This is a genomic window from Mesorhizobium sp. WSM4848 (assembly GCF_055811375.1).
The window spans coordinates 1-43,315 of the sequence record NZ_JBVVPX010000049.1 but is presented as its reverse complement, the minus strand read 5'-3'; the positions used below and the strand labels follow the sequence as shown (position 1 = coordinate 43,315).

39 protein-coding genes, 2 tRNA genes and 4 pseudogenes are annotated in these 43,315 nt (G+C 60.1%); 13 read left to right on the top strand and 32 right to left on the bottom strand.

The features are described 5' to 3' along the window. Positions 1 to 180: 180 nt before the first annotated feature. The 6 genes from AC0L16_RS30530 to AC0L16_RS30505 all read right to left on the bottom strand — a co-directional run bounded on the left by AC0L16_RS30530 (position 181) and on the right by AC0L16_RS30505 (position 7,504). A complete protein-coding gene (locus AC0L16_RS30530; protein ID WP_473625186.1) occupies positions 181 to 2,964 on the bottom strand; it encodes a valine--tRNA ligase in 2,784 nt (927 codons plus the stop codon). A 384-nt stretch (positions 2,965 to 3,348) separates the two neighbouring features. Beyond that, complete coding sequence (locus AC0L16_RS30525) at positions 3,349 to 4,257, bottom strand: PopZ family protein (protein WP_473625184.1); 909 nt, start codon at positions 4,255 to 4,257, stop codon at positions 3,349 to 3,351. A gap of 214 nt (positions 4,258 to 4,471) precedes the next feature. Beyond that, positions 4,472 to 5,884 (bottom strand): TolC family outer membrane protein, encoded by a 1,413-nt coding sequence (locus tag AC0L16_RS30520; RefSeq protein ID WP_473625183.1) that lies wholly within the window; start codon positions 5,882 to 5,884, stop codon positions 4,472 to 4,474. Between the two features lie 186 nt (positions 5,885 to 6,070). Next, positions 6,071 to 6,739, bottom strand: coding sequence for a protein-L-isoaspartate O-methyltransferase family protein (locus AC0L16_RS30515; protein WP_473625182.1), 669 nt, complete (start codon positions 6,737 to 6,739; stop codon positions 6,071 to 6,073). A gap of 100 nt (positions 6,740 to 6,839) precedes the next feature. Further along, positions 6,840 to 6,913, bottom strand: a tRNA-Cys gene (locus tag AC0L16_RS30510). A 330-nt stretch (positions 6,914 to 7,243) separates the two neighbouring features. Next, the gene (locus tag AC0L16_RS30505; protein ID WP_287240641.1) at positions 7,244 to 7,504 is read right to left on the bottom strand and encodes a hypothetical protein; all 261 of its coding nucleotides are present in this window, start codon (positions 7,502 to 7,504) and stop codon (positions 7,244 to 7,246) included. Positions 7,505 to 7,725: 221 nt separating this feature from the next. Between AC0L16_RS30505 and AC0L16_RS30500 the strand changes: the two genes are divergently transcribed. Further along, positions 7,726 to 7,800, top strand: a tRNA-Asn gene (locus AC0L16_RS30500). A gap of 469 nt (positions 7,801 to 8,269) precedes the next feature. Here AC0L16_RS30500 and gltS read toward each other — a convergent pair. After that, the gene (gene gltS, locus AC0L16_RS30495) at positions 8,270 to 9,487 is read right to left on the bottom strand and encodes a sodium/glutamate symporter (protein WP_473625180.1); all 1,218 of its coding nucleotides are present in this window, start codon (positions 9,485 to 9,487) and stop codon (positions 8,270 to 8,272) included. A gap of 476 nt (positions 9,488 to 9,963) precedes the next feature. Here gltS and AC0L16_RS30490 point away from each other — a divergent pair, with 476 nt between their 5' ends. Continuing rightward, the gene (locus AC0L16_RS30490) at positions 9,964 to 11,565 is read left to right on the top strand and encodes an arylsulfatase (RefSeq protein ID WP_473625179.1); all 1,602 of its coding nucleotides are present in this window, start codon (positions 9,964 to 9,966) and stop codon (positions 11,563 to 11,565) included. A gap of 383 nt (positions 11,566 to 11,948) precedes the next feature. Then, positions 11,949 to 12,941 carry a SphA family protein gene (locus AC0L16_RS30485; protein WP_473625177.1) on the top strand — a complete coding sequence of 331 codons (993 nt, stop codon included), beginning with the start codon at positions 11,949 to 11,951 and terminating at the stop codon, positions 12,939 to 12,941. A 122-nt stretch (positions 12,942 to 13,063) separates the two neighbouring features. On the opposite strand, the gene AC0L16_RS30480 is transcribed toward AC0L16_RS30485, so the two are convergent. Both AC0L16_RS30480 and AC0L16_RS30475 read right to left on the bottom strand, forming a co-directional pair. Further along, the gene (locus AC0L16_RS30480) at positions 13,064 to 14,614 is read right to left on the bottom strand and encodes an arylsulfatase (RefSeq protein ID WP_473625176.1); all 1,551 of its coding nucleotides are present in this window, start codon (positions 14,612 to 14,614) and stop codon (positions 13,064 to 13,066) included. A gap of 218 nt (positions 14,615 to 14,832) precedes the next feature. Then, positions 14,833 to 15,087: pseudogene (locus AC0L16_RS30475) on the bottom strand (transposase); the annotation flags it as partial. 589 nt (positions 15,088 to 15,676) lie between these two features. On the opposite strand from AC0L16_RS30475, the gene AC0L16_RS30470 reads away from it, so the two are divergent. Further along, the gene (locus tag AC0L16_RS30470; RefSeq protein WP_473625175.1) at positions 15,677 to 17,662 is read left to right on the top strand and encodes an MASE1 domain-containing protein; all 1,986 of its coding nucleotides are present in this window, start codon (positions 15,677 to 15,679) and stop codon (positions 17,660 to 17,662) included. On the opposite strand, the gene AC0L16_RS30465 is transcribed toward AC0L16_RS30470, so the two are convergent. From AC0L16_RS30465 to AC0L16_RS30430, 8 genes are all read right to left on the bottom strand, one after another. Further along, positions 17,628 to 17,927 carry a hypothetical protein gene (locus AC0L16_RS30465; RefSeq protein WP_473625173.1) on the bottom strand — a complete coding sequence of 100 codons (300 nt, stop codon included), beginning with the start codon at positions 17,925 to 17,927 and terminating at the stop codon, positions 17,628 to 17,630. The genes AC0L16_RS30470 and AC0L16_RS30465 overlap by 35 nt on opposite strands. 239 nt (positions 17,928 to 18,166) lie before the next feature. Further along, positions 18,167 to 18,367 (bottom strand): hypothetical protein, encoded by a 201-nt coding sequence (locus AC0L16_RS30460; RefSeq protein ID WP_473625171.1) that lies wholly within the window; start codon positions 18,365 to 18,367, stop codon positions 18,167 to 18,169. Between the two features lie 404 nt (positions 18,368 to 18,771). Next, entirely contained in the window at positions 18,772 to 19,851 is a 1,080-nt protein-coding gene (locus AC0L16_RS30455; protein ID WP_473625170.1) for an AI-2E family transporter, read from the bottom strand. Between the two features lie 98 nt (positions 19,852 to 19,949). Beyond that, a complete protein-coding gene (locus AC0L16_RS30450) occupies positions 19,950 to 20,774 on the bottom strand; it encodes an LssY C-terminal domain-containing protein (RefSeq protein WP_473625168.1) in 825 nt (274 codons plus the stop codon). A gap of 311 nt (positions 20,775 to 21,085) precedes the next feature. After that, a complete protein-coding gene (locus AC0L16_RS30445) occupies positions 21,086 to 21,586 on the bottom strand; it encodes a type IV toxin-antitoxin system AbiEi family antitoxin domain-containing protein (RefSeq protein WP_473625167.1) in 501 nt (166 codons plus the stop codon). 1,064 nt (positions 21,587 to 22,650) lie between these two features. After that, the gene (locus tag AC0L16_RS30440; protein WP_473625165.1) at positions 22,651 to 23,091 is read right to left on the bottom strand and encodes a DoxX family protein; all 441 of its coding nucleotides are present in this window, start codon (positions 23,089 to 23,091) and stop codon (positions 22,651 to 22,653) included. 85 nt (positions 23,092 to 23,176) lie between these two features. Continuing rightward, complete coding sequence (locus AC0L16_RS30435) at positions 23,177 to 24,097, bottom strand: NAD-dependent epimerase/dehydratase family protein (RefSeq protein ID WP_473625164.1); 921 nt, start codon at positions 24,095 to 24,097, stop codon at positions 23,177 to 23,179. Beyond that, entirely contained in the window at positions 24,094 to 24,948 is an 855-nt protein-coding gene (locus AC0L16_RS30430; protein ID WP_473625163.1) for an NAD(P)H-binding protein, read from the bottom strand. Before AC0L16_RS30430 ends, AC0L16_RS30435 begins: the two co-directional genes overlap by 4 nt. Positions 24,949 to 25,071: 123 nt before the next feature. Here AC0L16_RS30430 and AC0L16_RS30425 point away from each other — a divergent pair, with 123 nt between their 5' ends. Beyond that, positions 25,072 to 25,467, top strand: a complete 396-nt coding sequence (locus AC0L16_RS30425) for a winged helix-turn-helix transcriptional regulator (RefSeq protein WP_473625162.1) — start codon at positions 25,072 to 25,074, stop codon at positions 25,465 to 25,467. A 186-nt stretch (positions 25,468 to 25,653) separates the two neighbouring features. Here the strand turns inward: AC0L16_RS30425 and AC0L16_RS30420 are convergent, their stop codons facing one another. After that, a complete protein-coding gene (locus tag AC0L16_RS30420) occupies positions 25,654 to 26,025 on the bottom strand; it encodes a winged helix-turn-helix transcriptional regulator (protein ID WP_473625160.1) in 372 nt (123 codons plus the stop codon). Positions 26,026 to 26,189: 164 nt separating this feature from the next. Here AC0L16_RS30420 and AC0L16_RS30415 point away from each other — a divergent pair, with 164 nt between their 5' ends. Continuing rightward, positions 26,190 to 26,582, top strand: coding sequence for a DoxX family protein (locus AC0L16_RS30415; RefSeq protein ID WP_473625159.1), 393 nt, complete (start codon positions 26,190 to 26,192; stop codon positions 26,580 to 26,582). A gap of 41 nt (positions 26,583 to 26,623) precedes the next feature. Then, positions 26,624 to 27,365: pseudogene (locus AC0L16_RS30410) on the top strand (SDR family NAD(P)-dependent oxidoreductase). 89 nt (positions 27,366 to 27,454) lie between these two features. Here the strand turns inward: AC0L16_RS30410 and AC0L16_RS30405 are convergent. The 4 genes and pseudogenes from AC0L16_RS30405 to AC0L16_RS30390 form a co-directional block, all read right to left on the bottom strand. Next, positions 27,455 to 27,685 (bottom strand): type IV toxin-antitoxin system AbiEi family antitoxin domain-containing protein, encoded by a 231-nt coding sequence (locus AC0L16_RS30405; RefSeq protein ID WP_473625158.1) that lies wholly within the window; start codon positions 27,683 to 27,685, stop codon positions 27,455 to 27,457. A gap of 59 nt (positions 27,686 to 27,744) precedes the next feature. After that, positions 27,745 to 27,966, bottom strand: coding sequence for a hypothetical protein (locus tag AC0L16_RS30400; protein ID WP_473625189.1), 222 nt, complete (start codon positions 27,964 to 27,966; stop codon positions 27,745 to 27,747). A gap of 7 nt (positions 27,967 to 27,973) precedes the next feature. Continuing rightward, a pseudogene (locus AC0L16_RS30395) lies at positions 27,974 to 28,090 on the bottom strand (ATP-dependent DNA ligase); the annotation flags it as partial. A gap of 298 nt (positions 28,091 to 28,388) precedes the next feature. Next, entirely contained in the window at positions 28,389 to 28,688 is a 300-nt protein-coding gene (locus tag AC0L16_RS30390; protein WP_473625156.1) for a DUF982 domain-containing protein, read from the bottom strand. Between the two features lie 266 nt (positions 28,689 to 28,954). On the opposite strand from AC0L16_RS30390, the gene AC0L16_RS30385 reads away from it, so the two are divergent. Further along, on the top strand, positions 28,955 to 29,191 hold the full coding sequence (locus tag AC0L16_RS30385; protein ID WP_473625155.1) for a hypothetical protein: 237 nt from the start codon (positions 28,955 to 28,957) through the stop codon (positions 29,189 to 29,191). A 152-nt stretch (positions 29,192 to 29,343) separates the two neighbouring features. Here the strand turns inward: AC0L16_RS30385 and AC0L16_RS30380 are convergent, their stop codons facing one another. Both AC0L16_RS30380 and AC0L16_RS30375 read right to left on the bottom strand, forming a co-directional pair. Next, positions 29,344 to 29,643, bottom strand: coding sequence for a DUF1236 domain-containing protein (locus tag AC0L16_RS30380; protein WP_473625154.1), 300 nt, complete (start codon positions 29,641 to 29,643; stop codon positions 29,344 to 29,346). Between the two features lie 120 nt (positions 29,644 to 29,763). Next, positions 29,764 to 29,967, bottom strand: coding sequence for a hypothetical protein (locus AC0L16_RS30375; protein ID WP_473625152.1), 204 nt, complete (start codon positions 29,965 to 29,967; stop codon positions 29,764 to 29,766). A 139-nt stretch (positions 29,968 to 30,106) separates the two neighbouring features. Between AC0L16_RS30375 and AC0L16_RS30370 the strand changes: the two genes are divergently transcribed. Further along, complete coding sequence (locus AC0L16_RS30370; protein WP_473625151.1) at positions 30,107 to 30,346, top strand: hypothetical protein; 240 nt, start codon at positions 30,107 to 30,109, stop codon at positions 30,344 to 30,346. 199 nt (positions 30,347 to 30,545) lie between these two features. Here AC0L16_RS30370 and AC0L16_RS30365 read toward each other — a convergent pair whose 3' ends face one another. The 4 genes and pseudogenes from AC0L16_RS30365 to AC0L16_RS30350 form a co-directional block, all read right to left on the bottom strand. Further along, a complete protein-coding gene (locus AC0L16_RS30365; RefSeq protein WP_473625150.1) occupies positions 30,546 to 31,388 on the bottom strand; it encodes an SDR family NAD(P)-dependent oxidoreductase in 843 nt (280 codons plus the stop codon). A 112-nt stretch (positions 31,389 to 31,500) separates the two neighbouring features. Further along, a pseudogene (locus tag AC0L16_RS30360) lies at positions 31,501 to 32,388 on the bottom strand (LysR family transcriptional regulator); the annotation flags it as partial. Positions 32,389 to 32,620: 232 nt separating this feature from the next. Further along, the gene (locus AC0L16_RS30355; RefSeq protein ID WP_473625148.1) at positions 32,621 to 34,867 is read right to left on the bottom strand and encodes a xanthine dehydrogenase family protein molybdopterin-binding subunit; all 2,247 of its coding nucleotides are present in this window, start codon (positions 34,865 to 34,867) and stop codon (positions 32,621 to 32,623) included. A gap of 11 nt (positions 34,868 to 34,878) precedes the next feature. Continuing rightward, positions 34,879 to 35,352: a (2Fe-2S)-binding protein gene (locus AC0L16_RS30350; protein WP_473625147.1), complete on the bottom strand. Its 474-nt coding sequence runs from the start codon at positions 35,350 to 35,352 to the stop codon at positions 34,879 to 34,881. A gap of 467 nt (positions 35,353 to 35,819) precedes the next feature. On the opposite strand from AC0L16_RS30350, the gene AC0L16_RS30345 reads away from it, so the two are divergent. Next, positions 35,820 to 36,644, top strand: a complete 825-nt coding sequence (locus AC0L16_RS30345; protein WP_473625145.1) for a glycine-rich domain-containing protein — start codon at positions 35,820 to 35,822, stop codon at positions 36,642 to 36,644. Between the two features lie 656 nt (positions 36,645 to 37,300). Here AC0L16_RS30345 and AC0L16_RS30340 read toward each other — a convergent pair. Next, positions 37,301 to 37,564 (bottom strand): DUF982 domain-containing protein, encoded by a 264-nt coding sequence (locus AC0L16_RS30340; RefSeq protein WP_473625144.1) that lies wholly within the window; start codon positions 37,562 to 37,564, stop codon positions 37,301 to 37,303. 249 nt (positions 37,565 to 37,813) lie between these two features. Here AC0L16_RS30340 and AC0L16_RS30335 point away from each other — a divergent pair, with 249 nt between their 5' ends. Next, entirely contained in the window at positions 37,814 to 38,479 is a 666-nt protein-coding gene (locus AC0L16_RS30335) for a DUF1236 domain-containing protein (RefSeq protein WP_473625143.1), read from the top strand. 1,233 nt (positions 38,480 to 39,712) lie between these two features. Then, positions 39,713 to 39,868: a hypothetical protein gene (locus AC0L16_RS30330; RefSeq protein ID WP_473625141.1), complete on the top strand. Its 156-nt coding sequence runs from the start codon at positions 39,713 to 39,715 to the stop codon at positions 39,866 to 39,868. A gap of 33 nt (positions 39,869 to 39,901) precedes the next feature. Here AC0L16_RS30330 and AC0L16_RS30325 read toward each other — a convergent pair whose 3' ends face one another. The 3 genes from AC0L16_RS30325 to AC0L16_RS30315 all read right to left on the bottom strand — a co-directional run bounded on the left by AC0L16_RS30325 (position 39,902) and on the right by AC0L16_RS30315 (position 42,431). After that, entirely contained in the window at positions 39,902 to 40,576 is a 675-nt protein-coding gene (locus tag AC0L16_RS30325; protein ID WP_473625140.1) for a LuxR C-terminal-related transcriptional regulator, read from the bottom strand. After that, entirely contained in the window at positions 40,576 to 41,979 is a 1,404-nt protein-coding gene (locus AC0L16_RS30320; RefSeq protein WP_473625187.1) for a sensor histidine kinase, read from the bottom strand. Before AC0L16_RS30320 ends, AC0L16_RS30325 begins: the two co-directional genes overlap by 1 nt. A gap of 260 nt (positions 41,980 to 42,239) precedes the next feature. Then, complete coding sequence (locus tag AC0L16_RS30315; RefSeq protein WP_473625139.1) at positions 42,240 to 42,431, bottom strand: DUF3606 domain-containing protein; 192 nt, start codon at positions 42,429 to 42,431, stop codon at positions 42,240 to 42,242. Positions 42,432 to 42,913: 482 nt separating this feature from the next. Between AC0L16_RS30315 and AC0L16_RS30310 the strand changes: the two genes are divergently transcribed. Then, positions 42,914 to 43,213 (top strand): DUF1236 domain-containing protein, encoded by a 300-nt coding sequence (locus AC0L16_RS30310; RefSeq protein WP_473625138.1) that lies wholly within the window; start codon positions 42,914 to 42,916, stop codon positions 43,211 to 43,213. Positions 43,214 to 43,315: the final 102 nt, after the last annotated feature.

Sequence of the window (43,315 nt, the reverse complement as noted above, 5' to 3'; positions counted from 1 at the left end):
TTCCTTCTCGATAGCCATGTGATGATTCTCTCCTTTCCATCATCATGGCCTCGCGCACAGAATTCCTGACAGTCCCAGTTCGCAGGACTCGCGAATCCTGAGCATCAGGCGCCCAAGAAGCGGAAGCCGGTTGGCAAATCCGCTCCTCAGTCAATTCGATTCTCAAATACCACAGATGGGTCAACCGGCTTCGCGCACGCGTGTCAGCGCCACCGAAAGCTTCTCTTGCGCCGCGCGATATTCGGCGAGTTTTTCGCGCTCGGCTTCGACGACATCTTCCGGCGCGTTGGCGACGAATTTGTCGTTGGACAGCTTCTTGTGCAGGCGAGCGATCTCTTCGGTCACCTTGACCAACTCCTTTTGCAGCCGCGCCGCCTCGGCGGCAAGGTCGATCAGGCTGCCGAGCGGCAGGCAGATGGTGGCCTCGTTGAGCACGATCTGGGCGGAGCCCTTGGGCGCCGTATCGACAAACGAGATGTCGCCGACCCGCGCCAGTCGCTTGATGGCCGATGCCTGACGCTCAAGCCTTTCGCGGGTTGCGGTATTGGCGCCGATCACCATCAGCGGCGCCATCGCCGCCGGCGGCACGTTCATTTCCGAGCGCACGGAACGGATGCCCGAGACCAGGTCTATCAGCCAATTGATGTCGGCGGCCGCTGCCTCGTCCTCGAAGTCGGGCGACGGCCACGCGGCATGGCAAAGCAGCGACGGCCGTTCCTTGCCCTCACCTGATGTCTCAGCCCACAATTCTTCGGTCATGAACGGCATCATCGGATGCAGCAGCTTGTAGATCTCGTCGAGCACGAAGGCGACGCAAGCCCGGCTCTCGGCCTTGGCAGTCTCGTCCGCGCCCATGAAGACCGGCTTCAACAGTTCCAGGTACCAGTCGCAGAACAGGTTCCAGACGAAGCGGTAGGCCGCGCCCGCAGCCTCGTTGAAGCGATATGAGGTGATGCCGTCGGTGATTTGGCGCGCCGCGCGCGTCAGTTCGGTCAGGATCCAGCGGTTGACCGCCAGCTTGGCGTCGTTCAACCAGAAATCGTCGTTTCTCGCGACGTCGTTCATCTCGGCAAAACGCGTCGCGTTCCAAAGCTTGGTGCCGAAGTTGCGGTAGCCGGCGATACGAGCCGGATCGAGCTTCACGTCGCGTCCTTGCGCGGCCATCACCGTCAGCGTGAAGCGCAACGCGTCGGCGCCATATTCGTCGATGAGATCGAGCGGGTCGATGACGTTGCCTTTCGACTTCGACATCTTCTGCCCGTTCTTGTCGCGCACCAGCGCATGGACATAGACGGTGTGGAAGGGCTCCTCCCCCATGAAATGCAGGCCCATCATCATCATGCGAGCGACCCAGAAGAAGATGATGTCGAAGCCGGTTACCAGCACGTCGGTCTGGTAGTAGGTCTTCAGCTCCGGCGTCTGGTCCGGCCAGCCGAGCGTCGAGAACGGCCACAGCGCCGACGAGAACCATGTGTCGAGCACATCCTCGTCGCGGATCAGGATCTCGCCCGGCTTGAAATTCTCGAGTTTGTCCTCGACCCAGGCCTTCCACGGCCCTTCCAGCGCCAGATAATATTCGATTGCGGCAGCGAGCGCCTCCTCCTCGGTCTTCTCGACGAAGATGCGGCCGTCCGGCCCGTACCAGGCCGGGATCTGGTGTCCCCACCAGAGTTGGCGCGAAATGCACCAGGGCTGGATGTTCTCCATCCAGTCGAAATAAGTCTTCTCCCAGTTTTTCGGCACGAACCTGGTGCGGCCCTCGCGCACAGAGGCAATCGCCGGCTTGGCGAGCTCCGCCGCGTTCGCATACCATTGTTCGGTCAGGAACGGTTCGATCGGCACGCCGCCGCGATCGCCATGCGGCACGGCATGGCGATGCGGTTCGACTTTTTCGAGGAATCCGCCCGCCTCCATCAGCTCGACGATCTTCTTGCGCGCGACGAAACGATCGAGGCCGTTGAGCTGATCCCAGACGGTCTGACGCTCGGGCGTTACCTCCAGCCCGGCGAGAAAGTCGTCATTGTCGGTGAGGGCGACCGCCGCCTCGACGGTGAGGATATTGATCGCCGGCAGCTTGTGGCGCCTGCCGACCTCGAAGTCGTTGAAGTCGTGCGCTGGCGTGATCTTGACCGCGCCGCTGCCTTTCTCCGGATCGGAATATTGGTCCGCCACCACCGGGATCTTGCGGCCGACGATCGGCAGGACGAGGTTCTTGCCGACCAGATACCGAAAACGCTCGTCGTCGGGGTGAACCGCCACCGCCGTATCGCCCAGCATCGTTTCGGGCCGCGTCGTCGCCACGGTGATGAAGGTTTTTGGATTTTCCGGATCGAAAACCTCGCCCTCGACGGGATAGCGGAAATGCCAGAGATTGCCGTTGATCTCCTGCTGTTCGACCTCGAGGTCAGAAATCGCAGTCAAGAGCTTCGGGTCCCAGTTCACAAGGCGCTTGTCCTTGTAGATCAGGCCTTCCTTGTAGAGGGTGACAAACACTTCGAGCACCGCCCTGGACAGACCCTCGTCCATGGTGAAACGCTCTCGGCTCCAGTCAGCAGAGGCCCCCAGCCGCTTCAGCTGGTTGAAGATCGCGCCGCCGGATTCGGCCTTCCACTCCCAGACCTTCTCAATGAACTCATCGCGCGTCAGGTCGCGGCGGTGGATCTGCTTCTCCATAAGCTGGCGCTCGACCACCATCTGCGTAGCGATGCCGGCGTGGTCCATGCCGGGCTGCCACAGCACGTTCTTGCCGCGCATGCGCTCGAAGCGCACCAGAATGTCCTGCAGCGTGTTGTTGAGCGCATGGCCCATATGCAGCGAGCCGGTGACGTTCGGAGGCGGGATGACGATGGTGAAGGCTTCCGCGCCCTCCTCGGCGCCTGCGCCGGCACGAAACGCGTCGGCCTCCTCCCAGACTTTGGCGATCTTCGGCTCGACGATTTTTGCGTCGTAGGTTTTTTCGAGCATGGGAAGGCGTCCGGGCTGTCGGGGTTTTGCTGGTCCGGTGTAAATCGGAAGGTTTTGGCCAAGTCAACCGCAAGCGAGCGGCAGACGGCCATGCCAGCAAATAGCGCCTGGGCAGCAAATAGCGCCTGGGCAGATCGGGGCAACTTGCAGAAGTGAGCGCCGCATAGGTTTGCGCTGCCCCCCTCATTGCCCTGCCGGGCATTTCTCCCCGTATAGTGACGGGGAGAAAGACGCCTCCTCAAAGGATTTCGCCAAGCGTTGCAGGAAGGGTGCCCAGGTTGCGACAGCCCCTTCTCCCCGTCACAATTTGGGGAGAAGATGCCGGCAGGCAGATGAGGGGCGGCGCCGACTTCGACAATTGGCCGGTCGAGCGCTTGGAAGCAGCTACTGCGCGCCGCGCGCTACACGTTCGATTTCTTCGCGCACCAGCCGCTCGACCAGCGTCGGCAGATTGTTGTCCAGCCAGTCCTGCAGCATGGGCCTCAGCATCTCCTCGGCCATCTCGTCGAAGGTTTTCTTGCTGCGGCTGGCGAACGCATCGGAAAGCTCGCCGAAGGCGGCGGCAACTTGCCGGCCCGTATGTTCGGAAAGGATCGCCGGGCGAGCGGACGGTGCCTCGCTCGTCGCCGGGCGCGCCAACCCGCTTCGCGGCGGGGCCGGCTCGAAAGCAGGTTCGGCGGCGTCCTCGAAAACCTCGGCCTTCGGTTCGGCATCCGGCGTCTGTCGCAGTTCAGCCCTGTCTGGGGCCCTGTCCGGCTTGGCCACGGTCTTCGCTTCGCTAATTGCGGCGATATCACGCCGCCACCCGGCAACGATGCTGTCGGTCGTCCCCGCAGCCCTTGCCGTCGCAGGCGCATCCGGCTCCGGCTTGGCGGCCGGGGCCGTTTCGGCCGCGACCCTGTCGCTGGCAAGCGTCACGGGCGATTTGACCGGAGCCGGATCGGAACGCTCCGGCGGCTCCACGCGGGCGTTTACGGGCTCGACGGCCGACGGTTGCGGCTGCACCTCGGTCAGCCTGGCCGGCCTCCTGGCGTCGAATCCCGGACGCAACTCCTCGCGAAACGCGCCTACCTCCGGCGGTGCCACGCCTGCCGCTGGTGGCGCCCCGCCTGCCGCTGGTGGCGCCCCGCCTGCCGCCGGTGTCGGCATAGCTACCGACGTCAGATCCTGCAGCACGTCGTCCGTTTCGTCCGGCTGCTTGCGGCCGGTGTCGTTGTCCTCGATGATCCTCCTGATGGAAGCCAGTATCTCCTCCATGGAAGGTTCGCGCTGTACGCTGCTTGCCGTCGCCATCGTCACATCCGCCGCCCTTGTGACTCGTTGCAGATTTCCTGTCCGGCCGAACCCGGATTCGAATCATGGTAACAGCGTAACCCACGGATCGACTTGCGAGAATCCCCAATCTGAGGGCATGTTGGATTTCAACAGATTAGAGCCCGCGCGACCTTTTGGACGCGCGGGCTCTAAATAGCTTGAAACGGGACGGAAGTTGAAACTTGTGAGGTGATCAGCGGCCGTCTGGCGTGCGCAGGCCGAACCACTTGTCCTTGACCGCATTGTAATGCTCTTCGGGTCTGTATTTCGTCACCTGAAGGGCGAGACGATCGACCGAAAGGCGACCGATAGCAGACAGGATGGCATAGCTCGCCACCACCAAATCGCGTTCGGAACTGGCCTGGTTGATCTTGGCGTTGATGAGGGTGGCCTGCGCGTTGAGAACGTCGAGCGTGGTGCGCTGGCCGACATTGCGCTCCTCGATGACCCCGCTCAAGGCAAGCTGCGCGGCGGCGATCACCTGCCTGTTGGCCACCACGGTTTGCTGGGCGGCGATATATTGCGTCCACGCCGAGGTCACGGCTTGCCGCACGCTGTCGCGGCTTACATCCACCTCGATCCGGGCCTGGCTGAGCGATTCCTTGTTCTGGCGCACTATCGCCGACGTCCGCCCGCCCGAATAGATCGGTATAGTCAAGGTGGCACCAATGCTGGCCGAATTGGTTGTGCCCTCATCCCCCGTCCCGAGTTCGACGCCCGGACTCCTTCTGCGATAGTCGCTGGAAACGCCGGCGGAAGCCGAAAGCTGCGGCAGCAGCGCGCCTTCGGCCGATTTCACCGAAAACGCCGCCGCGTCGACCAGATGCTGGGTGGAGAGGATGGCCGGGTGCTCGATGGATGCAATCGCGATCGCCGCATCGAGGTTCGACGGCAACAGCTTCGACAGCGGCGAAGCGGCCCTGAGCCTGCCTGGCTCATCGCCGACGATCTGGCGATAGGTCGCAGCGCTTGCCAGCGCCTGGGCGCGGGCGGCGGCCAGTTCCGCCACAGCGGAGGAGCGCTCGGCATCGGCCTGGGCCACGTCGGTGCGGGTGCCTTCGCCGACTTCGAAGCGCGAACGCGCCGCGCGCGCCTGCTCGGTCAGGAACTGCAGGTTCTGCTCCGTCAGCACCGCCACTTGGCGGTCGCGAATCACGTCCATGTAGGCGCTTGCCGCGTTGAACAGAGTGTTCTCTTCGGTGTTGCGCAGGCTCTCGAACGAGGCGCGGACCTGGGATTCGGCTGCAGCGACGTTGTTCCTGGTCTGAAAGCCGTCGAACAGGGTCTGGTCGATCTGGACGCCGAAGTTGCCGGTGGTCAAACGCGTACTTCGGTTCGCGCCGGGTACATTGCCGCGGGCATTGAAATGCTCGCTGGAGTAGTCGATGTCGGCAGAACCGGTGATGGTCGGGCGCCAGCCGGACTTGGCGATGGCAACGCTCTCATCGGTGACGCGGACGCCGGCACGAGCCGAATTGAGCTCGGAATTGTTCTGGTAGGCTTTTGAAAGAGCACCGAGAATGGTTTCCGCCGAGGCGGCCAGCGGAGAAAGCGCGGTCGCCGAGAAGAGAACGGCGGCAAAAAGGCTCTTGCGTAAAGACGGCACGTTATTCCCTCATTCGTTTTGCATGGGAACCACACCGCGCCGGCTTCTCCCATTCGAGCAGCCGGCGCGGTGTGTTTCAGGTCCCCTGCTGTCTGCCCCCAAAAGAACACCCCGGTTGTGCGGATCAGCAACAATTGTTCAAGCGCAAGCGAACATGACAACGCCTTTGCTGCAAGCCAAAATCACTCAGAATTCAAACGCACGAGCACGTTCAAATCCCGGTAGTGGCTTAATTGCCGCATTAAATGCGCCTCGTCCGGTTACACCCCCCCCTGTTTTCAGAAACAATCGGGCCACACCCGAATTCCCCTGCCCTTCGACGGCGACAAGCCGACCGCCTTCCGCAAGCTGGTCGAGCAGCGACTCCGGCGCTTTCTCCACACTGCCGCCGATGAAAATGACGTCGTAGGGCGCTCCTGCGGCATGGCCTTCCGGCAACGGTCCCTTGACCACGCTGACATTGTCGCAGCCCAGCGCCGAAAGCGTCGACATGGCGGTCTCGGCCAATGCCGGATCGCTTTCCAGTGCGACGACCGACTTTGCCAGCCGCGACAGGATCGCCGCCGCATAGCCGGTGCCGCAGCCGACATCGAGCGCCGAATCGCCAGGGCCGATCTCGGCCAATTGCATCAGCTTGGCCAGCGGCGAAGGCTCCATGAGATAGCGTGGACCGTCCGCTGCATTGGCAATGCGGATGTCCTCGTCGATATAGGCCAGATCGCGCTGGCCGGGGGCGACAAAGGCCTCGCGCGGCACGACAAGCATCGCCTCGAGCAGCGGCGCGCTGGTCACGTCGGTGGTGCGGATCTGGCCATCGACCATTTTCACCCGAAGTTCGGCAAAATCAGCGCTCATGTTCCAACCAATCCGCCCAAAACCAATCTGTTTGCCGCGCCAAGACCGCGGATCATTTCGACCGGAACCCCTGGCGCTGGTGCGCGGGAGCTTGGGCATTTGGAGGCCTCGCCCGGAATCGAACCGGGGTGCAAGGATTTGCAGTCCTCTGCGTAACCACTCCGCCACGAGGCCTCATTGCTCCCGGCGTTCCACCCGGTTCCAATAGGTTGCGGCGAAAATGCCGTCAAGCGGCCATGGTGCATTCCGGACGGTTTCCCCTCGGCCATGATGCCACGCATCGAATCGTCGATACGCATCCTGCAATTAAGATATTAGTTAATTGTTAAGTACGGAGTATGGCAAAGGGAAGCCCGGGACCGGGACCTTACGCTGGGTAAGAAGAAGGTCCGCCATTCTGAAGGAGAGCTGTGAGGGCCGGAAAAGCGCTCCGGGCATTGGCCAGATTTAGTCGAGCCGGAAAGGCGCCCCTTCACAGAAGCTTGCCCCTGCGGTGCAAACCCGTCAGTTCGGCCGCCGCCGCCGCTCCCACCACACGACAAGCCGGCGCCGGTGGCGGCGCACCAAGGCAAACTCGTAGGAGAGCACCAGCAATCCGATCGGCACCATCCAGAAGCCCAGGATCGGCAGAAAGCCGAGAATGCCGCCGAAGATCAGCACAACGCCGATTGCAATCCTGAGGCCGCGCGAGCGCGGCATGGTGAACTGACGGCCGAAGACCGATATTTTCCGTGCCGGTGGGTGGTTGTGGCTTGCTGCGCTCATGTCTGGTTAGTGGTCCGTTCGGGCAAAGTAAAAGCATCAGCTGACGAAAGCCGCAACCGCCTTTTCGGTTCCGCGCACCCCGCCAGACGGCTCATATGAGGACGCGCGCACATGATTGCCAGAAATCGTGGCGCGAAAAAGCGCCGAAAAATACGAAATGCTGCTTTGCAAAGCCGAAACGGGTTTGCTATAGGCTGCGCCACTCACATGAGAGCCTCTGTTCCCCGGTAGCTCAGTGGTAGAGCAACCGGCTGTTAACCGGTTGGTCGCTGGTTCGAATCCGGCCCGGGGAGCCAACGCCCTTTCTACGCCAGGGCGCGAAATTGTGCGCCTACGTGCGATTTTTCCCTACGCACCGATCCGATTCGTTCTGCTGGACTGGCTCGCAAACAGCAGAGATGCCTGTCGAAGTCAGCGGTAAAGTAGCGCAGCGCCCTGCCCTCGCCTAGGCCTGCAAAGCTCTCATCGTAGAGTCGGCGGCAACATCGTGAAAAGACATGCAGGCGGCGCCATTGCGCGGAAACGAGCCGTTCAGAGATTTGGCCAACGACCGAGTCCGGCGCAACCCTTCCAGTTCGAGAACCCGAAGAATTGGATCGAAACAGCCTCTCACAGGTCAGGACGCGGACGGCCACTTTGCGCCGCACATCGGTCGTTGAGTAGACCCAAGCCGCATTCCAAAAGCGGCCATTTGCGCGAATAGCCAAGGTGTGACCTTAGGCCAAAGACATAGGGGTGACGGCAAAGACAGGTGGGTTAAGGTGTTCACAGAGCCCCGAGAAATAGCCTGATCACGATGGCGTTGGCGATGTCGACGAAGAACGCGCCGACCAGCGGCACGACGAGGAATGCCACGTGCGAGGGCCCGTGGCGTTGGGTCACGGCCGTCATGTTGGCCATTGCGGTCGGCGTCGCGCCAAGACCGAAGCCGATGAAGCCGGCCGACACCACTGCCGCGTCGTAATTTCGCCCGAGCGCCCGGAAGCAGATATAGACCGCAAACAGCACCGCAAGGACCAGTTGCAGCGCGAGCAGCACCGACAGCGGGCCGGCTAGCTCGGCCAGCGTCCACAGCTTCATGCTCATCAGCGACATAGCGAGGAACACGCCGAGCGACGCCTCCGCAATCAGCGCCAGCGCAGCCGTCCGGCTCGGCCATGCGCCGTCCGGCAGCACGCGGGGCACGAGATTCGTGAGCACGATCCCGGCGGCGAGGCATGGAAGAAAGAGCGGCATCTTCACCCCGACGCTCTCGAGCCATGCGTGGCCGAGGATGCCGATGATGCCGGCGAGATGAATGGCCAGGATCGCGTGCAGGAAGGAGAAGTAGTCGATCTGCGGAAGCTCGGCATCGGCGCTCACACCGACGTCATATGCCTGCTCTGGCTGCGCCTCGAGCCCGTTGCGCTGGATCAGGTAGCGGGCGATAGGCCCGCCGGCGAGGCTCGCCATGACGAGCCCCATGGTTGCACAGACGACACCGATCTCCATTGCGCTGGCGACGCCGCGCGTCTCGGCGATGACAGGCGCCCAGGCGATGGCGGTGCCGTGGCCCCCGGTCATCGAAATGCTGGCGGCAAGCAGCCCGATGGACGGGTCGAGCCCGAGGATGCCGGCTGCGCCGATGCCGACCGCGTTCGCCACGACCATGAAAGCCACGGTAACCGCCAGCAGAACCGCCAGCGGTCTGCCGCCCCGTGCAAGATCTCCGACATGGGCGTTGAGGCCAATCACGGTGAAGAAATAGACGAGCAGTATGTCGCGCGCCGCAAGGTCGAAATCGATCTTGATGCCGGAGAAGAGATAGACCAGCCCGATCGCAAACGAGAAGAGCAGGCCACCTGTCACCGGCTCCGGGATGTTGTATTTGCGAAGGAATGCGAAACGCTGATTGAGCGCCTTACCCACGAAGAGCACTACGACGCCTGCGGTGACCGCAAGGAACGGTTGCACGCGCAGCACCCCAGTATCGAAATCAATCATCTCGCCCCCGCGCGATGCCTGCGGTAGCACACTCTGATGGCCACCATTTTTGCAGACAATCATCAATATTGCCGACTATGCGGAAGCCAGCAATAGCGGATCATCGGTAGATTTTTCCGGACGAGCGCAGGGCCAGCTTGCGTCTCAGCGCAGAAACGCCTCCGCCGACCATCGGTCTTTTAGCCGTGCGAGTTCAGCAACCGTTCGGTACTTCTTTGGCTTGCTTGGATCGTCTTCGGCGACAGCCATAGTTCGTGACGAGCTTTCCATGGGATGTGTAGTCGCGCCCCGGTTGGAATATTGCCAATCGGGTGACAGCTAACGTGACGTCATGGCTTAATATGTCTTCTTCCTTTATAGTCTGGCGCATGCGCCCGCACGGGCGTAGGACGCGCAAAAATCCAACGAGCCTATAAGCCATGCAAAGCGGGCTTCCGCTGACGCTGAACGGGCCATCAACAGGGGGGGAACGGGACATGAAAAAAACGGCGGCAACCGGCTTTGCGGCGGCAATGACTTTCGCCGTTGGTCTCGTATCAACACCCTCTCCGGTGATGGCTCAGGAACCGGCCAAGCCCAATATCCTAGTGATCATGGGCGACGACGTCGGCTACTGGAACATCAGCGCCTACAATCGAGGTATGATGGGATATCGAACCCCCAACATTGATCGCATCGCGAATGAGGGAGCGATTTTCACCGACTATTACGGCCAGCAATCGTGCACAGCCGGCCGCGCAGCGTTCATCACCGGACAGAGTCCGTTACGGACCGGTCTTTTGAAAGTCGGATTGCCGTCCGCGAAAGAGGGACTTTCCGAAAAAGACCCGACGATCGCGGATATGCTTAAGCCGCAAGGCTACGTGACAGGGCAATTCGGAAAGAACCATCTCGGCGACCGCAACGAGTTTTTGCCGACGGTGCACGGCTTCGATGAGTTCTTCGGCAACCTCTACCACCTCAATGCCGAGGACGAGCCCGAACATCCCGATTACCCAAAGGACCCGGCCTTCAGGGCCCAGTTTGGTCCGCGCGGCGTCATGAAATGTCTGGCGACCGCCACCGATACCCCCGGCGACGATCCCCGGTTCGGGCCTTGGGGCAAACAGAAGTGCGAAGATACCGGGCCGCTGACCAAGAAGCGCATGGAGACCATCGACGGGGAATTCCTTTCGGCTTCGATGGACTTCATTGACCGCGCCCATCGGGACCAGAAGCCTTTCTTCGTCTGGTTCAATCCGAGCCGCATGCACATTTGGACCCGCCTCAAGCCCGAGTCGCAGGGCAAGACCGGACTCGGCATCTACCCGGACGGCATGGTCGAGCATGACGGGCAAGTCGGCGAGATCCTGAAGAAGCTCGATGATCTCGGCATCGCCGACAACACAATCGTCATCTACACCACCGACAACGGCGCTGAGACCTTTTCCTGGCCCGACGGCGGCACAACGCCATTCCGCGGTGAAAAGAACACCAACTGGGAAGGCGGCTATCGCGTGCCGGCGATGGTGCGCTGGCCCGGTCTGGTGCCGCCGCGCGTCGAGATCAACGACATCTTCTCCGCCGAGGACTGGGCGACGACGCTCGTGGCAGCAGCCGGCGAGCCCGACATCAAGAACAAGCTTCTGCAGGGCTACGATGCCGCGGGGAAGAACTTCCGCGTTCACCTCGACGGCTACGACCAGCGTGATCTTCTGGTTGGCAAAGGTTCCGACAAGCGCAAGGAGTTCTTCTACTGGACTGATGACGGCAACCTCGCGGGTCTCCGTTACCAACAGTGGAAGGCTGTTTTCATGGAACAGCAGGCGGAGGGCTTCGACGTCTGGGCACAGCCGATGGTGCAACTGCGTTTGCCAATGCTGTTCAACCTGCGCTCGGACCCGTTCGAACGCGCACAGCACGAGGCGGGAGACTATGTGCGGTGGTTCGTCGAGCACGCCTTCGTTCTTGTTCCGGCACAAGCAATTGTTGGTCAGCATCTGATGAGCTTCAAGGAGTTTCCACCGCGGCAGGAGCCCGGCTCTTTCTCGGTCGAACAGGCAATGGAAAAGCTCAGGAATCCGCCGTCGAGCAATTAGAAGCGCGGCGGTATGAGATAGAACAGAGGACGATATGCTGCCGCGAGATGCCTCGGTTGCGAATACGACAGCAAGGGCGTCACAGATTCGGTGTTATGCGCCACAGCGGACATCCAAACGGATATGATTGAATGATCTTCGGTCCTCGATTCCTCGAATGATCTGCTTCAAGCCAGTCTGCGCGAAACCGGTCTGATCAAAGGCATATTCGTATTCAACCGTCGTTCGCCGCAAGCCGCTTGCCAACCTTGATTCAACGGAGGACTGTATCGACCGCCGCCTCAACTTTTGCTTTGCTCAGCCGTATTGCCTCAGCAAAGTCTGTCGTGGTTTGGTTGCAACATCTGTTAACCTCGCGGTGAAATGGTCATCGACGAGGTGAAATGATGCAGTCGATCGCGTGCCGTTACATCCAACCAGCCGCGCGGCTCGCTTCCAATGTCATGCTCATCTGTACCATCGGTTTTGCGGCGTTCCCAGCCCGCGCGGATGAAGGCGGGGTGAGTTTCTGGCTCCCCGGCCAGTACGGCAGTTTCGCGGCGATCGCGCCGGCACCGGGCTTCTCGCTCCCGATGGTCACGTACGGATATTCCGGAAAGGTCGGGGCGAGCACGACACTGCCGCGCGGCGACAATCTCGCCCTCGGACTGGACGGGCAGTTTGTGGGCCAGTTCTTTGTCCCGAGCTATGCACCCGAGTTCAAGATTTTCGACGCGCAACCTAACTTCTCTCTCGCCTTCCTGCCTGCATATTCCGAGGCATCCGCACAAGTCCAGTTGGGCGGTCTCGGTATAGAGCGCTCGGACAGAGTCGCGGGCTTTGGCGATCTGTATCCGACCGCGCAGCTCTTCTGGAACTCCGGAGGCGTGCATAACTGGATGGCTTACGTCGCCGGCGACATTCCAGTGGGCACGTACGATTCCGACCGGCTCGCCAACATCGGAATTGGCCACGCCGCGATCGATGTCGGCGGTGCGTATACATACCTGAACACCGCCACGGGCAGGGAGTTCTCGGGAACGCTGGGATTTACCTACAACTTTGAGAATACGTCCACCGACTACACCAACGGCATCGATGCCCACTTCGATTGGGCAGCGGCGCAGTTCTTAAACGAGAACTTCTTCATCGGCGTGGTGGGTTACGTCTACCAGCAATTGACCCCGGACAAAGGCCAACCAGCAATTTTGGGCGACTTCGAATCACGTACAATCGCGATTGGCCCGCAGATCGGTTACAACTTCTCCGCTCGTGGCGTACCTATCTATACCAATCTGCGCGGCTACTTCGAATTCGATACCAAGAACCGAATGAAGGGCCAAGGCGTGTTCCTGACTGTGAATCTACCACTGTCGGCGCTGGGCAAGGCCAAATAAATCAATCGCGGTGGTCTCCTGCACCAAGGCCTGCAACAGGCGAGAGGCACGCGACCTTCCGCAATGTCACACCGAGCGCCGAACGCCGCAAAGCACGATCGCGCGCTCGATGCATAAACTATTCAAAACCGCGTCATGTTCGCGGCGGGCCGATTAGGCGCGTGAACTAGGGTCGCCTTGTACTCCTCCACAGCCTTCAGCAGAGGTCCTAGCACCCAGTTGTACATCTCGCCGATATTGTGCTCCTCCTGCAGGTCAGCCTCGATATTGAACACTTTGGGATAGCCATTCATGGGGGCCGCGCTAACACCTATTCCCCCCATCAGCGTGGCGCCGCCCGCGCCGCTGCGGCCAGGTGCAACATCGGCAAAATAGGCACGAAATTGCTTCCAGCGCACCGCCAGAAGATCGGCACCGACGAAGGTCAGGAGATGCTCCCGACGACCAACACTATCATTGCCGAGTAGCAGATCGCTCTGGTCAATACCGTCGATTGGCCTGTCGTCGGGCACCCTGCCACCTGCAAACCTTGCGAAGGTTGGGAAGAAATCCATGATCGAGAACATGGCGTAGGATGAACCCACTTGAATTTGGCCCGGCCAACGGATAATGGCGGCGGTGCGGATTGCTCCCTCACTCACGTCGCCAAGCGCGCCGCGATATGGTCCGGACGATCCAATATCCGGCATGTCGCCGCCGAAAGCGCTCGCCCCGGGTCCGTCGGGGGCATTGTCGGAAGCGAACACCACGATCGTGTTTTGATCCAGCGCAAGCTCTTTTAATGTATCGAGCATCTTGCCGACGATAGCGTCGCCTTCCATCAGAGAATCGCCGAACTGACCGATTCTCGAAGCTCCTTCGAAGCGCTTTGATGGCAGGTTCGGAAAGTGTGTCCTGGAGATTGGCAGGTAGAGAAAGAACGGCTTGCCCGCTGCCTTTTGGCGCGACATGAAATCGATGCCGTGGTCCACCAATTCCCAGTCGACATCGCGCCGCACTTCTTCAGTATAGGGTTTGACCACCGTCAGTGGCTCGCCTCGTTTGGCCTCGACGATCTGTGGTCCCTTGTCGAGCGGCATGTCAAAGGTCTTGGTCTGATGGCCCTGGCGTATCATGCCGAACGCGTCCCAAGTGTCACCTGGAGGGATGCCGTAGAACTCGTCGAAACCCTGGTTTTGAGGCTGGCTGTAGGTTTGTGCTCCAAGATGCCATTTACCGAATATGGCAGTTGCGTAGCCAGCGTCATGCAGCATCTCGGCCATTGTGACTTCATTGGCTGGCAACGAGATGTCAGTGCCGCCCACCAGAACCAGCGACAGACCGGAGCGAATGGAATAGCGGCCTGTCATCAACGCGGCGCGTGACGGCGTACAGGATGGCTCGACCAGAAACTGGGTCAGCTTAAGACCTTCGGCCGCGAGTTGATCAATACGTGGCGTCGGTGCCCCGCGTAGTTCTCCACCACCGTAGACGCCAAGGTCGCCATAACCTGTATTGTCAGCGAGAATGAAGAGGATATTTGGCTTCTGTTGTTGCGCAAGTGCCGGGCCGGCTGCGGACGCAATGGCACCAATTGCGAATAGACTTGCGCGTAGCTTTCGAGTGATCGTCATCGGTCGACCTCTTTTGTTGGCATCATTCAGTTTGCGAGCTGCAACGGGTGCAGCCTTCAATGCTAAGCGCGTCCTACCAGTCGTTCGACTCTTCGCCGCTGATGCTATCCGGTCGGGTTCTCCAACGATACTGCCCTTAGGGGAAATGCAGCATAGCGTCGGGCTCATTGTTGAGCGGCGGTCGGCATCGACTAGACAACTGTCAGAATGCGAAGGTTGCGAACTAAATTCTGCAACCGAAAAGGGCGCAATGTCAGACGAGCGCAGTTGAGCACGCCTAGGCGCGCCGGATCATCCGTCCAAGCCTTCGGCAGATAGAGCGCCCGGTCGATGAAGGCATGGCCGTGGCGTGAGACATAGGACGCAAAGACGCCGATCTGGCAGTTGGTGATCTTGCCGGCCGAACCCGTATATTGCCGAGCCACCCCGCATGACGCCTTGCCCTGTTTCAGAAAGCCGGTCTCATCGATGACCAGCAGCGCGTCGGGATCGGCCAGTGTTTCCAAAGCGTAGTCCCGCACAACCCTTCTCAAGGGCGAGCCGGACGGCGCGTTCCCTCAATGTCGGCTTGGGACCACCGGCAAGCCGGATCCCCTCCGCGCGATCGCGATCACGCTTCCGAATCTTGATAGCGGGCTCTGGCGTGGTTTCGAGGGGAATCGGCAGCACATAGTTCGCGGTTTCGTTCAGCCCGGGGAGCCACCGCCTTCTCTACGATACGGCCGATCCTGCGCGCAGTTTGCGATGTTCCTTACGCTTCAATTTGGTTCGCTTCTGCTAAAATGGTTGCAAACAGCAGAGACGCCTATCGAAGTCAGGGTAAGTTAGCGTGGCGCCTTGCCTTCGCCTAGACCTGCAAAGCGCTCATCGTAGAGTCGGCGGCGACATCATGAAAAGACATAGACTCGGCGCGATTGCGCCGAAACGAGCCGTCTCAGAGATTCGGCCGGCGAAACCTTCCAACACGAGAACCGGAAGAAGCGACCGATCCGGACATTCCGGTCCTAAAGCTAAACAGCTGCGATCAAGCCCGCCTCCAGACTGCACAATGACCATGAGACTGGAGATCGACTCGCATCACACATCCTGTGCTATTTGTGATAATGTGACTGAGGCGGTGACATGCTGCAGCATCTACGAGTCCAAGCTCAAGGTTCCGATGCCGCCGACCAGACGCGGCAGTGGACGAGTTCAATTTGGCTCGCTGTTGTCGTCGGTATCGCGTATTTCCTGGCGGCACAGTTAAGCCTTTCCCTACTCACTCCTGATGGCGTGGCCGTGTTCTGGCCCGCCGCTGGTATCGCCGCGGGCACGTTGATCGCCCTTGGGCCAAGAGCGCGATTGGGGGTTGTGGTTGGGACGATGATCGCCACCATCGCGGCCAATCTCTTGGGTGACCGAGACCTCGGGAGCGCCACCGTCTTCGCCGTATGCAATGGGGTGGAAGCCCTGCTTACAGCTAGTCTGATCGAGCGCTACTTCGGTTCCGGAGTGAGTCTCAACCGCCTGCGCAACGTGCTGGGACTGTTAGGGGCGGCGATCGTCGGTGCCGCCGCATCCGGGATCGGCGGGAGCTTGGGCTTCACTTTATTCTATGGCGCGACGACATCGATTTTTGCCATTTGGCAAAACTGGTTCTTATCCGACGCGCTTGGCATCGTCACGACTGCGCCGCTGGTGATCGGCCTCGCCTCAGCAGCACGCGAGCCGCCGCCGCAAAGCGAGGCAATCGAAGGTCTCTTGGCTCTGGCGGCGGTAGCCGCGATGAGCCTCGTCGTCATTTCCCTGCCAGCGGAGCCTTGGAAAACAGTAGTGCCGATCGCGCTACTATTCCCGTTACTCTTGTGGATAGCGGCCCGTTGCCGGCCGATCTTCGCTTCGGCAGCGGCGTTCATTGTTGCCGTTGCAATAGTGTGGACGACGACGTTTGGAATTGGCCATTTCGGCGACCCGGATCTTCCGGTTGCGGACCGCATCCTTGCCGCTCAAGCCGGCATACTGATGGTTGCGCTCTGCGCAACCGTCCTTGCTGCGCTGTTCGCCGAGCGGCGTCAGCACGAGGACGCGCTCATTGAGAGCGAAGCCCGCTTGCAAGAGGCGCTGTCGGCAGGGGCGGCCACGGCGTTCGTTTGGGATGTCCGGACGGGCTCGTCGCTGCGCAGCGCAAACGCCGCGCAGATCCTGGGTTATGAGCCGCGGCAAACGCTGACCGCCGGTAACTTTCTCTCGAGAGTCCATCCGGACGACCGCGGGCGCTTCAAAGCGCTCGTCCGCGGTGTCCGCCCCGAAAGCCCCACATATACCGTAACATTCCGCTTCAAGCGCTGCGACGGTTGGGAAGTCTGGCTAGAGGAAGTGGCCAAGGCCGAGTTCGATGCAATGGGGCGCCTTGTATGCCTCAAGGGCCTCACTGTTGACGTCACCGAACGCAAGCGGTCTGAGGAGCACCAACGCCTGTTGGTCGCCGAACTGGATCATCGCGTCAAGAACTTGCTGGCACGCGTTTCCGTCGTCATCACGGATACGAGCCCGGGCAGTGGTTCGCTGGACGAATACATTCAAGCACTCGATAGGCGCATTCAATCCATGGCCGCCGCCCACTCGCTACTCAGCCAGAATCGTTGGCACGGCGTTGACCTCATGGACCTTGTCCGCCATCAGCTTGCGCCCTACGCGACGGACGCAAACATAACGATCCGTGGCTCCAACTTCACACTCACGGTCGCGGAGACACAGGGGTTGGCGATGGTGCTCAACGAGCTGGCAACGAACGCTGCGAAGTACGGCGCACTGTCGACCAGAAACGGCCGGGTGGAGGTGGTCTGTAACCGCGGGCCTAGCGAGAATGCGACAAACCTGTCGATCGTATGGCGTGAGATTGGCGGCCCCGCAATTGCGGCTTCGCCGCAATGCGGATACGGCGTCAGCCTCATTCGTGATCTTATCCCTCACGAGCTCGGCGGTTCGGTCGACCTCGTATTTGCATCCGACGGCGTTTGCTGCAGAATTGAGTTTCCTGTCAAGGCCGTGACCGTGACAGACATAAAGGGAGCCACTTCCGGCCATCCAGCAGCTAGCGTGACGTCACTTGACGCACCGTTGCAATAAGATGTGCCGCGCTAACGGGTTTATGCAAGATAGCTTCAACTTTGCCCGGTGCTAGCGGAACGACCTCGTAGCCGGTAATGACGATGACACTGATCCCTTGATCTTGCAGACGGTCAATCAGGTCATGGGCGGGCTCGCCGTCTCGGAGGCTAAAGTCGACGAGCGCTACATCAGGGCGGCGTTCGGAGATGAGGCGCTCGGCGTCGGCTGCGGTTGCAACGGGCCCGGCCAAGTCAGCCCCCAACGCGTTAAGCAGCCTCGTCATAGCTCTTGCGAGGTGCCAGGAATCCTCAACCAAGAGGATACGCACGCCCGTCAACGACCCGGCTGTGGGCGGGTCGCGGTGGCTGGGTGAAGTCACCGGCTCCTCAACACATTACATTGGGCCCACCTCTATCCTGAACGTTACTGACCTGCCACAGGTAATTTCCTCCAAACTGGAGTTTCGGCTCTCAAGGAATACGTCGGCTCGACCGGCTTGACTTCAGCTTGCGAGAATCGCGCTCACGTATCGACACGCCCAACCTTGCCGTGGAATACCACGTAGAAGCCGATCGTATAGGCAACGATGACAGGCAGGACGACAATTCCACCATAAAAGAAAAACAGCAGCGAATTTTCCTGGGCAGCAGCGTCGGCTACGGTGATCGCGTAGGGGATAGGTAAGGCCAGAACATCACGCCAAGTGTCAGAAATGCTGTACAAAAAACGCCGCCGTCATCGCAAAGGGAACAGTGTTTCGCCGCGCCCGCCCGCTGACGAGTACGCCCAGCAGGCCGGCAACGCTTAGCAGCGGAAATATAAGCCCCCAGTGGCGGAGTTGCAGATTGCTCTGTGCAATTGCCCCGGCATCGAACGTCAGCGATGTTATGAAGGCCACAGCAAGTGCCGCGAACACTCCTGCGACCAGCCATGGGATACGCGAATAGGCCCAGTCCTGCAGATGACCCTCGTTGGGAAGTCGGCGAGATTTCTGTGTGACGCGTTCACCTTCGCTACTGGCGGCGCTCTGGTAGCAAGGCCGTAGGTTGATTTCTCGAGGGCCAAACGCGCCTGCAGAGTTCGGTGCATAATCTGCACCCACACAGCTGGCACCAGTTTCGGTCTTTTCACTGTTCCGTGCTAGAACCGGCTGAAACGTCGTGACCCGCGCTTGCTAGAGATTTCCGCCTCGCGAAGCGCAGGATAACACCTAGCGAAGCCGCGATTGGTATCGCTAGCAAGACACCGATGAAGCCAAACAGCCACCCAAAGGCGAACAGCGCAAACATCATCCAGACTGGATTGAGGTTGACGCGACGACCGATGAGGCGCGGCGACAGCACATAGTCGGCAAGCATTTCACCAACGATGAAGATGCCCCCCACAACAGCAACAGGTGCCCAATCGGGCCAGAACTGGTCCACCGCAACGCATACGGACACCAAGATCCCGGTAGCTGCCCCAAGATAGGGAACGAAACTGATGAGGCCTGCAGTGATGCCGATCAAAATGGCATGATTGAGTCCGGTCAGCTTCAAAGCAGCGGCATAAATGACGGCAAGAACGAGGCAGATGACGACCTGACCGCGCACGAAGCCGGCAACAGTATCGTGGATTTCGCGCCCCAGCGCCCGAACATCGTCGCGGTACTCCGGAGCAAACCAGCCATCGACCGTTGCAATCATTCGATGCCAGTCAATCGCCAGATAGATGGCGATGATTGGCGTGACGACGAGCAGGGAAAGAAGAGAAATCAAGGCTCTTCCGCTCGACCATAGCGAGGTAACGACGCCGTCGAGCCATTTGCTGCCCACCGTCCTCACGACATCGACAGACGATTGCTCGATGTGAAGATTCTCACCCATGACACTACGCATCCAGGGGCCACTTGCATTGGTCGCAAGGGACTGCAGACGCGTGATGTAGCGGGGAAACTCCTCAACAAAAAATCTGAGTTCGCCAATAATTACCGGGAGCATGACCAACATTACCCCGATAATGCCCACGATCAGCGGCAAGAAGACGGCTAGTGCTGCAAGGGTTCGCTTGATCCCGAACCGCTCCAACCTGTCGACCGCCGGAACGAGGAGATAGGCGAGCAATGTGCCTACGACAAATGGCAGCAGGATTTCGCGCAACAGCACCAGCGCAACCAAGGCGACTGCGGAAACCCCAATCCAGAACGTAGCTGGTTGCGCAATTCTCATCGACCTTCTCCCCACATCCCGTTTCGAGCTCAACTGTCGGCCATTCGGCGCACGTGTCCTCGGATCCAATGGAGGGGCGACGGTTAGATTTTCCTTTGTCAATTCTCTATCAAGCTGGCGAAGGCGATCTCACCATCGGTAATGTAATGGTTGACGTTTCCGGTCTGCAGACGTGAACCGGACTGGTGCAATACGACATCCCCGATCACCCGCTTCGTCTTCAGCTGGGTGACTATGTAGTCTCGTTCAGCATTCGTGTCTGAATCGGTAGCGTGTGTCACTTGGAGCGTCAGCCTGGTTAGCGATAATCCGGTATCTCTTGTGCCCGCCCCGACCCACAGGACACGCTGATCGTTCGGCGGTCTATCCGTATTTAGCCAGAAGCTTGCTGCCGTGATATCGTCGCTCGAGTGGGAGAGGCTCAGCGCCCAGAAGCGGATATGATGGCGCTTGCGCGGACTGTCGTTGATGGGCTGTTGAAAACCCATGTCCTGCCTTCGTCCAAAGAGATAGAGCGTGCTGAATGGGGCAGTGGGATACGAAGAGTTGAGCAGGAACGCTCGTGCCATCCGCCACGAGCTTGCAACCCCCAAACGATCAGCGGTTGACCAGCCCGCTGCTGCAAATGCATCGCAGAGTTGTTGACGGGTCCCGATCAGGACTAGGTTTACTGGATCGCCGGGCAAGCCGTCTCCGGTGATTGAGTATCTTGGAATGAGTCTCCGGTGCAGAACCTTAAGGCCCATTCGGACTGCGTTTGGCAAAATGACATAGGCAGCAAGCCCGTAGGTAAGACCTACGGCTAGGACCCATGGAAGCCTGCGGTCCGCAGTATCGAAAACGATAAAGACTATGAGCCAAACGCTGACTACTCCCAGACAGATGATGAGAAATCTCTGGAATAACCGCGTAAGTGTACTCAAAATTCATTGTCCCGTATGGCGCCAATAGCCTCGGCGTCGACTTCCCGGTTCGTGCCCGGATTCTGCCGATTGAGCATAGCCGCCGTCAGACCATTTCTACCTCACGTTTCGTCGTCACGATATTGCTCTTTGGGGAAGTGCTATCGGCAAAGGTCTTGTTGGTCCCGAACCGCGCGGCCGGTCCATTCGTATGCAAACGTCGGTGGAAGGCATTTTTTGGGCGCGAAACAGACATTTGGCGGTGAAAACGCGGCTGCGCGCACATCGTTCGGGACGACGGGTTCGCAGGCAGGTTTTGGATGCGGGCCGGATCATGCCGCCTCCTGATCGGCGGCGCGACAAATGCCGTAGCCAACCTTGACGAGCAGACCCTCATCGCACATGCGGGCCAGATAACAGCGGGGAATTCCAATGTCGGTTAGATCGCACGTTCGCACTTCACCCTTTTCGCGTACGAGTGCGACAGCGCGCGCTCTGAGGGATGGCTTCGGCCCGCCGGCCAATCGGGTGCGCTCAGCGCGCTCGCGGTCGCGCTTCCGAACCTTGATAGTGGGCTGTGGCGTAGTTTCGAGGGGGATCGGCAGTTCGTAGTTCGCAGTTTCGTTCAGCCCGGCCAGCCACTTCAGATCAAAATTGCGAACACCGCTTACACGCGGTTCCACTCCAGAGCCGCTTTCGTACGTGGCGAAAGTCTGTAGGCCGATCCTGGCAATCCAAGCGTCCCTCGCCGATGTGCCGCTGATCCGCCCGACCCACCGCATCGACCGCAGCCGCCTATCCGGCCTGCGTCCGACATGCGACAGGCTGATCATTCGGCCCGCTCCCTTGCAGCCAGCACTGAAACCCGGTGTTAACGTCGTTCGCGGCTTAGAAGATGCGGCCGCAGCTTGAAAGTGTAGGGTACAGCTCGCTGCCAGACAGGGAGGCGAAAATGAAATTGCTCGGGATTGCGCTCTTGTGCACGGGCATGATCAGCGTAGCAATGCCGGCCGTTCGCGCTGAGGATCAGCTTGTTCCGCCTAACCACGTAGAAGCGCCGGAGCCGGCAGTTCATTGCGAGGGCCAAAACTGCCTTCCACCAGCCGATAACCCTGTCGAGGAATGCAAGGGGCAGGATTGCACGCCGGCTGCGCCGGTCGACCCAGGCCCGCAGATTGAACAGGTCGACTGAACAGCATCAGCCGCAACTACGAAGGTGATCGCAGATCCGTGGAAAAGGTTGGATTTCAGGTCCTCTCCCTCGCCAGGATGTACCAATGGGACTAAAGCGCGTCGCGTTTGACCGACCTCATGCGACGCGCTTTAGGTTTTTTGTTTTTACGCATGTCGCTACCGCAAAACCACTGCACACTTTTGCGCGACATGCACTCATATCTGGCATCACGGCGTGCACGGCCCTACTCCGGTACAACGGGCTGCAATCGGAACGGTGGTTTGGCCTCTGCATAGCCTTTCAGAGGTGTCTTTGATCATTGCTTGAGGAACGCGCCCGTGTAGGTCTGGCCGGCAAGCCTGACGGCTCCGGCCAGGCTCCGTCGGACCCGATGACGAAATTGACGTCCGCGCCATTCGGCAGGCGCTCAAGCTTCAACGTCGTCCCTGCAATTCTTCCGGCACCGGCTGCCTCTCCCGGATGGTTATCGCCCAGATTTCCCCACGCATACTTGCGCTAGCCACCGCTGGCGAGATGGTGTTGACGTCCCGGATAGCGTTCCTCCAGCGTGCAATGCGCTCGATCCGTTCCCTCCGGCACGTGCGAAAATCCTGTCGCAGTTCAGACCAGCCGGCGATGAAGCGTTTCGATGGCCTGGAGGCTTCGCTCTCAGGAGGCGGGTTGATTACCTTGCCCAGGTCAGCGATGGCGACAGAGATGCACCTAACCGCGAGGCGCAATTGGCGCCTTGAACCAGCGGCCCCACACGACAAACAGCGACAAGCCAAGCAGCGCAAGATTGAACGGAAGTGCCATCGCGAGCTCGCCGCGGACCGCGTGAAAACCGATGGCCAGCATCTGGATCGTGACGAAGCCGAGCGCGGCCAGCGGCGTGAGGCGTGGCAGGATGCGGGTCAGAGCCGGCAGGATGATGCCGACGGCGCCAAGCAATTCTGACGCGCCGATGAAGCGCAGCAACCACTCGGGGAGCTCAGTCGCGTAGTTGACCCCCATGGCAACCAGGTCGGCGGGCGACAAGAAGCTCTTGCTGACGCCAGCCATGCGGAAGATGCCGGCAAGTGTGACTTGCGCCGACCATAGGCCAATTGCGAGAGCGCGGTTTGGAGCGGGTGCGGCCTTGGTGGCCATTGTATGTTCGGACATTGTTTTCTCCTGTGTCTCTGCCTCGGGAACGGCGTTCACGAGTGCATCTTGTCTGCCGGGTGGCCACGTTTGATGTTTTGGCGCGCTAGCTCGTTTTGCGGAGCATCTCGGCCGTTTCGCGCAGGCCGACGTCGAGCGGCTCGGGCGCGAATCCAAATGCGTTCACGGCCCGTTGGGCGTCGATGATGAACGGGCGATCGAACTGGTAGTAGGTGATGCGCATTTCCCGGAGCATCGGCACGAAAAGGCCGGCGGCCACCAAGCCGGCATGGGGAAGGACGGTCACCCTGGGAGATGGCAATCCATTCAATTGAGCAAAGCGATCGAGAAGTTGCCGGGCCGTCATCGGCGGGTTGGTCGGCACGTGCCAGGCTTTTCCCAACGCATCGAGATCTTGTGCCACCCTCACCAGCAACTTTGCGGAGTCGTTCACGGAGGTCCAGCTACGCGGAACGTCGATCGGAACCGGGGAGATGACCCGCTTACCCTCGAGCAAGGGCTTGGCAAGGGCCAAGGCAAACAGGCTGTTGGGCGGAATATGATCGCTGGCGCGAATTTCGGTCAGCTTCAGCCGTCCCGCCTGATGGCGCCGTAGCGCCTCGCGCCAGAGATCGGCACGGACCCTGAGTTTTGGGTGCGTCGCGACAAGCGGGGTGTCCTCGCTCATCGCGCCGTTCACCTGTCCATAGCCGTAGAGATTGCTGTAACTCGCCAGCACCGCGCCCGTCCTCTCCGCGGCAGTCATCATGGCCTCGAACAGCGGCGGCCACTCGGCCGGCCACCGGTCGTATGCCGGGCTGGCGCAGCAATAGATCGCCGACGCGTCCTGGCTGATCGCGGCCAACTGCTCGGCGTCGGTCGCGTCCGCCGCGACGCGTTCTATCAAAGGGTGCACCGGGCCCGTGCCACGGCGCGTCACGAGCTTGACCTGCTCGCCGGTGCTCGCAAGCAGGTTCGCCGTAGCGGTTCCGACGCTGCTCGCCCCGACAATGACGCTGAAGCTCATGATAGCGCCCGCAGTGCTTCGCCAAGCGTCTCGACAAAGGGCCTTGCGGGCCTGCCGGAAAGCTTTTCGACATCGCCGGTCACAATGTCGTTGCCGCCCCTAGCGAATTTCTGCTGGATCGCGATCACCGCGTCGATCACGACTTCGGGGTAGCCGAACTGGGCGAACCCCGCCCGCAGGGCCGCTTCTGGAGCGGTCTGGAAGCCGATCTCGCGGCCGAGGACTTGCGACGCAATGGCGGCGCGCTCGGCGCCGGTCAAGCTCTGCGGGCCAGTGAGGTTGTAGATCGCTCCGTCATGGCCATCGCTGATGAGCATGCCCGCCGAGGCAGCGGCAATGTCGTTGCGCGAAATGAAGGCGACTTTGTTTTCGGCCAAGCCAAAAATCTGATTGGTGTGGGGCGCCGCCACCTCCATGGCGAAGCTCTCCGTGTAGTAGTTCATGCGGAGGATCGTCCATGCCTCGGCCTGCTTGATCAGGGTCTGTTCGCCGCGCCAGTATGAGCCGTGCATGGAGGTGTCTTCGGCCTTCGCCGTTCCAGCAGCCGAGAGAAACACGACGTGCCCCACACCGGCCGCAACAGCCGCTTCGATCGCGGCAGCGTTCTGCCGCGACCGCGCGCCAGGAGCCAGATCAACGGTCGGGATCAGCAAGAGCCGATCGAGACCGGCATAGGTATTGGCCAGCGTATCGGGCCGGTCATAGTCGCCGGCCCGCTTCTCCCATTCTCCGGTCACCTTCTCCGGCGTACGGCTGATCGCGATGACATCGTGACCCTGTGCCCGTACTGCGAGTTCCGCCAGGACGGCCTGCCCAAGGTGCCCACTGGCGCCGTTGATTCCAATTTTCATGATTGATTTCCTTGCGAACAAAATGTTCGTAAGGTCATATCGGTGCATTAGGCAAACGCGCAAGATTGCACTATTTTGTCCATCACGATCAAAAGTGTGCGCGATACAAACGGAGAACAGAGGATGAAGGCCGGCAACGCACTCCATCACGATGAAGCAGCAAGGGACGAGTGCCGGGCCCTCGGCCAGATACTCGACCGGGTCGGGGACAAGTGGACTGTCATGGCCGTGGGAGCCTTGAAGGACGGGCCGGTGCGCTTTACCGCCCTGCTCCGTCAGATCGGGGGCGTATCCCACCGAATGCTGACCTTGACGCTACGAGGGCTGGAGGAAGACGGGCTGGTCAAGCGCACCAGTTTTCCGACCATCCCCCCGAAAGTCACGTACGAGCTGACCCCGCTTGGCCACTCGCTCATCGAGCCGCTCCGGGCATTGTCGCAGTGGGCGGTCAAGCACCGGCCCGAAATTGAGAGCGCCCGACAGGCGTTTCGCGCCGAACGAGATGAGGAAGCCGCCTAGACTGGGCTGCTACGTCCGCTGATCGAGGCGATCGAAATCGCAGCGCGTTGCTTGTTGCCAATGCGCGGCTATGTGGAGCGCCAAGACAATCAGCCGCCTCTAATGCATGTCGCGCAAAAGTGTGCAGCGGTTTTGCGATAACGACATGCATAAAACAATAACCTAAAGCGCGTCGCATGAGGCCGGTCAAACGCGAAGCGCTTTAGGTTTACGACCGCGCGTGCCCGGCTTGGCCGGAGCGCTCTTTCCATATTCGTTCCACCAAGCGGTGAGCGCTTCCATCGTGGGACCAAGCCCCCGCGCCTTTGGGGTGATCTCATACTCGACGCGAGGCGGCACTTCCGCGAACACGGTGCGCGAGACCAGCCCATCCGCTTCGAGCTCGCGCAGTTGAGCCGTCAGCATGTGCTGGGTGATGCCGGGGATCGCTTTTCGCAGCTCTCCGAAGCGGTACACCCGCTGATTGAGCAGCCACATGATCTCCAGCTTCCATTTTCCCGAGAGCATCGCGAAAGCGCGGCGCATCTCGTCCTGCATGGTGAAGCCGTCCTTAGCCATTAGTCTGCTTTTCCATACTTACCGTTGGTTTTTCATCCTACTTGCGCTTATTCATCTTAGGATACATTTTCGATGCGTATCAGGCAACGTTGGAGTTGTCCGGCAGGCAAACGCCAATTCAACGCATTCGACCCGCCGAAGTAGCGGAAGAGCAGGAAGACCTCATGACGGCAATCCATACATACTGGATCAGCACGGTACTCTTATCGCTGCTGTACCTGGCATCCGCCTCCATGTACGCGGCCAAGACAGCCTGGGTGCGGCAAACTCTTGCCGACCTTTACTATCCGGCTCCCTACCTCGTCCCGTTCATGGTCGTCGTGAAGGTTCTCGGCGTAGTCGCCATTTTGTCGCGGGTGAGCGTGCCACTGAGCGATCTCGCCTACGCCGGCATTTTCTACCATCTCATTCTGTCGGGCACGGCGCATTTCGGCGTTCGCAAGCCCAAGGGCGCCTTACCGGCCATCATAGGCTTGGCGCTGCTGGTCGCGTCCTTCGCCACACAAAACGCCGCTCGCGAAGTGCCGTCGCCTTACGCGCTGACCGTGCTGCTTTGACAGGGCGAAGCTCGAACAACCCTTATCGAATGGAGATGAACATGTGTCGACTCGACGGAAAAGTAGCCGTTGTCACAGGCGCCGGTCGCGGCATCGGCCGCGCTACGGCGAAGCTGTTCGCGGCGGAAGGCGCTGATGTGGCGGTTCTTTCGCGCACGCCTGCCAATGTGGGCGCTGTCGTCGCCGACATCGAGGCCGCCGGTGGCGCCGCGCTCGGCGTCGTCTGCGACATCGGCAATGCCGATCAGATCAAGGCGGCGGTGGACAAGGTGGTCGCCGCCTATGGCGGGATCGACATCCTCGTGAACAACGCCTTCGATCCGTCCGCCCCATTCTCGTCCATCATCGACCTGTCGGTAGAGCAACTGCAGCGCAATTTCGAGATTGGCCCGATCGCCTATCTGCGAATGATGCAGGCCAGCTATCCGCACCTCAAGGCTAGCGGAGAGGGCCGAGTCATCAACTTCGGCTCGATGGCAGGCGTGATCGGCCTGGTGGGCTATGGCCCGTACAACATGGCCAAGGAAGCGGTGCGCGCCCTTACCCGGACCGCCGCGCGCGAATGGGGTGCCGACAAGATCACCGTGAACAATGTCCTACCGATCGCGGAGACATGGGGTGCAGAAGCTGATGTGCCGCCGGACCAACCCGCTCGGTCGCTTCGGATCGCCGGAGGAAGATATCGCGCCCGTCGTCCTGTTCCTGGCGAGCAAGGATTCGCAGTTCATTAGCGGCTCCAGCCTCACGCCGGACGGCGGTTCGATCATCGACAGTGCGCGCTGACACAAGGGCTCCGATTCTACGCCACGGCCTCCATTTGCGCGATCGGTGGGCGACCTGTCTTGCAACGCGCATGGCGCTTGGCCAAAGCATCAAGCCGCCTTGCACTCGGCGGCACGATAGAGCCCGTAACCGACCTTGATGAGCAGACCCTCGTCGCACATCCGGGCCAGGTAGCAGCGAGGGACACCGATGTCCGTGATGTCACGCGTTCGCACTACCCCTCGCTCTCGGGCGAGCGCGACTGCGCGCGCTCTCAACGAAGGCTTTGGGCCGCCGGCGAGGCGTAGCCTTTCCGCGCGATCCCGGTCGCGTTTGCGCATTTTGGCCAGCTTTGGCGTAGTCGGGAGTAGGGAAATCGAGAACTCGTAGTTCGCATCTTCTACGACCCCGGCGAGCCAAAACCACCAGAAGAGTCTTGAAGCCCAAGGATTGCAAGGGTTTCCGACAGCGAAGCTCTAGCGAGATAATCGCTGAGCAGATTGCCGCGAAGTATCCCATCGACGATCAAGCGAACGATCACCTCGCCGTCGATAATGGCGCTTTCGACGTTCAGCCTCTTGGCTGTCATCGGCCAGGTCGCGATACTTGGCTGTCCAATCAAGATCCCGCCTGGTGAAGATGCGAACCTCCTCGTTGTCGATGAGGATTTGAGAGCGGTAACCGTCGAATTTGACCTGGTGAGTCCACCCGTCTCCTTGGGGCAGCTTGGCCACCAAGGTCGGCATCATCGGAGGAATGAACTCTAGCCGGCCAGCACCGGCAGTCACCCGTTTACGCACAGGGTCGAGTCTAGCTCATCCGTTTTGATGGGCTCGGGGAACGGACCATGATCCTTTTGCTAAATTAGCAATGATGCATGTAGCGGCATATAGTTCGCCCGGCCGGCGACCCCAACGCCCCCCCGCCCGCCGGCTAGGCGTGGCGGCCCGATAGTCTCTCGATAGGCTGTCGGGCCGTCCCTAGCAAAATTCGGACGGTAGCGACCAACGTGAGGCGAGATAGAAGCATAAACGCCATTGAGACCTAATCGGAGGTGCGTAGCAGCCCCTCCTCCTCGGCAGCAGCCTCGAACGCCGTTCTTACATCGTCGGGCGTGCGCTCGCCTTTAATGAGAGCGACGCAGGCCTCGATGGCCTCCTTCCACTTAGGTCCCCGCTTGGTCCACTTCATGAGTTCCGCCGCGGCACCCTCGACATTGGTACATACGTAGGTGAGCCCAGGTCGGTCGGTTCCGATGTAGACCGGAGGGTGAAACCAATGGATACCCATGAGGGTGCCGCCGCCATTTTCGCCTGAGTTAAGAACGGTTGCATCGCCAGCCATGGCTACCTCTCCTACCTCCGAATTATCATTGGCCGGCAAACGGGACGGGCAGCACTCGGTTCCGCCGCTGGGCTATGGTCGACAAGCGGTAAGACTGAAGTCCCTGCGTCATGGACATAGGGCTGAGGGCCGGCAACCAGGACATTACCATTGCATTGATCTTGGACCGCCGAGCAAAGTCCCTTCATCGGTGGTTCACCGGGTGCCCGCGGTTTGCCCCTTAACAGCGGGCACCCGAAATCACTCCCCTAACAGCGGAGAGAACTGTGACCCTTATCCAAAGCAGACAGAACGTCGATGAGGTCGCAGGGCGACCCGCAAACGACAATCAAACCCCTGACCAGACAGATTTCTCGGTGGTTGATCTCGTTTCGGCGAGCGACGAAGAGGTCGCTGCCCTTGTCAGGCGAACAGAGAACCTGGCCCTTGCCGTTATTATAGTAATGGCGATTTTCCTGATCCTTGCACCGGTGATCTTCATTGCCATTAGGTATGGGATCTAGGTATGGGATCTGAGATGTCCCGATTAGCGCACAGTAACTTCCAATTTTACGCAATAATTCGATTCTAGCGGCCCGGCTTACATTAGCCCGAGTGTCGCTTGACTTCCCGCCGCACCTTTCGGCACGGCGGGCTGTCCTCCCAGTCGCTTTGGTCAGTCGATAATTTTGATGATCTTACGTGTGCCTGGGTCAACGACAACGGTCCGGTTGTCGACCACAACGGTGCGGTATTTGGTGTTCGGTACTTCATGGAGCTCGACCGTCTCGGGCAGGGTTGAGCCGATATTGAGCTCCACTCCAGGGATTTTGATCGATGCGAGCGGCTGTTTTTTCACGTATTCCCTGATGACCGTCTCCTGTTCAGGCTCGATGACTACGTCCTGAGCGGCAGCGGCACCAATGCCTGCCAGCAGTAGAAATCCCGCGGCGAAAGTTGAAAGACGCATTCTCATAATTGCCTCCTTGCGTGAGTTCTGTTGGCGCTGCACGGCATCGTCTTCGCGCCAGCCCCACCCAACCTCGGGCGGCCGCAAATGTTCCTTGATGGGCTTCGGTCTTCTCAAAGGTAGGATCTAAGTCTGATCTTGCTGTCGCAAAGGACAAGGACGGGTGCAGCCCGGAACCACGACTGCCAGCCACTCGTTGCTTGCCATGGAGGCCGAGACGAGTTCTTCCTCGTCGGTAATACCAGCCGAATAGTTTGCAATGATCCGGGATGCGAGCGCTTCGCGCAGCGAGATCACGATCGTCGACCGGGCCGGAATGATAAAACTCACACATGGCGCCTACGGCGACGAGGAGCAACGTCTCTTCGGCCCAGCCTCCGCCTGATTGTCCGATATCAGACATTAGCTTGAAGGCCGCCGCGTGTTGGCCGTAAATCGTGTTGGTCAGGGTTTCCGGGAGGATTTCTCGATGACTCACTCTTTTCACACAGTCACGGTTGAAACAGCCGCCGAAGCCTACGTTCTGTCCAGAGGCAAGGCCCAGTTCCTCTCCATTGCACAGGCAATCTGCGCCATTCGAACGCTCATGCCGGCTTGCAAGGCCACTGACCACGAGTTGGAGGAGATGTTGGCGGCAGCATGCGTGATTCACGGCGTGCCCGTCGCTTTCGACGCCAAAACAGCCGATGGCGCGTGGCTCCATTCGTAGGGCCGGAAATGTCCGCGCTGGGGCAGAAGCCAAATTCATTGAACGTTCGACAAGCGATTGTCCGCTACCTGATCGATAATGTCGACAACCCGAGCGTTTCGATATTCGAAGTGACCAGTGCCGTGAGGAAGATGTTTCCACTTTGCGAACTCACGGATTGGCAAATTGGCGATCTCTCCGGGCTCTGTTCCAGCCCGGGTTAGAAAGACCCATCTGTCGAATTGGACAGGTCCTCAAATGCGCGAATTTCCTCAAGCCGTGCTTCAAGCGCCGCCCTTGTCGCAGTAACGGCGTCGCTACCGGCCAGGAACTGCTTGGGCGGATTGTCCATGCCAGCGATTTTCACAAGGGCGTCGCCGAGCTTGGCGGGGTCACCCTGCTGCTTGCCGTTGTAGCCGAACCACATGGCTTTGGCGCTGCCTTCTGCAGCATAGTCGTCGATGGTGCTGCTGCCGTACTTGGCGTTCTGATCATCGAGGAGGTCCGTGCGGAAAAAGCCCGGCGCGACGGCTGTGACAGTAATGCCGAATTGAGCGACTTCCTGAGCCACCGACTGCGAAAGGCCTTCGACGGCGAACTTGGCGGCGCTATAGGCCCCGCAATGCTTGAAGCCGATGATTCCGGCGAGCGAACTGACGTTGATAATTTGTCCTGCTCGCTGCTTGCGCATGACCGGAATGACCGCGCGCATGACGTGAACCACGCCGTACAGATTGGTCGAAATCAGCCCATCGATTTCAGCGGTCGTCAACTCTTCGAAATTGCCGAGCAGGCTGTAACCGGCATTGTTGACCAGAACGTCGATGCGGCCGAACGCCTCCATCGCCTTATCGACGGCCGCCTTGGCCCGAATTTCATCGGCCACGTCCAACTGGACGACCGCAAGTCTGTCGCTGGCAACACCACGCAGAGCGTTCCTCATCTTATCGAGATTGCGGCCGGTCGCGACCACCCGATCGCCTGCTCTCAATGCTGCCCTGGCGGTTGCGGCGCCGATGCCGCTGCCAGCCCCTGTGATGAACCAGACTTTGCTGATATCCAACTCCTGTTTTCGATGACCAGGAAGTTAGGTGATGGCGCGGCGGCCGATTAGACGGCATAATCGGCATGAAGTTAGAAATCACATTGATAAATGGCCGGCCGCCCCGGTATGCCTTGTATCGGAGAGCGTCGACCAGAAGTGTGAAGGCGGCAGTATGCTGCCGCCGGCTTGGATAATAGAGGTGGTAGCCAGGATAGGGAGGGCACCAGTCTTCCAGCACCCGGACCAGGCTGCCGTCCGCAACAAGCTGGGATATCTGGTTTTCGAACGTGTACACCAAACACAAGCCATCGACTGCGGCATGCAGGAGCATCTCGTTGTCGTTGAAAATGACCGATCCATTGACCCGGACCTCAAGTTCGACACCGTCCTGCTCGAACTCCCAGGCATAAAGGCCGCCCCCGGTGTTCTGGCGATAGCTCGCGCATCGGTGTTCGCTCAAGTCGCGGGGTGTCTGCGGGACGGGACGATTGGCAAAGTACGACGGGGATCCCACGACTGCCATCCTGACGTCCGGGCTGATCCGGACCGCCACCATATCCTTTTGCACCTGTTCACCCATCCGTATGCCGGCGTCGAAGCGCTCTGCGACAATGTCGGTGAGACCTTCATCGACATGAACCTCCACCGTGATGTCGGGATAATTCTGCAGCAGTTTCGACAAAACGGGCCACAGGACAGTTCGGGCTGCATGCCGGAACGTGGTGATGCGGATCGTGCCTGCAGGCTTGTCGCGAAGCGCCGTGAGCGCAGCAATTTCACTGTCGATATGGTCGAATGCCGGCCGCAGGCTGGTAAGCAGCCTTTCGCCTGCCTCGGTCAGCGACAGGCTGCGCGTCGTTCGCGAGATCAACCGCACGCCGATCCGTTGTTCGAGCATGCGCACCGCATAGCTGAGCGCGGATTGGGAGAGGCCAAGCTTTGCGGCCGCGCGTGTAAAACTCCCCTCCTCGGCAACCGCGATAAACACAGCCCATTCGCTGAAGTCGCCTTTTCTCACCTATAAACCTCATTTCTATATCCATGAGGATTATGGCGGATAATCAGCATGCCTGTCTCGACATATTTATGCTCCGCGCAGCCCCGCCGGCACGAGTCAGCATTCGGGACTGCCTGGTACTGCGCGGATTCCGAACGCCCCGATGGCAGCCGAGCGCCGACAAGGCGGTTATCTGTCTCGCTCGCTGCCGGAACAACAAGCAGCGAGCAGAAGCGGTCTGGCGTAAAAACGACTACGTCAGATTGAACGGCAATTGACGCAGCGGTTTTCCCGTGAGCCGTGCTATGGCGTTGGCAAATGCCGGCGCCAATGGCGGCAAGCCGGGCTCGCCCATGCCGGTGGGCGGTTCGGCGCTTGGCACGATGTGGATATCGAATTCCGGCACGTCCGTGATGCGCGCCACCGTATAGTCGCTGAAGTTGCTCTGCTCGACGACGCCGTCCTTGAGCGTAATTGCAGAGCCTGCCAGGCACATCGACAAGCCCATGATCGCCGCGCCCTGTACCTGCGCCTCCACGGTCAGAGGGTTGACGGCCAGATTGCAGTGAACCCCGGCGGTGACCCGATGCAGTTTAGGCTGTCCGTCGGCAACAGAGGCCACCACCACGTAAGCGACCACTGAGCTGAAGGACTCGTGCACCGCCACACCCCAAGCCCGCCCCTCGGACAATTGCGTCTTGCCGTACCCGCTCTTGTCCACGGCCAGTTGCAATGCGTCACGATGGCGAATGTGCTGATCACCGAAGAGCCGCATGCGGTAGCCTACAGGGTCTTGGTCGGTTGCACGCGCTATATCGTCGAGCAAGGTCTCCATCACGAAAGCGGTATGGGTGGAGCCAACGCTACGCCACCACAGAACCGGCACGTTGGTCTTGGGATGATGCACAGTCAGGCGCATTGGAAGCGGATAGGGGTTTCGCATGCCCTCGGTCGTGGCGGCATCGATGCCGTTCTTCACCATGAACTGCTCGAACACGGTTCCCGTAAGTATGGACTGGCCGACGATGCTGTGATCCCAGGCCAGCACATTGCCTTGATTGTCAAAGCCGATGCGGGCGCGGTGCAGGTGCATTGGGCGGTAGTAGCCGCCCCTCATATCGTCCTCACGGCTCCAAAGCGTACGGATTGGTGCATTCAGCCCCGCCGCCTTGGCGGCCTTGGCTATTTCGCAGGCCTCGATCACGGTATCGTAGGTGCTGGAAAAGCGCCGACCGAAGCCGCCGCCCGACATTTGCACGTTAAGCACGACCTGTTCCGGCTTGAGCCCGAGCGCGGTTGCGGCAGCGGCGGCATCGGGTCCGGCACTTTGGCTCCCCATCCAGATCTCGGCACGATCGTCGGCAAGCCGAACCGTGCAGTTCAGCGGCTCCATCGCCGCGTGGGCGAGATACGGGAACACGAACTCGGCTTCCAGCTTCAGGGGCGCCGTTTCCAATGGCACCATGTCGGAATCGAACTGGCGCGGGCCTGGGCGACTGGCCATCTCGCGATACTGCGCGAGTTGCTGTTCGCTATCGACCTTTTCGACAGCCGATGTATCCCACTCCACCTCAAGGGCATCGCGGCCCTGAGACGCCTGCCAATATCCGTCGGCCACCACGGCCACGCCCTCGGCACCGCGATCCAGCGGCACCCGCAGGACGGCCTTCACGCCTCTGATGGCGCGGGCTGCGCTGTCGTCCAGGGTGGCTATCTTGGCTCCGAAGACCGGAGGACGAGCCACCACGGCCGTCAACTGGCCCGGCAGCTTGAAGTCGATGCCAAAACTCTGTTGGCCGCTGCTCTTCGCTTGAGCGTCCAAACGCCGGGTGGGCTGGCCGACAATACGGAAATCCTCGGGATCCTTTAGCGCAATTTTCTGCGGCACTGGCAGGGCCGTGGCCGCCTCGGCAAGCTCGCCATAACCGAGCTTGCGGCCATCGGAGGCCAGAACCACGCCTGCCTCAGTTCGCAGAGTGGACGCATCCACGTTCCAGCGGGTCGCCGCGGCCGCCAGCAGCATGGCGCGGACACGAGCACCCAGTTCGCGATACTGCGTAAAGCTGTTCTTGATTGTGTTCGAACCGCCGGTAAGGTGCATGCCGAAGAGCGGATCGACATAGGCCATGTCATTGGTGCCGAGTTGGCTGCGCACCAGGTTCCAATCCGCATCGAGTTCTTCGGCAAGGATCATGGGCAATGCCGTTTGGACGCCTTGACCGAACTCCAGCCGATTGATTGTGACCATAACCTCTCCATCGGGCGCGATCTGGACAAATGCAGAGGGCTGCTCGGTTGGCTTCAGACTGGCTGCCGCCTCATCGGCGTCGGTCGACTGCGCGACTGCCAAGTCAGGGAAAATGCCGACAGCCAGGCCGAGGGTCCCCGTCAGCTTGAGAAAGCTGCGGCGTGGCATCGCCTGGGCCGTCGTTGAACGGCCCCGTTCCATGATGTGCTGCAGCGCACGCGGCAGCTCTTTGTGATCTATGTTGGGGAACATATGCGTCTCCTTCAGACGAGAGTGCTGGCGGCGTCGGCTATAGCGGCGCGGATACGGGCATAGGTTCCACATCGGCAGATGTTTCCGGCCATGGCGGAGTCGATCTCTTCGGCGGTCGGCTGCGCGCCGGGCGACAGCGACGCGAGCAAGGCCGTCGCGCTCATGATCTGGCCGCTCTGACAGTAGCCGCATTGCGCGACGTCGTGCCTGACCCATGCAGCGTGGACAGCCGCGCCGACGCGGTCGGTGCCGTCGGTTGTCTTTTCAATCGTGGTGATCTTGCCGCTTTCAACGGCGGAAATTGGTGTGCTGCACGAGCGGATTGCCTCGCCATCCAGATGCACCGTACAAGCGCCACAAAGCGCTGCGCCGCAGCCGAATTTGGTGCCGCTCATTCCTAGCGTGTCACGCAGGACCCAAAGGATCGGGGTTTCGGGGTCAACGTCAACCTCGTGCTCTCGCCCGTTGATATTCATTGAGATCATGGCCGATAGGTTCTCCTGGGTTGCTCCACCCGAACAGGCTTCCCAAGCGGCCTGGAGCTTCCCGGCCGACTGGGACATTGGCAATTTGGTGGCTAGCGCTAAAACTAGTGCGCCGGCCGATGCTGGATTAGACGGCGCAATTTGCATGACCTTAGAAACGTGGTTTCTGAATGCGTCACACGGCACGTCCGCGTTTGCGCGGTCAGCACCGGCATTGCCGTTCACTGGGTTCAAAGAAGGTGCGCAGTGGAACTCAGCAGGCCGGGTCGGTCGATTGGATCGACATGCCGCTGAGCTTGCGCGGAATGGCTGCCCTCAAATGCGTGCTGATCTTGACGTTTGCACCGGCCTTGGAAGTGGACCCCGATGAATCCTGAAGAATTCGCCAATGTCGTATTTGAAGCCCTGGCGATGATTTTGGTTCGGTCCCGGCGGAGTGGGCATAATTTCAACGGGGTTCGCCGACGATGATGCGCGGTGAGAGAGGCGCAAACACGTACCCCGCCCGTGCATCCACAGAATGTGCTATAGTTATAGTCGTTCCACCGTCGATGAGAGGGCAGATGAGCGGACCAAGCGACCTCAATCTCTGGCATCGCATTGAAGGCTACAATTTCGATCAACCCGACATCAATCTGCCCTTCTCGGCCAGGCTTGCCCGAGAAAACGGCTGGCCGCCGGAGTTTGCGCAGCGTGTCGTCGAAGAATACAAAAAATTCGTCTACCTGATGTGCGTCTCTGACGAGATGCTGACCCCTTCGCAGGAAGTCGATGAAGCCTGGCACCTGCACCTCGTGTACACCCGTAGCTACTGGGACAATTTCTGCCGTGGTGTGCTGGGCAGGGATATCCATCACGAACCGACCGAAGGCGGTGCTGCTGAAAACTCCAAATTCCACGATTGCTACAGGCGAACGAAGGAACGGTATCAGGAAGAATTCGGCACCATGCCGCCGTCCGACATCTGGCCGGGCGAGCAGATTCGCTTCGGCGACGCCGAGCGACACACGGTCGTCGAGACATCGCGGTTGCCATATGTCACGAAGAGCCAACTCGGCACCGCTGCCTTCTATGCCTTCTTCGTTTTGTGGGCAGGATCGAGTCTCGATTGGAATACGTCCGCGTGGATGTTGATTGTCGGAATGGCGGCATTCGTCGCCCTTACGCGCCTGCTTCCGGTCGGGCGGCCGCGAAGAAACAGGCGGAACGCTAATGGCGGAGGCTGCGGCAGCGGCTGCGGTGGTGGAGGCGGTGATGGCTGCGGCGCCGGGTGTGGCGGCGGCGGTGAATGAGCAGTTCCGGGCAGGAATGTCTCCTGCCCCGGCCATTCTTCCGGACTCCTGAGGTCTGCTGTGGCCGCCCCTATGTGATACAGCCTTCCCCCCCGCCTAGCGGGCGAACCACTTCATCAGCGCGCTGGTGCGGAATGTGTTTGTGGGTTCGAATCGCAGTACGTACTGCGGCGAACGGCCCTGAAAGGACTGCTGCTTCCGCTTCGAAAAGCACCTGGCAATATTGGGTTGGACGCCTCCGAGCACGCCGCTCCGAATCGACGAGCGCGCGCAGGGTAAAGCCCGTCGAACAAACAACGTTGGAGAGGAATCCTCGGAGACCGGCGAACTTCCACGATCACGCCATAATCAATCTGCCGAACTTTGCTACTCTTTCTTCGTGGCGACCCCCACGCCGCCTGGCCGGCGCCAATCTTGGCAAACCCACCTCCCCCGCCCCCTGCGGCGCCGGCCATCTTTTCACGAATGCATGTCGTGCAAAAGCACGCCCTCGGGCTGGGAACCGAGGTGCGCAGCGGTTCTGCAATAACGGCATGCATAACTACAAAAACCCTAAACGCGCCGGCATCCGTCGGATGGGTTCATTCCAACGCGACGCGCTTTAGGCAGCTACATCGTTTACGCCGTCACGCCACCGCGACCGGTTTTCTGTGCCGTCATCCAGGGCATAGCTGCAGAGACGTCCTCGGGGATCTTGGCCGATCTGGCGAAGCCGGCGAAAGCTTCGCGTGCAACGGAAATGGAACCTGGCCATCATAGGCGCGCTGGCAGGCGCGGAACGCCGTGTCAAAGATTGGCCCTCTGCGATTGTTCGGCCATTCTTGCAGGAACTCGAAAGCATCAGCCAGGCATTCGATTTCCTCCACCTTGAACTCCCCTTTCCTGACGAAAACAGGCCGGTCGAAAGTCCTGTCGTTCATTAGAACCTCCATTCAGCTGAACGAGTGTTGAGCCTCCACGAGAGCCGTGAGCGACGGCTGCGGAAAATATGTGAAGCGCACTTTTTGCTGTCAAGGAACGGCCAATTCGGGACTGAAGCAAAACGCCTCACAGGCTCAGTCCGGCGTGCGCCTGGACGCGGCTTCCGCGCCCGGTCAATTCGCCTGGAACAAAACATTCCAGAGGTGGTTTTCCCCATGAAGGGACAGACTTTTCGAAGGAGACGTCTCGTGAAAAAAGTTCTGATCACCAGTATGCTGGCCATAGGCGTTGGCTGTGGCGCAGCGCTCGCCCAAGAACAGCAGCCGGCCCAAAGCCAGTCTGGCGCCGACTGCCCGGCGGGGTCGGCCGGTTGCCCGGAAGGTGCGATGGGCAAACAGGGTAAGGCCGGCGCTACCACCGAGGAGCAGGCTCAAGGCAAGGCAAAAATGCAGACCGACGAGCAAGCCCAGGGTAAGGCCGGCGTAACCACCGAGCAGCAGTCTCAAGGCAAGGCTGGCGCCACAACCGAGCAACAGGCGCAGGACAAGGCCAAGACCCAGACCGAGCAGCAGACCCAGGGCGAGGCCGGTACTACCACCGAGCAGCAGACCCAGGGCGCTGCTCAGACACAGGATAAGACGGAGACCGGCGCGATCAGCAATGTGACCGTTGAACAGAAAACGGAAATCACCCAAATCCTCAAGCAGGAAAAGGTCGAACCGGTTGCCGACGTCGACTTTGACGTCTCAGTAGGTGTCGAGGTTCCGCGGCAGAAGGTTAGACTGCGTCGTCTGCCACCGCGAATCGTCGAGATCGTCCCGGCCTACGAATCTTACGAGTATTTCCTGTTGGCCGATGGCCGTATCGTCATCGTCGACCCGGATACGCTCAAGATCGTGCTTATTCTGACCTAACGCCCTTGTTCGGGCTAAAGCAGGGGTCCGCTGCCCCCAAGGCGGACCCCTCACCTGCATCGACCAGTCTCCTGTCACCGAAGGCGACGGCTATTACGTCTGTTCAGGCTGACAGGCTTTTCTGCGTGTCGAGGTCCTTCCAGCCGTTTCCCACCTGGATTATCTAGACAGCGTCCTTCCTGCTCAAAGGCCTGAGATAGGACTTCGGTCTGGCCGCTTGCCGACCATGGGCTGGCCCAGGCAGTGCTTTGGTCCGGGATCGCTATAGCAAAAGCCTGAAATGGGGGAGTTTTTCGGAACCGATTTCCTGCAGGCGTCGTTGCGTTGCCGACCCCGTGACAGGAGGCTGCAATGGACCCCAGCATTCACCAGGCACGTTGGCTGCTTTTTCCGGTATTTGGCCTGGTGTTCGGGCTCGCAGCCGTTGGGCTTTTCATCGGCTGATGGGGTCGACCGATGAAGGCAACGCACTCGCGCAGTCATGAGTCCCTTCCTGCGCCAGTGAGACCCACCGGTCTCTCCCCTTTGAGACTGGTGGGTCTTGACACAGCCCTATGATGGCGAAAGCGTGATAAATTGGTGCAGAGTACAGAGGATTGACTTGGGCGAAGGATTGACTTGGGCGAATTCGAAATAGGTAGAAATGCGTAGAGCGAGACGGTCAAAGGATATTCTAGCGTGCTATTGGCAAATTCATTGATCACAGACGCAATACGGCCGCAGCGCCCGAAGCATTGTGAGACAAGAGTTCTCGCCAGTGCGCGGCCTGCGCGTCGTCAATCGCAGCGCAGGCTCAAATCTCTTCGAAGGCTTCGCGTCGCCATCTGCCTGAGCGCATCGGCCTTGGTTCTCGTCGTGAGCCCCTACCGTGTGACACAGGACGGCCTGTCCCTGACGCTAAGCCCGCAGGCCGCCTGGGCACAAGGGAACTCTGGGAAATCTGACTCCGGCAACTCCGGGAACGGGAACTCCGGGAACGGGAACGGGAACTCCGGGAACTCTGACTCCGGCAACTCTGGAAACACGGGAAGCCCCGGGAACTCTGGAAACGCTCGAAACACCGGAGGCCCGGGGAATGCCGCAGACCCACAGGATACGGACCCGAACGGCAACGCGGACGAGGACGGATCAAAAGCTCTGAACGTCACTCGCCCGACAAACCCGGTTACCGCGCTAAATCCTGGCAACAAGCCCAAAACTTATATCAACGTGACCACTGGAGACCGGATCGAGGTGCGCGGGGCAAGCGTGGGTGTGGTGCATTCCAACGGGCTGAGCGAGCGCATCGACGGCGGCCAATATGAGATGCGCGATGCCATGGGCCGCACCATCATTCGGCGACAGGCAAAGAACTCCGATCGGGCAAGACTGCTCCGGATGATCGAGTGATGGCGCGTTCCACAGGCCGCAAGGCTGTCTGCTTCATGCAGGATGGCGGACAGGCGGATGCTGGTGCTCGGTCGCGTCGCGCAATGTCATCGCGGCTTCGGTCCGGTTGCTCACATTGAGCTTGGCGAGAATCCGCGTCATGTGATGCTTTATGGTTTTCTCGTGCAGGTTCAGCTGAAGACCGATCCGCTTGTTGCTCAATCCCGCGGCAACGAGCTTCAGGATCTCTCTTTCGCGACTGGTGAGTTCGGCCAGCACGTCGGGTTTTTCGATCGCGGTTGATTGGCTCGACAAGTCGACCAACACGCGCGCCGACAATTGCGGGCAAACATACCGTTCGCCCATCGCCACCGTGCGCAGTATTGCGGCCAGGGTTCTCGATCCGACACCCTTCAGGACGTAGCCTCTTGCCCCGCTCTGCAAGGCGGTCATGACATGCTGGTTTTCCTCCGAAACGGTCAGCATCACGATTTTCAGATCCGGGTGCCGCTCGAGAGCCGGCTCGACCGCGCTGAGGCCCCCCCCAGGCACCGAGATGTCCATCAGGAGAATATCGAGCTGCTGGTCTTCCGATATCCGCAAGGCGTCATCTCTACTGCTGCCTTGGGCAACGATCTCGAACCCGCCGATCTGCTCGAGGGTGCGTACAACACCTTCCCTGAACAGCGGATGGTCGTCGACAATGGCGAGCTTTATGGCCGCTGCCATCACGCCTGTCCTATTTCGACTGTGTTGAGAACCATTTTCACCACCGTGCCATTCTGTGAAGATGTTACATCAAATTGGCCGCCGAGGCTTTCTACCCGCTCACGCAGCCCAATGAGGCCCAGCCGTTCAGGGTGGATGATCTTCGGGTCGAAACCTGGGCCGGTGTCGGAAACCTCGATACAAACGCGCTCCCCGTCGAAATGTTTCGCGACCGATTGACCGGCACCCCCGGCATGGCGGAAGCCGTTGTTCAGCGCCTCCTGGATGAAGCGAAAGATGCAGATCTTGGCCGCTGGCGACAAGGGTGTATGGCTCCCGGTCATGGACAGCATTACTTTGACGCCGGTCCGCTCCTCGTGCGCTCGCACGGCAAGCTCGAGGATTTCCGTCAACTCGGCATTCTCGACATGCGGCAGCATAAGACCCTTGCTGACACTCCTGATTTCTCGCATCGCATCGTCCAGATTCGCTTTGACCACCTGCAATTCCCGTGCGCGCGCCGCAGCCGGCGTGTCAGGATCGGCTAGCACGGGGCTGTCAATCCCTAGCGCAGCGAGGGCAACCAGTTGCGCCGGGCCGTCATGCAGGTCCGCGCCGATCCGCCTGAGGTAACGTTCGTTAAGTGCCGTGGCGCGCTGCGAAGCACGTTGCACCCGCAGCCTCAACATTCTGTTTTGAGCGACCAGATCGGAAAGTTCGGCAATACGCTGCTTCAAGGAGCGGCTCTGCGAACGAATCGTGCGGCTGCCACGAAAAACGATCACCGAAAGACCGAGGAAAAAAACCGCGGTGACGGCTGCGACATCAAACCAGGTCTGAACAAGTGCCTGCCGGAGATCCTTTTCAAAATCGGTGGCGATCTCGTCGAATTCCAACACAGCCACGACTTCGCCCGACCACGGCTGAAGCATCGGATTATAGATTTCAAGAAGATGCAGGCTGCTGTCCCTCTCAGCCTGGTTGTCATAGTCCCTGTCCAATTCAGCAACCATGTCGCCGGCGAATGCGGCCCGGAGATTGTCGCTGAGTGGAAGGCGCTTCCCGACCAAATTTTTGTTGGTTGAATAGAGGATGGTGCCATCGCGGCGCCAGAGCTTGAACGATTCGAGCCTTGTGCCGAGCGCGCCTTGTCCCAGCGTTTCATCCAGCGCGTGCGCAACGCTCTCGTCCAGCATCTCGCTCCTGCGCATATCAGGAAGCAGCGGCGCGATGACGCTGTCGACGTAAAGAGCGGTAGTTGCGGCCGAGTTCCGGGTGACCGCGGCCTCTATCTGGCTTGTCACGGACATTCCCACCACGATCATCGCCGACAGCGAGAACAGCCCGCCGGCGAGCAGAAACTGAGTGGCCAGCGACAGTGCATTCCACCGATCGAGCAATCTTGTCGGTCTGTATGGCGCCATATCCCCAACGGCCCGGTCGGCGGCGCGTCGCGCCAGCGGCACGATTCGAGAGAACCAGCCAATCTGTCGTCGAACCACGCTAAGTGACGCCATCTTTGATCTGCACCGATCAGTAACAAGGGAACTTAGGGCTTACGGGCTGGACGAAAACCGCAACCTTGCGGTTTTTTTGCGCAAGCGCCACTGCCATGATTGAGCGAGGCAGCAAATATGACGCAAGACCTGTCGCCCCTCGCAGCGGCGGAGGGTGCTGCGTATTTTCACTTCCGGTCGCGCAATGCTCTCACCGCTTGCGTAAGGGTCATCCGATCGTTGCCGTTCTTTTTGATCAGCCTACTGATCTGGCTGGGCGAAACGCCATTTTCTCGCGCGAAATGCTCCACCTTGTAATACTGGTCCACCGACAGGCGGTCGCGGTCGAGAAAAGTTCGATTCTTGTTGTTGTCGTCCATTCCGTTTTCCCACTAAAGCTCGTTTGAACATTGGACGCAAACCAGGGACCACCCGCCAAATCGAGGAATGGCGGGTGGTCCCTTATCGGCGCAGGAAGGGACTTAGCTGCGCAGATATCTTCGTCCATCAGCCACATCGTTAAGTCGGTCGTTCCTCAGCTGACAGCTATCCAATTGCCAGGAAGGCAATGGAGACAGCGAAGACCGGTGCAAGCAGCCAGCGAGCTTGGTGAACACTATTCTCCATCGATTCCTCCCGTGAACGTACGGCGAGCAACGAGTGCTGGCAATCCTGGTTCCGGGCCACACTCCATCGTCGCCCTTTGCGCACGACAATTCGGACTTAGGTCCAACGGCACGGGGTCTCTGGTCGGACCGAAGCCCAGCCGCGGAACGTTTGCAGCTGTCTCGTTGTTGAAGGTGAGCTTGGCGCGACGAAGATGCGTCTCAGCGCAAGACAGCTCATCAGGAAGGAAAAACTCATGAGAATGCATCTTTCCACTGCAGCCGCAGGATTTCTGCTGCTGGCAAGTGTCGGCGCCCTGGCTGCCCAGGACGTGATCATCCAGCCCGAACAGGAGACCGTCATCAGGGAGTATGTGAAAAAGCAGCCCCTCGCATCGGTGAACCTGCTTGGCGTGGAGCTCAATATCGGCTCGGCGCTGCCCGAGACGGTCGAGCTTCATCAAGGTCCCGACGTCGAGTATCGCTACGTCGTCGTCGACAATCGGACCGTTCTTGTTGATCCAGGCACACGCAGGATCGTTAAAATCATCGATTGACTGAAATGGCCTGGGGAGGAGAGGCGGGGGGGGGGGGGGGGGGGGGGGGGGGGGGGGGGGGGGGGGGGGGGGGGGGGGGGTGGGGGGGGGGGGGGGGGGGGG

Coding starts and splice junctions, on each gene's coding strand:
- AC0L16_RS30530 (WP_473625186.1), bottom strand. CDS start 2,964: ATGCTCGAAAAAACCTACGACGCAAAAATCGTCGAGCCGAAGATCGCC.
- AC0L16_RS30525 (WP_473625184.1), bottom strand. CDS start 4,257: ATGGCGACGGCAAGCAGCGTACAGCGCGAACCTTCCATGGAGGAGATA.
- AC0L16_RS30515 (WP_473625182.1), bottom strand. CDS start 6,739: ATGAGCGCTGATTTTGCCGAACTTCGGGTGAAAATGGTCGATGGCCAG.
- AC0L16_RS30505 (WP_287240641.1), bottom strand. CDS start 7,504: ATGAGCGCAGCAAGCCACAACCACCCACCGGCACGGAAAATATCGGTC.
- gltS (WP_473625180.1), bottom strand. CDS start 9,487: ATGATTGATTTCGATACTGGGGTGCTGCGCGTGCAACCGTTCCTTGCG.
- AC0L16_RS30490 (WP_473625179.1), top strand. CDS start 9,964: ATGAAAAAAACGGCGGCAACCGGCTTTGCGGCGGCAATGACTTTCGCC.
- AC0L16_RS30485 (WP_473625177.1), top strand. CDS start 11,949: ATGATGCAGTCGATCGCGTGCCGTTACATCCAACCAGCCGCGCGGCTC.
- AC0L16_RS30470 (WP_473625175.1), top strand. CDS start 15,677: ATGCTGCAGCATCTACGAGTCCAAGCTCAAGGTTCCGATGCCGCCGAC.
- AC0L16_RS30465 (WP_473625173.1), bottom strand. CDS start 17,927: ATGACGAGGCTGCTTAACGCGTTGGGGGCTGACTTGGCCGGGCCCGTT.
- AC0L16_RS30455 (WP_473625170.1), bottom strand. CDS start 19,851: ATGAGAATTGCGCAACCAGCTACGTTCTGGATTGGGGTTTCCGCAGTC.
- AC0L16_RS30445 (WP_473625167.1), bottom strand. CDS start 21,586: ATGATCAGCCTGTCGCATGTCGGACGCAGGCCGGATAGGCGGCTGCGG.
- AC0L16_RS30440 (WP_473625165.1), bottom strand. CDS start 23,091: ATGTCCGAACATACAATGGCCACCAAGGCCGCACCCGCTCCAAACCGC.
- AC0L16_RS30435 (WP_473625164.1), bottom strand. CDS start 24,097: ATGAGCTTCAGCGTCATTGTCGGGGCGAGCAGCGTCGGAACCGCTACG.
- AC0L16_RS30430 (WP_473625163.1), bottom strand. CDS start 24,948: ATGAAAATTGGAATCAACGGCGCCAGTGGGCACCTTGGGCAGGCCGTC.
- AC0L16_RS30425 (WP_473625162.1), top strand. CDS start 25,072: ATGAAGGCCGGCAACGCACTCCATCACGATGAAGCAGCAAGGGACGAG.
- AC0L16_RS30420 (WP_473625160.1), bottom strand. CDS start 26,025: ATGGCTAAGGACGGCTTCACCATGCAGGACGAGATGCGCCGCGCTTTC.
- AC0L16_RS30415 (WP_473625159.1), top strand. CDS start 26,190: ATGACGGCAATCCATACATACTGGATCAGCACGGTACTCTTATCGCTG.
- AC0L16_RS30405 (WP_473625158.1), bottom strand. CDS start 27,685: ATGCGCAAACGCGACCGGGATCGCGCGGAAAGGCTACGCCTCGCCGGC.
- AC0L16_RS30390 (WP_473625156.1), bottom strand. CDS start 28,688: ATGGCTGGCGATGCAACCGTTCTTAACTCAGGCGAAAATGGCGGCGGC.
- AC0L16_RS30380 (WP_473625154.1), bottom strand. CDS start 29,643: ATGAGAATGCGTCTTTCAACTTTCGCCGCGGGATTTCTACTGCTGGCA.
- AC0L16_RS30370 (WP_473625151.1), top strand. CDS start 30,107: ATGACTCACTCTTTTCACACAGTCACGGTTGAAACAGCCGCCGAAGCC.
- AC0L16_RS30355 (WP_473625148.1), bottom strand. CDS start 34,867: ATGTTCCCCAACATAGATCACAAAGAGCTGCCGCGTGCGCTGCAGCAC.
- AC0L16_RS30350 (WP_473625147.1), bottom strand. CDS start 35,352: ATGATCTCAATGAATATCAACGGGCGAGAGCACGAGGTTGACGTTGAC.
- AC0L16_RS30345 (WP_473625145.1), top strand. CDS start 35,820: ATGATGCGCGGTGAGAGAGGCGCAAACACGTACCCCGCCCGTGCATCC.
- AC0L16_RS30340 (WP_473625144.1), bottom strand. CDS start 37,564: ATGAACGACAGGACTTTCGACCGGCCTGTTTTCGTCAGGAAAGGGGAG.
- AC0L16_RS30325 (WP_473625140.1), bottom strand. CDS start 40,576: ATGGCAGCGGCCATAAAGCTCGCCATTGTCGACGACCATCCGCTGTTC.
- AC0L16_RS30320 (WP_473625187.1), bottom strand. CDS start 41,979: ATGGCGCCATACAGACCGACAAGATTGCTCGATCGGTGGAATGCACTG.
- AC0L16_RS30315 (WP_473625139.1), bottom strand. CDS start 42,431: ATGGACGACAACAACAAGAATCGAACTTTTCTCGACCGCGACCGCCTG.
- AC0L16_RS30310 (WP_473625138.1), top strand. CDS start 42,914: ATGAGAATGCATCTTTCCACTGCAGCCGCAGGATTTCTGCTGCTGGCA.